The 57,671-nt window shown below is 76.2% G+C and carries 38 protein-coding genes (2 of these 38 running past the window's edge); 21 read left to right on the top strand and 17 right to left on the bottom strand.

Annotated features, from left to right (window positions below; genetic code table 11):
• The 3 genes in view from HH311_RS11715 to HH311_RS11705 are tightly spaced (each overlapping or abutting the next) and all read left to right on the top strand, a layout consistent with a single transcriptional unit that may run on beyond the window.
• A protein-coding gene (locus tag HH311_RS11715) for a non-ribosomal peptide synthetase (protein ID WP_312030085.1) crosses the window boundary here: on the top strand, positions 1–1,094 show its 3' portion. 3,925 nt of this gene lie to the left of the window's left edge; only the last 1,094 of its 5,019 coding nucleotides appear in the window; its start codon lies off the left edge, out of view; the stop codon is at positions 1,092–1,094.
• Entirely contained in the window at positions 1,091–14,161 is a 13,071-nt protein-coding gene (locus HH311_RS11710) for a non-ribosomal peptide synthetase (RefSeq protein ID WP_169183836.1), read from the top strand. The genes HH311_RS11715 and HH311_RS11710 overlap by 4 nt, the downstream gene beginning before the upstream one ends.
• Entirely contained in the window at positions 14,158–15,144 is a 987-nt protein-coding gene (locus HH311_RS11705; protein WP_169183835.1) for an ABC transporter substrate-binding protein, read from the top strand. The genes HH311_RS11710 and HH311_RS11705 overlap by 4 nt, the downstream gene beginning before the upstream one ends.
• Positions 15,145–15,195: 51 nt before the next feature.
• On the opposite strand, the gene HH311_RS11700 is transcribed toward HH311_RS11705, so the two are convergent.
• From HH311_RS11700 to HH311_RS11685, 4 genes are all read right to left on the bottom strand, one after another.
• Entirely contained in the window at positions 15,196–15,819 is a 624-nt protein-coding gene (locus HH311_RS11700; protein WP_169183834.1) for an acetate uptake transporter, read from the bottom strand.
• A gap of 291 nt (positions 15,820–16,110) precedes the next feature.
• Entirely contained in the window at positions 16,111–16,623 is a 513-nt protein-coding gene (locus tag HH311_RS11695; protein ID WP_169183833.1) for a mycothiol transferase, read from the bottom strand.
• A gap of 56 nt (positions 16,624–16,679) precedes the next feature.
• The gene (locus tag HH311_RS11690) at positions 16,680–17,486 is read right to left on the bottom strand and encodes a hypothetical protein (protein ID WP_169183832.1); all 807 of its coding nucleotides are present in this window, start codon (positions 17,484–17,486) and stop codon (positions 16,680–16,682) included.
• Positions 17,487–17,674: 188 nt separating this feature from the next.
• Positions 17,675–18,280 carry a hypothetical protein gene (locus tag HH311_RS11685; protein ID WP_169183831.1) on the bottom strand — a complete coding sequence of 202 codons (606 nt, stop codon included), beginning with the start codon at positions 18,278–18,280 and terminating at the stop codon, positions 17,675–17,677.
• Between the two features lie 318 nt (positions 18,281–18,598).
• On the opposite strand from HH311_RS11685, the gene HH311_RS11680 reads away from it, so the two are divergent.
• From HH311_RS11680 to HH311_RS11670, 3 genes are read left to right on the top strand one after another with little or no spacing between them, the layout of a single operon-like run.
• Positions 18,599–19,546 carry a GDP-L-fucose synthase gene (locus HH311_RS11680; protein WP_169183830.1) on the top strand — a complete coding sequence of 316 codons (948 nt, stop codon included), beginning with the start codon at positions 18,599–18,601 and terminating at the stop codon, positions 19,544–19,546.
• Positions 19,543–20,526 carry a GDP-mannose 4,6-dehydratase gene (gene gmd, locus HH311_RS11675; RefSeq protein WP_169183829.1) on the top strand — a complete coding sequence of 328 codons (984 nt, stop codon included), beginning with the start codon at positions 19,543–19,545 and terminating at the stop codon, positions 20,524–20,526. The genes HH311_RS11680 and gmd overlap by 4 nt, the downstream gene beginning before the upstream one ends.
• Positions 20,523–21,824 carry an oligosaccharide flippase family protein gene (locus HH311_RS11670; RefSeq protein WP_169183828.1) on the top strand — a complete coding sequence of 434 codons (1,302 nt, stop codon included), beginning with the start codon at positions 20,523–20,525 and terminating at the stop codon, positions 21,822–21,824. Before gmd ends, HH311_RS11670 begins: the two co-directional genes overlap by 4 nt.
• Positions 21,825–21,982: 158 nt before the next feature.
• On the opposite strand, the gene HH311_RS11665 is transcribed toward HH311_RS11670, so the two are convergent.
• The 3 genes from HH311_RS11665 to HH311_RS11655 all read right to left on the bottom strand — a co-directional run bounded on the left by HH311_RS11665 (position 21,983) and on the right by HH311_RS11655 (position 26,849).
• Entirely contained in the window at positions 21,983–24,295 is a 2,313-nt protein-coding gene (locus HH311_RS11665; protein ID WP_169183827.1) for a cellulose synthase operon protein YhjQ/BcsQ, read from the bottom strand.
• On the bottom strand, positions 24,292–25,638 hold the full coding sequence (locus HH311_RS11660) for an O-antigen ligase family protein (RefSeq protein WP_169183826.1): 1,347 nt from the start codon (positions 25,636–25,638) through the stop codon (positions 24,292–24,294). The genes HH311_RS11665 and HH311_RS11660 overlap by 4 nt, the downstream gene beginning before the upstream one ends.
• 98 nt (positions 25,639–25,736) lie before the next feature.
• Positions 25,737–26,849, bottom strand: a complete 1,113-nt coding sequence (locus HH311_RS11655) for a glycosyltransferase (protein WP_169183825.1) — start codon at positions 26,847–26,849, stop codon at positions 25,737–25,739.
• Between the two features lie 139 nt (positions 26,850–26,988).
• On the opposite strand from HH311_RS11655, the gene HH311_RS11650 reads away from it, so the two are divergent.
• Positions 26,989–28,098, top strand: a complete 1,110-nt coding sequence (locus HH311_RS11650) for a glycosyltransferase (RefSeq protein ID WP_169183824.1) — start codon at positions 26,989–26,991, stop codon at positions 28,096–28,098.
• Positions 28,099–28,123: 25 nt separating this feature from the next.
• Here HH311_RS11650 and HH311_RS11645 read toward each other — a convergent pair whose 3' ends face one another.
• Positions 28,124–29,425, bottom strand: coding sequence for a right-handed parallel beta-helix repeat-containing protein (locus HH311_RS11645; RefSeq protein ID WP_169183823.1), 1,302 nt, complete (start codon positions 29,423–29,425; stop codon positions 28,124–28,126).
• A 43-nt stretch (positions 29,426–29,468) separates the two neighbouring features.
• Positions 29,469–30,956 (bottom strand): sugar transferase, encoded by a 1,488-nt coding sequence (locus HH311_RS11640; RefSeq protein ID WP_211190127.1) that lies wholly within the window; start codon positions 30,954–30,956, stop codon positions 29,469–29,471.
• Between the two features lie 267 nt (positions 30,957–31,223).
• Between HH311_RS11640 and HH311_RS11635 the strand changes: the two genes are divergently transcribed.
• Positions 31,224–34,172 (top strand): LuxR family transcriptional regulator, encoded by a 2,949-nt coding sequence (locus HH311_RS11635; protein ID WP_169183822.1) that lies wholly within the window; start codon positions 31,224–31,226, stop codon positions 34,170–34,172.
• 38 nt (positions 34,173–34,210) lie between these two features.
• Positions 34,211–35,752 carry a class F sortase gene (locus HH311_RS32605; RefSeq protein ID WP_169183821.1) on the top strand — a complete coding sequence of 514 codons (1,542 nt, stop codon included), beginning with the start codon at positions 34,211–34,213 and terminating at the stop codon, positions 35,750–35,752.
• Positions 35,753–35,805: 53 nt separating this feature from the next.
• Here the strand turns inward: HH311_RS32605 and HH311_RS11625 are convergent, their stop codons facing one another.
• Positions 35,806–36,780 (bottom strand): glycosyltransferase, encoded by a 975-nt coding sequence (locus tag HH311_RS11625; RefSeq protein WP_169183820.1) that lies wholly within the window; start codon positions 36,778–36,780, stop codon positions 35,806–35,808.
• A gap of 241 nt (positions 36,781–37,021) precedes the next feature.
• On the opposite strand from HH311_RS11625, the gene HH311_RS11620 reads away from it, so the two are divergent.
• Complete coding sequence (locus HH311_RS11620) at positions 37,022–38,386, top strand: glycosyltransferase family 4 protein (protein ID WP_169183819.1); 1,365 nt, start codon at positions 37,022–37,024, stop codon at positions 38,384–38,386.
• A 75-nt stretch (positions 38,387–38,461) separates the two neighbouring features.
• On the opposite strand, the gene HH311_RS11615 is transcribed toward HH311_RS11620, so the two are convergent.
• The gene (locus HH311_RS11615; RefSeq protein WP_169183818.1) at positions 38,462–39,331 is read right to left on the bottom strand and encodes a helix-turn-helix transcriptional regulator; all 870 of its coding nucleotides are present in this window, start codon (positions 39,329–39,331) and stop codon (positions 38,462–38,464) included.
• Positions 39,332–39,734: 403 nt separating this feature from the next.
• Here HH311_RS11615 and HH311_RS11610 point away from each other — a divergent pair, with 403 nt between their 5' ends.
• Positions 39,735–40,157: a PPOX class F420-dependent oxidoreductase gene (locus HH311_RS11610; RefSeq protein WP_169183817.1), complete on the top strand. Its 423-nt coding sequence runs from the start codon at positions 39,735–39,737 to the stop codon at positions 40,155–40,157.
• A 22-nt stretch (positions 40,158–40,179) separates the two neighbouring features.
• On the opposite strand, the gene HH311_RS11605 is transcribed toward HH311_RS11610, so the two are convergent.
• Positions 40,180–41,025 carry a hypothetical protein gene (locus tag HH311_RS11605; protein WP_169183816.1) on the bottom strand — a complete coding sequence of 282 codons (846 nt, stop codon included), beginning with the start codon at positions 41,023–41,025 and terminating at the stop codon, positions 40,180–40,182.
• 134 nt (positions 41,026–41,159) lie between these two features.
• On the opposite strand from HH311_RS11605, the gene HH311_RS11600 reads away from it, so the two are divergent.
• From HH311_RS11600 to HH311_RS11585, 4 genes are all read left to right on the top strand, one after another.
• A complete protein-coding gene (locus tag HH311_RS11600; RefSeq protein WP_169183815.1) occupies positions 41,160–44,303 on the top strand; it encodes an AAA family ATPase in 3,144 nt (1,047 codons plus the stop codon).
• 125 nt (positions 44,304–44,428) lie between these two features.
• The gene (locus tag HH311_RS11595; RefSeq protein WP_169183814.1) at positions 44,429–45,379 is read left to right on the top strand and encodes an endonuclease/exonuclease/phosphatase family protein; all 951 of its coding nucleotides are present in this window, start codon (positions 44,429–44,431) and stop codon (positions 45,377–45,379) included.
• Between the two features lie 295 nt (positions 45,380–45,674).
• Positions 45,675–46,160, top strand: coding sequence for a hypothetical protein (locus HH311_RS11590; protein WP_169183813.1), 486 nt, complete (start codon positions 45,675–45,677; stop codon positions 46,158–46,160).
• 260 nt (positions 46,161–46,420) lie between these two features.
• Positions 46,421–47,224: a hypothetical protein gene (locus tag HH311_RS11585; protein ID WP_169183812.1), complete on the top strand. Its 804-nt coding sequence runs from the start codon at positions 46,421–46,423 to the stop codon at positions 47,222–47,224.
• A 194-nt stretch (positions 47,225–47,418) separates the two neighbouring features.
• Here HH311_RS11585 and HH311_RS11580 read toward each other — a convergent pair whose 3' ends face one another.
• From HH311_RS11580 to HH311_RS11570, 3 genes are all read right to left on the bottom strand, one after another.
• Positions 47,419–48,156, bottom strand: a complete 738-nt coding sequence (locus tag HH311_RS11580) for a hypothetical protein (RefSeq protein ID WP_169183811.1) — start codon at positions 48,154–48,156, stop codon at positions 47,419–47,421.
• Positions 48,157–48,208: 52 nt separating this feature from the next.
• A complete protein-coding gene (locus tag HH311_RS11575; protein ID WP_169183810.1) occupies positions 48,209–49,114 on the bottom strand; it encodes an NADP-dependent oxidoreductase in 906 nt (301 codons plus the stop codon).
• A 105-nt stretch (positions 49,115–49,219) separates the two neighbouring features.
• Positions 49,220–50,215 carry a PrsW family glutamic-type intramembrane protease gene (locus HH311_RS11570; RefSeq protein ID WP_169183809.1) on the bottom strand — a complete coding sequence of 332 codons (996 nt, stop codon included), beginning with the start codon at positions 50,213–50,215 and terminating at the stop codon, positions 49,220–49,222.
• 221 nt (positions 50,216–50,436) lie between these two features.
• Between HH311_RS11570 and HH311_RS11565 the strand changes: the two genes are divergently transcribed.
• The 5 genes from HH311_RS11565 (at position 50,437) to HH311_RS11545 (ending at position 56,212) form a co-directional block, all read left to right on the top strand.
• Positions 50,437–51,015: a hypothetical protein gene (locus HH311_RS11565; RefSeq protein ID WP_169183808.1), complete on the top strand. Its 579-nt coding sequence runs from the start codon at positions 50,437–50,439 to the stop codon at positions 51,013–51,015.
• 147 nt (positions 51,016–51,162) lie between these two features.
• On the top strand, positions 51,163–52,767 hold the full coding sequence (locus tag HH311_RS11560; protein WP_169183807.1) for a hypothetical protein: 1,605 nt from the start codon (positions 51,163–51,165) through the stop codon (positions 52,765–52,767).
• A 108-nt stretch (positions 52,768–52,875) separates the two neighbouring features.
• Complete coding sequence (locus HH311_RS11555) at positions 52,876–53,517, top strand: hypothetical protein (RefSeq protein WP_169183806.1); 642 nt, start codon at positions 52,876–52,878, stop codon at positions 53,515–53,517.
• A gap of 21 nt (positions 53,518–53,538) precedes the next feature.
• Positions 53,539–54,303, top strand: a complete 765-nt coding sequence (locus HH311_RS11550) for a DUF4239 domain-containing protein (RefSeq protein ID WP_169183805.1) — start codon at positions 53,539–53,541, stop codon at positions 54,301–54,303.
• Between the two features lie 79 nt (positions 54,304–54,382).
• Entirely contained in the window at positions 54,383–56,212 is a 1,830-nt protein-coding gene (locus HH311_RS11545; protein ID WP_169183804.1) for an ABC transporter ATP-binding protein/permease, read from the top strand.
• Between the two features lie 14 nt (positions 56,213–56,226).
• On the opposite strand, the gene HH311_RS11540 is transcribed toward HH311_RS11545, so the two are convergent.
• Together HH311_RS11540 and HH311_RS11535 are read right to left on the bottom strand one after the other, a co-directional pair.
• Positions 56,227–56,490 carry a hypothetical protein gene (locus tag HH311_RS11540; RefSeq protein ID WP_169183803.1) on the bottom strand — a complete coding sequence of 88 codons (264 nt, stop codon included), beginning with the start codon at positions 56,488–56,490 and terminating at the stop codon, positions 56,227–56,229.
• A 23-nt stretch (positions 56,491–56,513) separates the two neighbouring features.
• Entirely contained in the window at positions 56,514–57,068 is a 555-nt protein-coding gene (locus HH311_RS11535) for a hypothetical protein (RefSeq protein ID WP_169183802.1), read from the bottom strand.
• 148 nt (positions 57,069–57,216) lie between these two features.
• Here HH311_RS11535 and HH311_RS11530 point away from each other — a divergent pair, with 148 nt between their 5' ends.
• On the top strand, positions 57,217–57,671 hold the 5' portion of the coding sequence (locus HH311_RS11530) for a 2-dehydropantoate 2-reductase (RefSeq protein WP_169183801.1). Its footprint extends 427 nt past the window's final position; 455 of the gene's 882 nt are visible here — the first part of the coding sequence; it begins with the start codon at positions 57,217–57,219; its stop codon lies off the right edge, out of view.

The following is a 57,671-nucleotide window of genomic DNA, read 5'->3' as shown; positions in this document are numbered from 1 at the left end:
TCCCGGTCGAGATCGACGCGGCGCTGCACCGCGGCGTCCGGGCGCTCGCGCGGGAGACCGGGACGACGACGTTCATGGTCGTGCACGCGGCGCTCGTCGCGGTGCTGGGCGGGAGCGACGTCGTCGTCGGGACGCCGGTGGCGCGGCGGGACGAGGCGGCCGCCGAGCCGTTGGTGGGGCTCTTCGTCGGGCTGGTCGCGCTGCGGGTGCGTCTCGACGGCGTGGCGACCGTGCGGGAGCTGCTGGGGCGGGTGCGCGACGCCGACCTAAGCGCCGTCGCCGACGCCGGCGTGCCGTTCGACGAGGTGGTGGCCGCGGTGGCGCCGCCGCGCCGGCCGGGACGGCACCCGTTGTTCCAGGTGATGCTCACCCACCGGGAGGTCCGGGCGGACGTCCCGCCGCTCGGTGGCCGGCCGGCGCGCACCGAGCTGCGCGGCACCGGGACGGCGAAGCTCGACCTCACCGTGGAGCTCACCGAGACCCGCGGCGCGGACGGGGTCCGCGGCCGGCTGGAGTACGCGAGCGCGCTGTACGACGAGGCGACGGCGCGCGGGGTGGTCGACGCGCTGGTGGCGGCGCTGCGGGAGATGGCCGCGGACGCGGACGGTCCGGTGCCCACCGTTCCGCGCGAGGGGACCCTTCGGGCGACTAGAGCGACCGAATCCTCCCCTCGCGGCCCGGCCGAGGCGGCGACCCTCTTGCGCGAGGGGACCCTTGGGGCGGATAGAGCGACCGAATCCTCCCCTCGCGCCGCGGAGGAGGCCGCCCGCGCGCTCGCCGCAGTGTTCGCCGACGTCCTCGGCGTGCCCTCCGCCGACCCCGACGCCGACTTCTTCTCCCTCGGCGGCGACAGCATCGCGTCGATCCGGGTCGTGGCGCGGGCGCGCGCGGCGGGCTGGACCGTCGAGGTCGCGGACGTATTGGACCTGCGCACCCCGACCGCGCTGGCCGCCGTCGCCCGGCCCACCGGGACACCCGCCGCCGCTGACGACACGCCCGCCCCGCTCGTGGACCTCGACGACGACGAGCTCGACGACCTCGGCTTCGAGGACCTCGACGACGAGCCCGACGACGCCCTGCCGAGCCCGCGGTGACCGGAGCCTCCCGGCGCGGCGTCTCCGACGTCCTGCCGCTCACCGGGCTGCAGCGCGGCCTGCTCTACCTCGCCCGACGGGACGGCTCGACCGACGAGCGAGCCGTCGACCCGTACACCATCCAGCTCGTCGTCGACGGCGATGGCCCGCGCCCCGAGCGCCTCCACGCCGCGCTCGACGCCGTGCTCGCCCGCCACGACGTGCTCCGCGCCGCGGTGCGGGACCGCACGCGGGGCGAGCCGGTCGCCGTCGTCCCCACCCGCGCGCGGGTGCCGTGGCAGGAGACGTCGGCCGAGACCGACGACGAGGTCGAGGAGCGCTGCCTCGACGAGCGCCGCCGGCCCTTCGACCTCGCCACCCCGCCGCTGGTCCGCGCGCTGCTGATCAGGCGCGGCACCGGTTGGCGGCTCGCGATCACGCTGCACCACCTCGTCGTCGACGGCTGGTCGCTGGGCCCGCTGCTGCGCGAGCTGCTGACGACGGCGGACACCGGCGCCGCGTCGTCGGCGGCACCCGTCCCGTTCCGCCGCCACCTCGAGCACCTCGCGACGCTGGACCGCGACGCCGCCGCCCGCCGCGTCGCCGCCGACCTCGCCGGGCTCGACGAACCGACGCGGCTGGTGCCGGCACTGCCCGACACTCCGCCCGACCTGCCGTCGGCGGTCACCCGCGCGCTCCCCGCGCTCGACACCTCCCGGTGGACGCTGGCGACGCTCCTCCAGGCCGCGTGGGGGCTCACGCTCGCGCGGCTGACCGGGCGCGACGACGTCGTGTTCGGCACGACCGTCTCGGGTCGCCCCGCGGCGCTCGACGGCGTCGAGGAGATGATCGGGCCGTTCGTGGCGACGCTGCCGGTGCGCGTCGACGCGTCGCCGGGTCCCGACGGCGGGCGCACCGTCGCGGACCTGATCGACGCGCTCGGGGCCCGCGGCCGGTCCCGGCTCGCCGACGAGCAGGCCGACCTGGCGACCGTCTCGCGGCTGGCCGGGATCGAGGGGGAGCCGTTCGACACGCTGCTCGTGGTCGAGAACGTCGGGCTCGACCCGTCGGCCCTCGCCGCGCTCGCCCCCGGGCTGGGAGTGCGGGAGGTGGGCATCCGGGACGCGACGCACTACCCAGTCAGCGTCGTCGCGCTCCCCGCGCACGGCGACGCGCCGGCCCGGCTGCGGGTGGTGTACCGGCCCGACGCGCTGTCCACCGCCGACGCCGAGGTGCTGGCCGACCGGGTGCTGCGGGTGCTCACGGCCGTCGGCGCCGACCCGGCGCGGCGGCTCGTCGACATCGAGGTGACGGACGAGGACGAACGGCACCGCCTCGTCGTCGCACCCAACACCCCGGCGCCGGACGAACCCCACCGCAGCGTCCCGACGACGTGGCCCGCGCTCTTCGCCCGCGCCGCGGCGCTCGACCCCGCGAAGCCCGCGGTGCGCGACGGCGAGCGGACGGTGACGTGGGCCGAGCTCGAGGAGGGGTCGGGGCGGCTCGCCCGGGCGCTGGTGGCGCGCGGAGCCGGGCCGGGCGCGGTCGTCGGGGTGGCGCTGCCGCGGACGGTCGACCTCGTCGTCGCGCTCACCGCGGTGCTGCGCTCCGGGTCGGCGTACCTCGCGCTCGACCTCGACTACCCGGCCGACCGGCTGGCGCTCATGGTCCGCGAGGCCGAGCCGGTCGTGGTGATCACGGACGGCTCGGATCCGGGATTCGACGACGTGGCTTTCCTGTCACTGGATGCAAGCAACGACGCTCCGCTTGCACGGGACGGCGACCCCCTCCCCGAGCCCCACCCCGACGACGCCGCCTACCTGATCTTCACCTCGGGCTCCACCGGCCGGCCGAAGGGCGTCGTCGTGCCCCACGCCGGGGTCGCCGACCTCGTCGCCACCGCCACCGACCCGCCCCGCCTCGCGGTCACCCCGGACTCCCGGGTCGCGATGTTCGCGAGCGTCAGCTTCGACCTCGCGTTCTTCGAGATGTCGATGGCGCTCTGCGTCGGTGGGACCTGCGTGCTCGTCCCCACCGCGCTGCGCAGCCCCGACCACGCGCTCGCCGCCTACCTGCGCGACGAGGGCGTCACCCACGCCGCGCTCCCGCCCAGCGTGTCCGGCGCGCTCCCCGCCGACGCCCCGCTGCCCGAGGGCATGACGATCCTCGTCGGGACCGAGGCCGTGCCCCCGGAGCTCGTCGCGCGGTGGGGCCACACCCGGCGGCTCTTCGACGCGTACGGCCCCACCGAGGTCACCGTCAACGCCACGCTCGGGCGCCTGGACCCCGAGTCGGTCCGGAAGACCGGCGCCGCACCGATCGGCCGGGTCGACGTCGGTGGCCGCGCCTACGTGCTGGACCGGCGGCTGCGCCCGGTGCCCGACGGCGTCGTCGGGGAGCTCTACCTCGCCGGCGCCGGCCTGGCACGCGGCTACCTCGACCGGCCCGACCTCACCGCCGAGCGCTTCCTCGCCGACCCCTTCGGCGCTGCGTTCGACGAGCCCGGCGCCCGGATGTACCGCACCGGCGACCTCGTCCGCCGCCGCCCCCGCACGCTGCCCAGCGGCGAGCCCGACCCCTGGCCCGGCGAGCTCGACTACCTCGGCCGCGCCGACGAGCAGGTGTCGCTGCGCGGGTTCCGGATCGAGCCCGGCGAGGTGTCGGCGGTCCTCGCGGAGGACCCGGCGGTGACCCAGGCCCTCGTCGTCGTCCGGCGCGACGGGGGCCGGCCGCAGCTGGTCGGGTACGTCACCGGCCGCGACCCCGACCCCGCCGCGCTCCGCCGCCGCGCCGCCGAGCGGCTCCCCGAGCACATGATCCCGGCGGCCGTCGTCGTGCTCGACGCCTTCCCGGTCACCGCCAACAACAAGATCGACCGCGCGACGCTCCCCGCGCCCGCCTTCAAGGAGATCCAGAGGAGCACGACGACGGCGGGGGCGGGCGGGGAGCCGACGACGCCGGCCGAGCACGACCTCGTCGGGGTGGTCGCCGACGTGCTCGAGCTCGACACCGTGGGGGTCGACGACGACTTCTTCGCCCTCGGCGGCGACTCCATCGTCGCGCTCGCGCTGGTCACCCGCGCACGGCGGGCCGGATGGACCGTGACGCCGCGGCAGGTCGTCGAGCGCCGCACCGCCCGGGAGCTCGCCGCGGTGGCGGTGCGGATCGGCGACGACGCCCCCGCGCCGGTCGACGACGGCACCGGGACCGTCGCGCTGCTGCCGGTCGCCCGGGCCTGGCTCGCGCGGTGCGCCGCGGTGGGTGGGCCGATCGCGCGGTACCACCAGCGGGTGGTGCTGACCGTCCCGGCCGGGGCGCGGGTCGTCGAGGCGCTCGACGCGGTCCTCGCCCGCCACGACCTGCTGCGCGCCCGCCTCGTGCGCGGCGAGGAACCGATGCTCGAGGTCCCGGCCGCCGGCGCCGTCACCGCCGCCGACGTGCTCCGGACGCTCGACCGGGACGCCATCGCCCCGCGCGACGCAGGTCCGCAGCCACCCCATCCCGATGATCATGCGCTCGACGCCGCCGTCGAGGACGCCGTCGCCCGGCTCGACCCCGAGGGCGGGCGCATGCTCGCCGCGACCCTCGTCGGGGACCGGCTCGTCCTCGCCGCACACCACCTCGTCGTCGACGCCGTCTCCTGGCGCGTCCTCACCGACGACCTGCGCGCGGCGCACGCGGCGCTCGCCGCCGGCCACCCACCCGCCCTCGATCCCGTCCCGACCTCCTTCCGCACCTGGACGGCCGACCTCCCCGCCGCGGCCGCCGCCCGGGAACCCGAGCAGGACCACTGGCGCACCACCGCCCCCCGGTCCGGCGACGCCCGCCTCACGACGACGGCGGGTGCCCCCGGCACCGTCGGGACCCAGTCCCACCACCACGTGACCCTGCCGCCGGAGGTCACCGGGCCGCTCCTCGGCGAGCTGCCCGCGAGCGTCCGCGGCGGCGTCGACGACGTGCTCGTCGCCGCCGTCCTCCTCGCGGTGACACGGCACGCCGGCGGGGAGGGCCTCGTCGTCGACCGGGAGCGGTACGGCCGCGAGGTGCCCGCCGACGGTCCGGACCTCTCGCGCACCGTCGGGTGGTTCACCGTCGTGCACCCGGTCCGGCTCGCGCTGCCGGAGGATCCGACGCCGGACCGGCTCCTCAAGGCCGTCAAGGAACAGCTGCGCGCGACACCGGGCGACGGTGCGGGGTACGGGCTCCGGGGCGGGGTCGACGCCGAGACCCCCGAGCTGCTCGTCAACTACCTGGGCCGGACGGGCACGCACGCGGCCGGTCCGTTCGCTCCCGCCCCCGAGGCCCCGGCGATGAGCGGCGGCGCCGACCCGGGGATGCCGCTCGCGCACCCGCTCGAGGTCAACGCCCGCACCGAGGACCGCGACGACGGGCCGCACCTGGTGGCGCGGTGGTCGTTCGACACGACCCGGCTCGACGCGGCCGCCGTCGAGGCCCTCGCCGACGCCTTCACTGCCGCGTGCCGGGAGCTCGTCGCCGCCCGCAGCGGGATCGGGGGAGCGACGCCGTCGGACTTCCCGACGGTGGCGCTCACCCAGGACGACGTCGACGCCCTCACCGCGCAGGGCGCCGAGGACGTCCTCGCCCCGGCGCCGCTGGCCGAGGGGCTGCTGGCGACGGCGGCGCTCACCGGTGACGACGACGTGTACGCCGTCGCCCTCGAGATCGAGCTCTCCGCCCCGCTGACCGACGAGCACCGCGCCGCCCTCGAGCGCGCCGCGACCGCCCTGGTCGCCCGGCACGACGCGCTGCGCGAGACCTTCCCGCAGGTCTCCTCGGGCCGGTGGGTGACCGCGATCGGGGCCGAGCCGCGCAGTGCGCTGTGGAGCTACCGGACGACGCCGCAGGGCCTCGTCCTGAGCGCCCACCACGCGATCCTCGACGGCTGGTCGACGCCGGTCCTCGTCCGCGAGTGGTTCGCGCTCTGGACCGCGGCGCTCGCGCACCCGGACGCGACCGACCTCGTCGCCGCCGCCGGTCTCGGCCCCACCCACCCGCACCGCGCCCACCTCGCCCGCCTCGCCGCCCGCGCGGCCGGCCCCGAGGGTGCGGCCGCCCGGGCGGCCTGGGCCGAGGCGCTGGCCGGGCTGGACGGCCCGACGCTGCTCGCCCCGGCCGGGTCGGAGGGTCCGGCCGAGGCGCAGGGTCCGGTCGAGGCGCTCGAGCGGGACGTCGACCCGGAGCTCGCGTCCGACCTCCAGGCGCTCGCCCGGTCCCGCGGGGTCACGCTCGCGACGCTGCTGCAGGTCGCCTGGGCGCTGGTGCTCGCGCGCAGCACGGGGCGCGACGACGTCGTGCTCGGCCAGACCGTGTCCGGGCGGCCACCGGAGGTCGACGGGGTCGACACCGCGGTCGGGCTCTACATCACCACGGTGCCGGTGCGGGTCCGGCTCGACGACGACGAGGCCGTGGCGGACCTGGCCGGGCGCGTGCAGGGGGAGCAGGCGGCGCTGGCCGAGCACGCCGAGATCGGGCTGCCGGCGATCCAGCGGGCGGCGCCGGCCGGGTCGGGCGAGCTGTTCGACACCCTGCTCGTCGTCGAGAACTACCCCCTCGACCCGTCCGCCGTCGACGACGCCGCCCCGCCCGGGCTGCACGTGACCGCGGTCCGCCACCACGACGCGCCGCACTATCCGGCGAGCCTCGTCGCGACCCCGGGCGACGGCCGGCTGCACCTCGCGCTGACGCACCGGCCCGACGTCGCCGACGGCCCCGGCCTGCTCGACCGGCTGCTGGTCGCGCTCACCGCGCTGGCCCGCACCCCGGACGAGACGGTCGGGGCGCTCGACCTCCTCGACGACGCCGCCCGCGCCGCCGCGCTCGCGCCCGGCCCGGTGCGGTCGATCGCGCCGACGACGCTCACCGCGATGCTCGAGGCGGGGCTCGCGGCGGCACCGGACGCGGTCGCGGTGGTGACGCCGACGGGGGAGACGCTGACCCGCGGCGAGCTCGACGGCCGGTCGGCGGCGCTCGCGGCGGGGCTGGCGGCCCGGGGGATCGGGCGCGGGGACGTCGTCGGGGTGGCGCTGCCGCGGTCGGCCGAGCTGATCGTGGCCCTCGTCGGAGTGCTCCGCGCCGGCGCCGCCTACCTGCCGCTCGACCCCGACTACCCGGCCGACCGGGTCGCGTTCATGCTCGCCGACTCGGGCGCGAAGCTCGTGCTCGATGGCAGCGGTGTCGCATCGCAGACACTCAACGTCTGCGATGCGACACCGCTGCCATCACCACCCGACCCCGCCGACGCCGCCTACGTCCTCTACACCTCGGGCTCCACCGGCCGGCCGAAGGGCGTCGTCGTCACCCACGAGGCGATCGTCAACCGCCTCGTCTGGATGCAGGACCGGTTCGGGCTCGGCCCCGCCGACGCCGTGCTCCAGAAGACGCCGTCCAGCTTCGACGTCTCGGTGTGGGAGTTCTTCTGGCCGCTGGTCGACGGCGCGCGCCTCGTCCTCGCCGAGCCCGGCCGCCACGGCGACCCCGAGCACCTCGCCGCGGTGATCACCGCCCACGGCGTCACGACGATGCACTTCGTCCCGTCGATGCTGCGGCCGTTCCTCGACCACGTCGAGCGCACCGACGCCGCCGTCGGGACCCTGCGCCGCATCGTCTGCTCCGGCGAGGGCCTCCCGCCCGCGCTCGCCACCCGTGCGCGCACCGTGGTGCCCCACGCCGCGCTCCACAACCTCTACGGCCCGACCGAGGCCGCCGTCGATGTCACCGCCACCGAGATTCCCGGCGGCGAACCGACCGTCCCGATCGGCGCGCCGGTCGCCAACACCGGCGTCCGCGTCCTCGACCACCGCCTGCGCCCCGTCGCGCCCGGCGTCACCGGCGAGCTCTACCTGACCGGCGTCCAGCTCGCCCGCGGCTACCTCGGCCGGCCCGCCCTGACCGCCGCCCGCTTCGTCGCCGACCCCGACGGCCCGCCCGGCACCCGCATGTACCGCACCGGCGACCGCGCCCGCCGCCGCCCGCCCGGTGACCCCCGCGCCGGCGAGCTCGACCACCTCGGCCGCGTCGACGACCAGGTCAAGATCCGGGGCTTCCGCGTCGAGCTCGGCGAGGTCGAGGCGGCGCTGGCCGCGCAGCCCGGCGTCGGGCAGGCCGTCGCCTCGGTGCGCACGACCCCCGCCGGCGCCGTCCGCCTCGTCGCCCACGTCGTCCCCGCGCCCGGCGCGGACATCGACCGCGACGCCCTCCTCGCCGGCGTCGCCGACCGCCTCCCCGAGCACATGGTCCCCCGCGCCCTCGCCGTCGTGGACGCGGTGCCGCTCTCGCCGAGCGGCAAGGTCGACCGCGGCGCGCTGCCGGATCCGACCACGGGTCCCGACGACGCCGGCCGGGGTCCAGCGGGCGCGGTGGAGGCGTCGCTGGCCGGCGCCGTCGGCGAGGTGCTCGGCGTCGACGCCGTGCCCGTCGACGCCGACTTCCTCGCCCTCGGCGGCGACAGCATCCTCGCGATCGCGGTGGTCGCCCGGGCACGGGCGGCCGGCGTCGTCGTCACCCCGCGGCAGGTGCTCCAGCAGCGCACGGTCGCCGCGCTGGCCGCCGTCGCCGGGACGCCGACGGAGCAGCCGGCCACCGCGACCGACCCCGACGACGCCCCGCTGCTCCCCGTCGCGCAGGCCCTCGTCGCGGCCGGTCCGTGGCGGCGGTTCCACCAGTGGCGGGCGTTCGTGGTCGAGGGCGACACCGAGCAGCTGCGCCGCACCCTCACGGGCCTCCTCGCCCGGCACCCCGCGCTGTCGGTGCGCGTCGACCTCACAGCGCACAGGATGGTGCGGACCGAACCCGGCGAGGTCGCGCTGCGCCGGGTCGACGCCGGAGACCGCGACCTCGCCGCGGTGCTGGACGACGAGGCCGCCCGGGCCGCGGACCGGCTCGACCCGGAGCGCGGGCACGTGCTCGAGGCGGTCCACGTCGTCGGGGACGGCGGTGGCGACGGCGGGGCGGGGCGGCTCGTGCTCGTCGCGCACCACGTCGCCGTCGACGCCGTGTCCTGGCAGCGCCTCGCCCGGGACCTGACCGACCCCGACCCGGCACCCGCCCCCGGCTACCTCGCGCACGCCCGCCGGCTCGCCGAGGGGGCCGCCGCACTCCGCGACCAGCTCCCCGGCTGGGCCGCCGTCCTGCGCCGCGACGCGCCCGCCCTGCCGCTGCGCGGCCCGCTCGACCCCACCCGCGACGTCGCCGCCGCCCTGCACCGCCGCGAACGCCGGATCGCCGGCGCGGCCGGGCTCACCGCGGCGGGCGCGCTCGTCGGCGGGACCGGCGAGGACGTCGTGCTCGCCGCGCTGGCCCTCGCGGCCGGCCGGGTCGGGCGGGGTGGGCCGCTGGTCGTCGAGGTCGAGGGGCACGGGCGCGGGGACGGCGGGGCCGGGTCCGACGCGGTCGGCTGGTTCACCACGGTCGTCCCGGTCCGGGTGGACCTGCGCGGGCTCGAGCTGCCGGACCCGCCATACCCGCCCGACCTGCCGGGACGAACGGCCGGTTCGGCACCCTCGATGGTCACGAACCGGCCGTTCGTGCTCCTGGCCCGCGTGCTGCGCCGCGTCGTCACGGCCCGCCACGGGCTGCCCGGTCCGGACTCGGCGTTCGGGGTGCTGCGCCACCTCGACGACGAGGGCGCGCGCGTGCTGGGCGCGCTGCCGCCGCCCGAGGTGGTCCTCAACCACCTGGGGCGCGCGCCCGCCGTCGTCCCCGGTGCGACGCGCCCCGGCGACCCCGCCCCCGAGGCCCCGGGCCTGCACGGCGGCGGCGACCCCGACCGCCCGACCCCGGCCCACCTCACCCTCGACACGGTCCTCGAGGGCGACGACCTCGTCGTGCGCGCCGCGTGGCCGGGGCCGACCCTGCACGACGACGACGTCGACGCGCTCCTCGACGCCCTTGCCGACGCCCTCCCAGCGCTCGCCGCACTCCCCGGCCACGACCTGGGCGTGCTCGCCAACCCGACCCCGGCCGCCGTCACCGCCCCCCTCGACGAGCAGGACCTGGAGCGGGTGCTCGGCGTCGTCGCCCCGGCCCGGGTCGTCGACGTCCTCCCGCCCGCCCCGCTCGCCGAGGGGCTGATGCTCCGCGGCGGCGAGGGCTCGGACCCCTACACGATCCAGCTCACGCTGCCGCTGTCCGGCGACCTCGACGACGAATCCGTCGGCGCGCTGGGCGAGGCGGTGACCGCGACCGTCGCCCGGCACGACGCCCTGCGCACGGTCCTGCCCGCCGGCGCCGACGGCCGCCCCCTCGCCGTCGTGCTCGCCGACCCGCCCCACGGGGCGTTCCGCGTCGTCGAGCTCGACCACCCGACCGACGCGAGGGGAACATCCGGTCGCTCTACGGACACGAGGGTTCCCCTCGCGCAGGTGCGGGCCGACGACCGGCGCACCTTCGACCTCGCCCGCGGCCCCCTGCTGCGCGCCACCCTCGTCCGCGGTGCCGACCGCCACCACCTCGTGCTCACTGTCCACCACGTCGCCGTGGACGGCTGGTCGATGCCGATCCTCGTGCGCGACCTGCTCGACACCTGGGCCCGCCGCGCCCCCGCCCGCCCCGCCCCGGCGCACCGCGACCACCTCGCCCGGCTGGCCGCCCGCGACCCCGCCGAGGATCTCGACGCCTGGCGGGAGCACCTCGCCGGACTGGCCGGGCCCACGCTGGTGGCGCCGCAGGACGTCGTCGACGACCCCGTACCGGCCCGCACCCCCGTCACCCTCGACGACCGGACCCGGCACGGTCTGCGCGCCCTCGCCCGCCGTCGTCGGGTCACGCCCGCGACGCTGCTCCAGGTCGCGTGGGGGATCGTCCTCGGCTGGGCGACCGGGACTGGCGACGTCGTCCTGCTCCAGACGGTGTCCGGGCGCGGCGGCGAGGACACCGGCACCGTGGGGCTGTTCATCGACACCGTCCCGGTGCGGGTGCGGCCGGCCCCGTCGACCCGCGTCGGGACCCTCCTCGAGCAGGTCCGCGACGAGCAGGCGGCGCTGGCCGACCGCACGCACGTCGGCCTCGCCCGCATCACCCGCGCCGCCGGGCACACCCAGCTCGCCGACACCCTCCTGGTCGTCGAGAACTATCCCGTCGACGGGGCGGCGCTCGCCGGGCCGGCCGGGATCGGGGTCGGCCGCGTCGCCGCCGAGGACGGCACCCACTACCCGCTCTGCGTGGTGGCGGCCGGGACCGACGGGCTCGACGTGCACGTCGCCCACCACCTCGACGACGCCGAGGGCGCCGCGTGGGCCGCCCGGCTCGCGCGGGTGCTCACGACGATGGCCGACGGCGAGTCCCTGCCGGTCGGCCGGATCGACCCGCTGGGGGAGGCCGAGCGGCGGCTGGTGGTGCACGACTGGAACGACACCGCCGTGGACGCGGGCACCGACCCGTGGCCCACGTGGTTCGCCGCGCAGGTCGCGACGCGGCCGGACGCGCCCGCCGTCGTCGGGGAGACCCCGGACGGCACCGTGAGGTGGACCTACCGCGAGCTCGACGCCCGGACCGCGGCGATCGCGGCGGCGCTGGCGGCGCGGGGGAGCGGGCCGGAGGACGTCGTCGGGGTCGCGCTGCCGCGCACGCCCGACCTCGTCGCCGGCCTCGCCGGGGTGCTGCGCGCCGGGACGGCCTACCTGCCCCTGGACCCCGACTACCCGGCCGACCGGCTCCGGTTCACCGCCGCCGACGCGGGGGTGCGGCTCGTCGTCACCACCCGCGCCGTCGCCGCGGACCTGCCGCTCGAGGACGTCGAACTGCTCTGCGTCGAGGACCTGCCCGATGCGGTGGCCCCGACCGTCGAGCTCTCCCCGGACCACGCCGCCTACGTCATCCACACCTCGGGCTCGACGGGGCGGCCCAAGGGCGTCGTCGTGCCCCACCGCGTCGTGCCCTCGCTGATCGCGACGGCGACCGGGCGGCTCGGCCTGCGGCCCGGGGCGCGGGTGCTGCAGTTCGCCTCACCCGGGTTCGACGTGGCGTTCTGGGAGCTGACGATGGCGCTCGGGGTCGGCGCCACCCTCGTCGTCGCGCCCTCGCGGGTACGGCTGCCCGACCACGCGCTCACCGACTTCCTCGCCGAGCACGACGTGGGCCGCGGCGACGTCATGATCCTCCCGCCCGCGCTGGTCGCGGCCCTGCCGGCCGACGCGGCGCTGCCCGAGGGCGCGGTGCTGCTGGTCGGGACGGAGGCCGTGCCGCCGGCGGTGACCGAGCGGTGGGCGGGCCGGCTGCGGGTGTTCAACGCCTACGGGCCCACCGAGGTGGCCGTGAACTCGACGCTGGGCGAGACCGACCCGACGTCGGGGGCGAGCGGCCGGGTGCCGATCGGGGTGCCGGACCCGAACACCCGCGCGCTGGTCCTCGACCCCGCGCTGCGGCCGGTCCCGCCCGGCGGGGTGGGCGAGCTCTACCTCGGCGGGGCGGGGCTCGCCCGCGGTTACCTGGGACGTCCGGACCTGACCGCCGAACGCTTCGTCGCCGACCCCTTCGCCGACGAGCCCGGCGCCCGCCTGTACCGCACCGGCGACGTGGTGCGCCGCCTGCCCGACGGGCGGCTGGACCACCTCGGCCGCGCCGACGACCAGGTCAAGATCCGGGGACACCGGATCGAGCTCGGCGAGGTGGCCGCCGCCGTGGCCGGCGCGCCCGGCGTCGCGCGGGCGGTCGCGGACACCCGCCCCGCACCCGGCGGGACCCGGCGGCTGGTGGCGTGGCTGGTGCTCGCCGGGGCGCGCCGCGGGACGAGCCTCGACGTCGTGCGCCGGCACCTCACGTCGGTGCTGCCGGCCCCGATGGTGCCCGCGGACCTCGTCGTCGTCGACGGGATCCCGACGCTGCCCTCCGGCAAGACCGACCGCGCTGCCCTGCCGGAGCCCCCGTCGTCGAGCCCGGCCGGGACCCCGCCCCGCGACGACGCGGAGCGCGCGGTCGCGCAGGTCTACGCCGACGTCCTGGACCTCGACGCGCCCCCCGACGTCCACGCCGGGTTCGCCGATCTCGGCGGGCACTCGCTGCTGCTCGCCGCGCTGCGGACGCGGCTGCGCGAACGGCTCGGCGTCACCGTGTCGGTGGGGGAGCTGCTGCGGCGGCCGTCGGCCGCGGAGGTGGCCGAGCTGGTGCGGGGGCGCCCGGGTCCCGACGACGGCGAGGGCGGCGCGGCGCCGCGCCTGGTCCCGCTGCGGCGGGCCGGCGGCCGCCCGGTGCTGCTGCTGCCCGGCGCGGGTGGGGTCGCGCTGCCGTTCGGCCCGCTGGCGGGGGCGCTGCCGGCCGACCGCGCGGTGTGGGCGCTGCAGGCCCCCGAGCTGGCGGACGCGTCGGTGGCCGCGCCGGACCTGGGCGCGGCGGTGGCCGACGTGCTCGCGCGGATCGACGAGCTGGGCGGGGTGGTGGACCTCGTCGGGTGGTCCTACGGCGGGGTGCTCGCGCAGGCGGTCGCGGCGTCGTCGCGGGGGCGGGTCGCGTCGCTGGTGCTGCTCGACGCGTGGCCCGGGGCAGGTCCGTCCGGGGCCGGCGAGGCGACCGGCGACGAGAACCGCCGTGGGGCGACCGAGTCGCCACGACCCGGTCGTTCCGGCACGGATCGCGCCGGCCTCGGTCCGGCGACCGGACCCGGGCCCGCGCAGACCGTGTCCGACGGACAGGGGCCGGCGGCGGCCTTCCTCGGCGGCGTGCTCGGGGTCGGGCCGGTCGAGGACCCAGACGGGCTCGCCGCGGCGGTCGCCGCCCGTCCCGACCTCGCCGCGCTCTACCCGCCGCCGGTCCTCGCGGGCGCCGTCCGCCACGTCGAGCACGCGCGCGCGCACCTGGCCGCGCACACCCCGCGGCCGCTCCCGACCGACGCCCGCCTGGCGGTCACCGTCGTCGTCGCCGCGGGGGAGCCCGGCCGGCGTCAGGAACGCGTCGTTCCTGACGGTGCCCCGGAGCGCGCGCGTGAGCTCTGGGCGCCCGTCCTGCCGGCCGACGCCCGGTTCGTCACGGTCGACGCGACGCACCTCGGTCTGCTGCGGCCCGGTGCGGTGGAGCGCGTCGCCGAGCACGTCCATCAGACGCTGACCCGAGCACTTGATCCCGAGGAGATTCCGTGACGTCCCCCCGCTCCCTGCCCGTGCCGCCCGGCGTCTCGCGCCGCGGGTTCCTCGCCGGACTCGGGGGGATCGCCGCCGTCGGCGCGCTGGCCGCGTGCGGCGGGGGCGACACGGGCGGCGGCAGCGGGATCCAGGGCCCCACGCGGCAGATCCAGGCCGCGAACGGGCCCGTGACGATCCCGGCGAACCCGCAGCGGGTGGCGTGCATCGACTTCTACACGACCTACGCGCTGCTCGACGTCGGCGTCACGCCGGTCGCGACCGCGCAGGCGACCGTCGGCGGGGTGTACGCGCCCTACCAGCAGGCCTACGACGCGATCCCCAAGCTCGGCCAGCCGACCTCGATCAACGTCGAGGCTCTCGCCGCGGCGAACCCGGACCTCGTCCTCGGCACCAAGGTCCCGACGATGCAGCCGGGGCTCGAGGCGGACCTGGGGCAGATCGCGCCGTACGCGCTCTTCGACGCCGGCAGCGAGCCGGGGACGTGGAAGCAGCGGGCCCTCGCGACGGCCGACGCCGTCGACCGGCTCCCGCAGGGCCGGCAGGTGGCGGCGCAGTACGCCCAGCACGCGGCGGCGATCAGGGAACGGTTCGCGGCGACACTCGGGCGCACGACCTGGGGCCTGGTCCGCGGCAGCTCCGGCGGGGCGTTCTTCGCGGACTACCCGACCTCGTGGAGCGGGGTCGTCCTCGCCGACGCCGGGGCCCGCTTCGGCCAGGCGACGGCCGGGAAGCGGGGTGCAGGAGCGCGGCTGTCCTACGAGCAGGCCTCGCAGCTCGCCGACTGCGACGTCCTGCTCTACCTCGCCGACGCGCAGGGTCAGGTCGAGGCGAGCACGAGGACGCTGCTCGCCCAGCCGGCCTTCGCCGCGCTACCGGCGGTCCGCGCCGGCCGGGCGTTCCCGCTGCCGAACTACTACACGACGCACTACCGCCAGGGCGACGCCGTGCTCACGACGCTCGAGCAGGTGCTCCGCTCGTGAGCACTAACTGTCGCTATACCGACAGTTAGTGCTCACGAGCGCGAAGCGCACCTACCGGGGGCCGACCGGCAGCACGGTGCGACCGTAGGTCGAGTTCGTCACCACCGCGAACGACGCGTACCAGGCGGCGATCGCCGTGACGATGCCGAGGATCCCGCCGATCGTCGCGAGCGACGAGACGCCGGCCAGCGTCCCGAGCACCAGGAACAGGAACGTCAGGAACAGGAACGCGAACACCGCGATGAGGGCACCGTTGGTGCGCAGCGACGCGACGAACATGTAGAGCGTGAAGATCGCCCAGCCGAGCAGGAAGAGCCCGGTCGCGGTCTTGGCGCTCGACTCGGGGATCGCCGGCTCGACGAACTGCACGAACGCCGCGAACGACAGCCAGAACGCCCCGTAGGAGACGAACGCCGTCGCGCCGAAGGTGTTGGCCTTGCGGAACTCGAACAGGCCGGCGATGAGCTGGGCGAGCCCGCCGTAGAACAACGCGAGCGGGAGGACCGTCTTCTCCAGGTTCTCCGGGGCGATGCCCGCGTTGAACAGGCTCAGCAGGAAGGTGGTCAGCGCGAAGGCCGCGAGGCCCAGCGGACCGGGGTCGGCGAACCCCCTCGTGGGATCGGCGGCGACGTCACCGGTGGTGACGGCTCCGGGCTCGTTGACGGTCGTGGACATCGACGTCCTTCCCTCGGGTGTGGGTGTGGCCCGTCACATGCCCGGTCGGGCGACGGGTTACGCGCACCTCATATCCGGAGATCATCAGCAAGTGCAAGATTCGTGCCGCGGACGGAGCGCCAGGAACCGGAGGAACCGGGCAACGTGGTTCGGGCACCGTTGTCCGACCTGCACCTCTCCGGTCGGACGGATTGCCTGCTCATCGGGACGGGGATCCGCTGGGCCGTTCGGCCCTGGCCAGTAGATGTGTCGCAGGTCACATTCGCCGGGCGGGGCGGTCCCGGGACCCGATCACGACCCGCGTCGGGCGATCCCCGCGACGTAGGCCGCCTGACCGGCGTGCTGGATGTCGTCGTCGGCGACGCTGACGAGCCGCACACCGCGGGTCACCGGCGGATCCCAGCGGTCGTCGATCACCTCGTCGAGGTCGGCGTCGGCGAGGGTGCGCAGGTAGGCGAGCGTGCGGTCGTGCACCGCGTCGTAGTACCCGGTGAGCAACGCCGGGTCGGTGACGTGGACGGCGGCGACCTGGGCGGGGGTGTGCCCGTAGCCGATGGAGGACGGGGGCAGGTCGAAGCCGAAGCGGTCGGCCCAGCCGTCGGCCGTGTACGCCTGCTCGGTCCCGGCGAGCTCCGCGACGTGGTCGTCCTGCACCCGCGTCAGATGCCACACGAGCCAGCCGATGGGGTTGGCCTCGGCGTCGACCTGCAGGTTCAGCGCCTTCTCGTCGAGCCCCTCGACGGTGCCGTGGACGTGCTCGCGGACCCGGCCGAAGGTCTCGACCAGGACGTCGATGCTGTTCACGCGTCAGCTCCTCCTCGCGGGTGGATGTCCCGTCCGGAGTACCCCACGCGACGCGTTCAGGCCACCCGCACCTCGAGCTCCGCCTGTCCGAAGCCCAGCAGGTGCTGGAAGTGGCGCAGCCCGGGGGAGAGCAGCAGCGCACCCTCGACGGCGAGCAGGCGCGCGTCCGTCGCGGCGAGCTCGGTGACGACGTGGGCGGAGAGCAGGTAGCGCGCGTCGCCCTCCCGGCCCGGGGCGGAGAGCATGAGGTCGAGGCGCGCGAGCGGTCCGGCCGCGCTGGTGAGGGCCAGGACCTCGGTGGTGCCCTCGGCGTCCTCGGCCACCCACCCGGTGCACAGCCCGGCGGTCAGGTCGGCCACCGCGCCGGGCACGACCGCCTGGTACCAGGGACCGGGGACGACCTGCTCGAGACGGCGGGCGGTCTCGACGGGGTCGATGGTGCGGCACGTGACGCCCTGCTCGCGGGCACGGCGGCTGTTGGTGCGCAGCGCCTGCTTGGACTTCCCGCGGAGGTAGGCCTCGGGCTCCTCGGGGAGCGGGAGGACGGAGACGGCGAGGTCGCGGGGCACGCCGCGGTCGCGGCCCGAGTACTTGGCCGCGAGCCGGCGTCCGCTGCGGGTGTCCGGGACCGTCACCGCGACGTGCGGCAGGTCGGCGAGCGGAGCCGCGACGCGCGGGGCGAGGGCGGTCCGCGCCGCGGCCACCCGGGCGCGCGCCGTGAATCGTCCGGCGCGGCCGCGCAGCCCACCGCGCCGCTGCAGGCCGTCGGCGAGGGCGACGAACCGGTCGTCGCGCAGCCGGGACGCGACCGGCTCGATCGGCGGCAGGGGGTCGACCGGGGTGTAGGGCTGCAGTGCCGTCATCAACGACCTTTCCTCGGGGAGCGAGGGTCGGGGTCCTCGGGGACCCCGGCCGACGATGCCATCACAGATCGGTAACGGCACGCCCGCACCCCTTGACGAGGATCACCACCGTCGTGGGTGAACAGTTTTCCCCGGGTAGGTGGCTTCGCTGCGTGAGCAAAAGGTGTCGTCACGGTGACGCTCGGTGCTCACCAGCCGGCGACTCCCGACCGACGACGCCCCGCCTGCCGCGCGAACCCGACCCCGCCGACGACCGCCAGCCCCAGCTCCGCGACGACCAGCAGCACGAGCCCGGCGCCGACGCCCGTCACACCCGACGACAGGACCGGGTGCAGCCCTCCCGCCCCGCGGGCCGAGGCGACGACCGCGAGCGCCGTCGAGACCTGCACGCCCAGCGCGGCGGGGAACGCCAGCCACGGGGTCAGGCGCTCGCGTCCGAGGACCAGGTCGACCACCGGGACGAGCGTCAGCAGCACGAAGACGCCGAGCGCGACCAGGCTCGGGCCCTTGGCCAGCTCGATCGCCGTCCAGCCGTGCCCCGTCACCCCGCGCAGCAGGGGGAGGAAGAGGCCCACCAGGCCCGCTAGGCAGAGGCCGACCGCGGCCCAGGGCCGCGTCGTCGGGCTGCACGTCGCGATGAGCACCCGGGAGCGCAGCCGCAGCCCCCGCGTCCCGGGGAGCGTGAACCGCTCGCGCGGCACGCGCTCGAGGGGCACCTGCGGTCGGAGGGCGTCGAACCGGTCGTGCTGACCGTCGGGGGCGGACTCGTCCCGGGCGAACTCTCCGGCCGACATGGGCCATCCCTCCTGCCACGGGTCCACGCGTCACGGACCCGCACCCCTCGCTGCTCCTGGCGCAGCGGCTACCCCGGCCTCGCGGAGATCACGCAGATCACACGGGACGTCACAGAACGCGTCGGCGAGCGGGACGGCGAGCGGTCGGACCGCGGTCTGCTCCGTCCGGGCACGGCTCCGAACGGGCCTCGGGCCGGGCCGCCACCCGCCGCGGCGCTCCTGCTCCGAACGGGGCTCCCCGTGACTCCGGGACGCTGTGACCATCACCGGACGGCGCAACCATCGGAGATCCGGCCACGCTCCGCTACCGTCTCCACCATGGTCGAGCTGGATCGGTCCGCGCGCGTCCTGGTGGCGGGCTCGGGGGGGCTGGTGGGGTCCGCGGTGGTGCGGGCGCTGGGGGCGGCGGGGTTCTCGGATGTGGTGGGGGCCCGGTCGGCGCAGGTGGATCTGCGGGACGCGTCGGCGGCGCGGGAGTTCGTCGCCCGGGTGGCTCCGACCGCGGTGGTGGACGCGGCGGCGCGGGTCGGGGGGATCGCGGCGAACGCGGCGCGGCCGGTGGAGTTCCTGCACGACAACCTGCGGATCCAGGCGAACCTGCTGGACGCGGCCGCGGCGGCGGGGACCGAGCGGTTCCTGTTCCTGGGGTCGTCGTGCATCTACCCGAAGTTCGCCGAGCAGCCGATCCGGGAGGACTCGTTGTTGACGGGGCCGCTGGAGGCCACCAACGACGCCTACGCGATCGCGAAGATCGCCGGGATCATGGGGGTGCAGTCCTACCGCCGGGAGTACGGGCTGGCGTGGGTCTCGGCGATGCCGACGAACCTGTACGGGCCGGGGGACAACTTCGACCTGGAGTCCTCGCACGTGCTGCCGGCGTTGATCCGGAAGTTCCACGAGGCGAAATCGACGTCGGCGGCCACCGTCACCGTGTGGGGCACTGGGACGCCGCGGCGGGAGTTCCTGCACGTGGACGACCTCGCGGCGGCGTGTGTGCACCTGCTGGACGTCTACGACGACCCGTCGCCGATCAACGTGGGCACCGGTGAGGACGTGACGATCGCGGAGCTGGCCTCGCTGGTCGCCGAGACCGTCGGGTTCTCCGGGGAGATCGTCTACGACACGTCGCGGCCGGACGGAACCCCGCGCAAGGTCCTCGACGTCTCGCGGATCGCCGCCACGGGCTGGAAGCCGCGGATCGGGCTGGCCGAGGGGCTGGCCGCCACCTACCGCTGGTACCTGGACAACATCGCGGAGGAGAAGTGAAGCGCGCGCTCATCACCGGGATCACCGGGCAGGACGGGTCGTACCTGACGGAGTTGTTGCTGGGGAAGGGCTACGAGGTGCACGGGATCATCCGGCGTGCCTCGACGTTCAACACCGGGCGGATCGAGCATCTCTACCAGGATCCGCACGATCCGGAGCAGCGTCTGGTGCTGCACTACGGGGACCTGACCGACTCGAGCCGTCTGGTGACGTTGATCGAGAAGGTGCGCCCGGACGAGGTGTACCACCTGGCGGCGCAGTCGCACGTGCGCGTGAGTTTCGACGAGCCGGAGTACACCGGGAACACCACCGGGGTCGGGACGGCGCGGCTGCTCGAGGCGATCCGGATGGTGGGGATCTCGACGCGGTACTACCAGGCGAGCTCGTCGGAGATGTTCGGGGCGACGCCGCCGCCGCAGAGCGAGGTGACGCCGTTCTATCCGCGCAGTCCGTACGGGGCGGCGAAGGTGTACGGGTACTGGATGGCGCGGAACTACCGTGAGGCGCACGGGATGTTCGCGGTGAACGGGATCCTGTTCAACCACGAGTCGCCGCGGCGTGGGGAGACGTTCGTGACCCGCAAGATCGCGCGGGCGGCGGCGCGGATCGCGCAGGGCAAGGAGGAGTTCGTCTACCTCGGCAATCTCGACGCGGTCCGGGACTGGGGGTATGCCCCGGAGTACGTGGAGGGCATGTGGCGGATGCTGCAGGCCGAGCACGCCGATGACTACGTGCTCGCCACCGGGACGGCGACCACGGTGCGGGAGTTCGTCGAGTACTGCTTCTCCCACGTGGGCCTGGAGTGGGAGGACCACGTGCGGTTCGACGAGACCTACCTGCGCCCGACCGAGGTCGACGCGCTGATCGGGGACGCTTCCAAGGCCCAGCGCGAGCTGGGCTGGAAGGCCACGACGATGCCCGAGCACCTCGCCCACGTCATGGTCGACGCCGAGCTCCAGGACGCCGGCTCCGCGCGGTGACCGAGGCCGAGCCGGACTCGCCGCCGACGTCCGGCCGGCGGCCCGGCGGCACCCTGTCGCTCTTCCTCGGCCGGATCGGTGGGGTGGCCGGGGCGCTCGTCGTCGGGCAGGTCGTCCTCGGCGTCACCTACGTCGTGGGCGCCCGCGCGATCTCGCCGGCCACGCTCGGCCTGGTCGCGACCTGCGCGGCGATCGGGCAGGTCGCGGCCACCGTCGTCGACCTCGGGCTCGTCAACTACCTGGTCCGCGAGACGGCGGCCGGACGGCTCGACGACGCCCGGGCCCGGGCCGTCGTCGCCGCCAAGCGGCCGTGGGCGCTCGCGCTGCTGCTCGTCGTCGGCCTGGCGACGAGCCTGGTCCTCGCGCCCGACGTCGTGAGCGCGATCCTGCTCGCGGTCGTCGGGATCGGCGTCTGGGAGGCGCAGAACGCCAACGGGCTGCTCCGGGCCCGGGAGCGCTTCGCCCGCGCGTCGACCGGCCAGCTCGTCGGCCGGGTGGGCGGCCTCGTCGTCGCCGTCGTCCTCGCGCTCCTCGGGGTGGGGACGCTCGCGCTCGCGGCCGCCCTGCCCGCGTCCTTCCTGCTCGAGGCCCTGCTCGACCGCGTCTTCCTCGGCCCGGCCGGGGAGCGCCGACGGCCGGGACGAGAGCTGATCGGCCACCACCGCGAGTCGCTCGGCTTCGGGCTGGCGAACCTCGCGGCGTCGGCCCAGCAGCTGGACACCCCCCTGGTGACCGCGGGCGCCGGCGCCTACCAGGCCGGTCTCTACGCCGCGGGCGGCCGGCTGCTGGGGCCGCTGACCTTCCTCGCCAACTCTCTCGGCATGGTCGCTGCCCCCTGGCTCGCCCGGGCCGGCGCCGACGACGCTGCCCTGCGCGGCGAGGAGCGCCGGGTCCTGCGGGTCGGCGCCGGGCTCTGCCTCGCGCCCCTGGTGGCGGCGGTGGCCGGACCGCCGCTCATCCCGTTGCTGCTCGGTCCCGAGTACGCGAGCTCGGGCACGGTGTTCGCGGTCCTCGCCCTCGGCGCGGCGGTGGTCACCCTCAACCAGCCGTTCGCGGTGATCGCCCAGAACCGGGGCCACCAGCGGGCCGTGGCGGCCGGGATCGCGATCGGCCTGACGATCGGCCTGCTGGCGACCCTGGTGCTCTCCTGGTGGGGCGGCGCGGTGTGGGCGGCCGTCGGCTACGTGGTCAGCCAGGTGGTCATCTTCGTGCTGCTGGGGCTCGCGGCGCGTCGCGCGCGGCGGAACGGGGTGGCCGGCGTCGCGCCCGTCGTACCGGAGGGGCCGGAGATCAGCTGACCCGTGGGCTCACCGAGCGGGTCGGGCCGCGGGTGCTCCCTCGGTGGTGGAGGGCTGGCCGGCGGGACCTCGTCTGCCCTCCCTAGGCAGATGATCATGAATCGCGGCACGGGGAGGTCGTGCCGGGATCCATGATCGACTGCCTGGGCACTCGCCGGTCAGGAGCCCGAGGCGGGGCTGTTGGTGCTCGGCCGGGGCGAGCGGATGCGCGTCGGCCGGGTGGCGGCGTCGTCGGTCGACTCGGGGCCGCGCCCGGTGGTGGCGGTGCGGGTGGTCCGGGTGCGGGTGGTCCGTGCTCGGGCGGGCTTCTCCGTCGGCTCGCCCTCGACCGTGGTGGTCGCGTCGTCGGGCGCGGAGGCGCGGGTCGTCGCGCGGGTCGCCCGCCGCGGGCGGGTCCCGGTGCTGCCCGTCGTTCCCGACGACGAGGCTGCGTCCGGCGCCGCCGACGCTGCGGTGCCGTTGGTGGGCGCGGAGCCGTTCGTGGGCGTGGGCGCAGTGCCGTTGGTGGGGGCGCTGCCGTTGGTGGGCGCGGTGCCGTTGGTGGGGGCGGTGCCGTTCGTGGGCGTGGGCGCAGTGCCGTTGGTGGGCAGCGCCGTCCCGTTGCTCGCGGACGCCTCCGCGGGCGCCGGCGTCGGCGGGACCTCGGCCGGCTCGGTGGCAGGCGTCGTGGTGGCCGGCGTCGTGGTGGCCGGCGTCGCGCTCGTGGCGGTGGTCTTGCGGGGCGCGCGCGGCTTCCGGGTCGGCTTCGGCGGGGTGACCGGCTCGGCGACGGCGGGCGAGTCGGCGGCGGGTTCGACGGCGGCCGGGACGGCCGAGGCCGCCGTGGTGCGTGGCTTGCGGGTGCGCGTGGGCGGCGTCGCCGGGGGCGGCGTCGGGTCCGCCGCGACCGACGTGGCCGGCTCGGGGGTGGCCGGCTCGGGGGTGGCCGGCTCGGAGGCCACGACCTTCTCCGCGGTCTTCCGCGTGCCGGCGCGGCGCTTCCGCGGCTCGACGACGGGCGCCGGGACCGGCTCGGTGACGGCGGGCTCCTCCGACACGGGCTCCGACACGGGCTCCGACACGGGCTCCGACACGGGCTCCGACACGGACCCCCGCCCGGGCGGCAGCGCCCGCGGGGCCTCGACGGGGGCCGGCGGGACGTCGACCGCGAACGTGAACACCGAGCCCAGCAGCGGGGCGCCGACGGTGCGCAGCCCGGCGGCCGCGGCGTCGAGGTCCTCGGGACGGGCCGACCCGCGGCGGGCGACGAGCACGACCGCGTCGGCGAGCCGCGCCAGGTCGACCGACTCGGGGCTGCTCGCGACCGGGGCCGCGTCAAGCAGCACCCACGAGTACGCGTCCCGCAGCTCCCGCAGCGCGGTGGTGGCCCGGGTCGTCCCCCACGCCTCGCCGGGCCGCTCCACTCCGGGGCCGGCGGGGAGCACGTCGAGTGCGCCCGGCGTCCAGCGCTGCACCGCGCCCCGCAGCGCCCCGCCGTCGAGCACCGTCGCGAGCCCGCGGTCGGCGTCGAGCTCCAGGCGGCGGGCGAGCGCGGGACGGCGCAGGTCGGCGTCGACGAGCAGCACCGACTCGCCGGCCAGGGCGAGGGCGACGGCGAGGTCGACGGCCGCCGTCGTCGTGCCCTGCCCGGCGCGCACGCCGGCGACGACGAGGCAGCGCCGGTCCCCGGCGGCGGCCACCACCGCGGTGCGCAGCCGGCGCACGGCGGCGGCACGGGTCCGGGCGCGGGTGGCGCGGCGGCCGCGTCGTCCGGGAGCGGGCTCGAGGAGCAGGGCGGGGCGGTCCGGGCGCCGGGGCAGGCCGGGGACGGCGGCGAGCACGGGGGCGTCGAGGGCGGCCTCGAGGGCCTCGGAGCCGTCGACGGCCCGCCGCAGCGCCCGGCGCCCCAGCGCGGCGCCGACGCCGAGGACCACACCGGCGAGCAGGCCCGCGGCCAGCAGCATCGTCGTGCCCGGGCCGGCGGGGAAGGTCGGGAGCGTCGGCGGGTAGATGAGCTCGGTCGAGACGATCGGCCGGTTCACCGGCTGGCCGGTGGACTCGATGCTGTTGACCAGCCGGGTGAACGAGGTCGCGACGGCGGTGCCGACGAGCTGGGCGTCCTGCGGGGTCGACTCGGTGACGCCGAGGTTGAGCACGACGGTCTCGTCGACGGCGTCCGCGCTCACCGCCTTCTGGATGTCCTGCGCCGAGGGGACGCCGCCCAGCAGCGCCGAGGCGTCCGCCGCGACCCGGGGGCCGGTGATCAGCTCGGTGTAGGACTTGACCCGCTCCGTGGACAGCTGCGCGCCCTGGTAGGAGTCCTGCGAGCTCGACGCGGTCTGGGGCGAGGCCACGTAGAAGATCGCGGTCGAGGTGTACGTGCGGGGGAGCAGGAAGGCGACCGCGGCGGCGATCACCACGCAGACGACCAGGACGCTGCCGATGAGCCACTTGTCCTCGCGCAGCACGGTCATGTACTCGCGCACGTTCACGACGGTTCTCCCGGGTTGCTGGGGATCGCGGGCTCCCGCACGCCCAGGACACCCTGGAGCCGGCGGGGGAGGAGGCTGCCGGGCGCGGTGCGCTCGGCCTCGGTCAGTTCGTCGCACGCCAGGGCGAGCGCGACGAGGATGAAGACCCAGGTCGACGCGGCGGCCGGCTGGGAGGTCAGGAGCGTCGCGAACACGACGAGGGCCACGGGGGCGGCCCGGCCGCGGGTCCCGGCGGGACGCCGCAGCAGGAGCAGCGGCACGAGCAGCGCCGCGCTGACGAGCAGCACGAACGGCAGCCCGTTCACCGCGATGTCGGAGACGAGGTTGATCCCCGCCTGCTTCTCGGTGCCGTGACCGCCCCACGGCGACTGGGTCAGCGCCCGCACCCCCGCGGCGGTGGCGTCCGAGCGCTCGTCGAGCGAGGTCTCGTTGCTGGTCTGCTTCGCCGCCACCCCGAGCACCGGCGCGTAGAAGGCCACCCAGCCCGCGACGCCGATCGCGATGAGCCCGCCGAGCTGGCGGACCATCCCCGACAGTCGGATGCCGCCGCGCGGGCGCAGGAACACGTCGAGGGCGAGGACGACGACGAAGACGCCGAAGCCCGCCGTCGAGAGGGTCCCGACGAGGCCCGCGAGCAGCAGCGCCTTCACGACCCAGGAGCGGTAGCCGACCGCGTCGGCGACGAACCAGCCCGCCGCGCAGTACATCGCCATCCACCCGGACTCCCGCCCGATCCCGGTCAGCCGCGGGACGCCGGTGCCGAACACCTCGGACGTCGAGTAGCTGACGGTGAACGGGAAGTAGACCGGCTGCGGGCCGACGGTGCCGACGGGGATCGTCATGACCTGCCCGGCGCCGGCGTAGGTCACCGACCAGTACAGCGCCGTGACGACCCACATCGCGCCGATGACGCACAGCAGCACGACGAAGCCCCGGCCGAGCGCGAGGCGGGCGCGGGGGTCGGCGAGCACCAGCACGGCGGCCGTGAGCGAGCCGATCGTCAGCACGAAGTCCTGGAACAGGCTGCGGATGCGGTCCAGGTCGTCGACCCAGACCCCGTGCAGCACCATCCACAGGTAGGCCAGGGCCATCAGCGCGAGCAGGGCCGAGATCGCCCGCACCGGCCGCGGCGGCGCGAGCTCGCGGCGCAGCATCGCGGCCACGCCCGCCGCCAGGGCGAGACCGCAGCCGACGAGCGCGGTGTACTCGCCCAGCGTGCCGGGGCGCAGCAGGACGACCGAGACGAGCAGCAGACCGGCGGGCACGGCCGCGGGCACCCGGGGCGTGGTGGCGGTGCCACGGGCACGGCGGGCCGTGGCGCGGCCGGGGGTGAACGTCGTCAAACCCGTCGCCACCTCCCCCGGGGCGATCACCGTCTGCAGTCCGAGCGCGGCGAGACTATCGGATGGGTGAAGATCCGTGAACCGCTCGGGGGAGGCGACTACGTCACGTTGCCGAGCAGTCCCCGAACGAAGTGGTTCGTGCCGAGACGCGTGCGGGCCCGGCGGGCGGCGGCCGCGCGACGCGGGTGCGCGTCCACGAGCCGGCCGAGGGCGGCGCGCACGTCGTCCGGGTCGTCCACCTCGGCGACCTCCCCGATCCCGGTCCCGGTCACCATGCTCGACGCCCAGCCCCGGGCCGGGCCCAGCACCGGGACGCCGCGGGCGGCCGCCTCGGCGACGACCCCGCTCGGGGCGTCGTTGTCGTGCAGCACCGCGACGGCGTCGACGCCGGCGACCGCGGTGTCGAACTCGTCCTCGGTGAGCAGGCGGTCGTCGACGTGCAGCCGCCCGGCGGCGGTGAGGACGGCCGCGTCGGGGGAGGAGCCGAGGAACTCGCGAACGTCGGGCTCGCACCGACCGCCGACGACGAGGTGCGCCCCCGCCGCCGCGTCGTCGTCACGGGCGCCGGCCAGGGCGGCGAGGAGCACGGGCACGTTCTTGCGGGCGCTGACCACGCCGAACACCCCGACACGGAACGGCTCACCCGACTCGCGAGGGGAGGATCCGGTCGCTCTACCGGCCCGAGGGTTCCCCTCGCGCTCGAGGGCTGCGGCGGGGGGCTCGACCGGGTCGCGCACCGGCTCGATCCCGGGGAAGCCGCGGCGGCGCACGACCACCCCGAAGGCGTCGGTGAGGAACCGGACCCGCGCGCCGGGGACCCGGGCGAGGACCCCCGCGAGCGCGGGCTTCAGCGCCATGCCCGCCGTCGCCGGCTCCGGGCCGCCGGGTAGGGCGGTCCGCATGAGCAGCAGCGACACCGGTGCGCGGCGGAACCCCGACCGGGCCAGCGCGAGCAGGAGCGGCGCGACGTTCTTGTCGCCGTCGGGGACCACCAGCCGGGCGCCGCGGGCCGCCGCCGTCGCCAGCGCGAGCGCCATCGCGGGTCGGCGCGACTCCGGGAGCTCGACGACGTCGGCCTCCACGTCCGCCAGGTGCTCGGCGAACTCCGCGGAGCCGCGGACCGACCGCGGGACGAGCAGCACGCGGCGCGCGGGCGGCACGGCCGCGAGCAGGAGACGCACGTAGCGCAACCGGTGGCCGGCGGCCTCCATCTCGGCGACGGCTACCGCACACGGGTGTGACACGTGACCCACATCCAGGTGTTCGGGATCGCCCGGACGGGCGATACTTTCCTCGTGACGACGACCGTAGGTCACGGCGCGGAAGGTTCGGCATGCTGAGTGGTCTGACATGAGGGTCGCGTGGCTCACCGACGCCCAGGCGCCCTACCGGGAACCGCTGTTCTGCGAGCTCGCCTCCCGGTGCGACTTCCACGTCCACTTCCTGTTCGCCGAGGAGCCCGAGCGCCACTTCGTCTACCGGGCCCACTCCGGCTACTCGTCGGCGGTCCTGCCCTCCGTGCGCATCCCGCTGCCGCGCCGGATCGCGAGCCGGCTGGATTCCTACCAGGCCGCGCTGCGCCCGGGGTGGACCCGACGGGTGCTCGACGCCGCCGACGTCGTCGTGATCCCCACCTGGGCCCAGGTCGCGAGCGCCTGGACCATGCTGCGGGCCCGGCGTCGGGGGGTGCCCTACGTGATCTTCTCCGAGTCGACGCTGGACTCCCGCCAGTTCGACCGCGGCCCCATCGCCTGGCTGCGGACCCGCCTGTTCACCCGCGCCGGGGCCGTCGTCGTCCCGGGACCGTCGGCGCGCGAGGCCGCGCTGCACACCGGGGTGGCGCCCGACCGGATCGTCGAGTCGGTCAACTCGGTCGACCTCGAGGCGTTCGGGACGCGGCCGCGGGAGCTGCGCGCGGGTCGCGGCGCCGGTCCCGGCGCGGCCCACCACCGCTTCGTCGTCGTCGGGCAGCTGATCGCGCGCAAGAACGTCGGGACGCTGCTCGAGGCGTTCGCCGCCCTCGACGGCGCGCCCACCCTCGACGTCGCCGGCGACGGGGTGCTGCGCGACGAGCTCGAGGCGGCCGCCCGGGCGCTCGGCGTCGCCGACCGCGTCACCTTCCACGGGTTCCTCGACGAGGCCGGGGTCGTGGAGGTGCTCGCGCGCACCCAGACGCTCGTGCTGCCCTCCACCGAGGAGGTCTACGGCTTCACCGCGCTCGAGGCGCAGGTGGCCGGGCTGCAGGTCGTGGTCTCGGCGCGGGCCGGGATCGCGGAGAACCTCGCGGACACCGCCGGCGCGTGGGTCGTGGAGCCGGACGTCGAGGGTGTGCGCCAGGGCCTGGAGGCCGCCCGCACGGCGTGGACCGGCTGGACCGAGGAGATCCCCGCCGAGGCGGCATCACCGAAGCGGGCCGCCGACGACGTGCTGGCAGGTGCGCTCCGCGCTCGTGAGCACTAACTGTCGGTATACCGACACTTTCTGCTCACGAGCCGAAGGGACCTACCTGGATTCCCGTCGCCCCGTCCAGGTCCAGCGCGTCCTCGGGCGCGATCCCGGTGACGAGGTTGCCGGTGATCGACCCGCCCGCGACGCCGTGGAAGGACACCGCGACGACGGTGTCGGAGCAGCGGAAGGTGTTCCCGGTGACGGTCACCGCGCTCGGCGGCACCACGTCCCGCCCGCCCGCGGTCTGCCCGTCCCCACCGGCGAGCGCGTTGACGAGGGCGATCCGGCGGGTGTTCATCGTCGCGTCGTGGGTGTTGGCGCGTGCCGTCACGCGGGCCGACCCGGAGATGATCTGGACGTGCGCGAACTCGCGCAGCCCGCACGCCGAGAACGTGCAGCCCGAGACGGTGACATCGCTGGACCAGTCCTCGATATGGACCGCCTCCATCCGGTAGTTCGTCACCGTGCAGCCGGAGACGACGACGTCCGCGCAGTAGGCGATCCCGACGGCGAAACCGGGGGAGTCGTTGTCCCGGAACGTGCACCCCTGCACGCGGACGTGCCGGAACGAGCCCGAGGGGCTGTTGAACTCCAGGTCGGTGTTGGTGTTGCGCGCGAAAGTGCAGCCGGTCACCGACACCCCGACGGTCACCGCGGACGACTCGTTGGCCTGGTAGAGCCCGTAGGTCAGCCGGTGCAGCAGGCAGCCGGACATGGTGACACCGTTCGAGACGCCGTTGTCGACCCCCAGCTGGATGCCGTGGCAGAAGGCGTCGACGACGTCGGTGGCCCCGGCCAGCACCAGCCGCGACAGCGTCAGCCGCGCGACCTGCCCGACGCGCACCAGCACCGTCTCGGCGTCGTCGGCGCGCACGATCTCCAGGCCGTCGAGGGTGACGTCGTCCCCGCCGACCAGCAGCGCGGCGGTCGCCCCGGCGGCCACCCGCAGCGTCGTCCGACCCGGGTCGCCGGCCAGCAGCACGCCGGCCGGCACGCGCAGCGGCCGGGGCAGCACGAGCCGGTAGGTACCCGCGGGCACCCGGACGGTGTCGCCCGGCGTCGCGAGCCCGAGCGCCCGGGTGAAGGCGGCCGCGTCGTCGGCGCGCCCGTCGCCGACGGCGCCCGAGGCGCGCACGTCGTGCACCGTCCCGCGCGACAACGGCGGGCCCGACGGCCGCGGCAGGTCGGGGTCGGTCGCGGGAGGTCCCGACGGCGAGGCCCCGCAGGACAGTGCCCCGCCCACGACGGCGGCCAGGCCCGCCCCGAGCGCGAGGGCACGACGGCGGGTCAGGGCGAGCGCCCGGGACGCGAGGGGAGGATCCGGTCGCTCTAGCGGCACGGGGGTTCCCCTCGCGCCGGGAGCGGGCTCGCCAGGACGGGGCTCACCGGCCGCGGGCGAGCACCACCTCGGCGACCGTGCGGAGCAGGACCTTCGCGTCGAGCCACAGCGACCAGTTCTCGATGTAGTAGTTGTCGAAGCGCGCGCGGTCGGAGATGGGGGTGTCGCCGCGCAGGCCCGAGACCTGCGCGAGCCCGGTGAGCCCGGCCGGGACGCGGTGGCGATGACCGTAGCGCGGGTGCTCAGCGGAGAACCGTTCCACGAAGTGGGGACGTTCCGGGCGGGGCCCGACGATCGTCATCTCGCCGCGCAGGATGTTCCACAGCTGCGGCAGCTCGTCGAGCGAGGTCGCCCGCAGCACGCGGCCCACCGGACCGATGCGGGGGTCCCGCGCGACGGTCCACTGCGTCGCCGACTCGCTCTCCGAGGCCGGGCGCATCGAGCGGAACTTGAGGCACTCGAACCGGCGGCCGTCGCGTCCGACGCGCACCTGGCGGAAGAGCACCCCGGGCCCGCCCTCCCGGCGCACGGCGACCGCGCAGGCCAGCAGCACGGGCGAGAGGAGCACGAGCAGCAGGCCGCTGACCACGACGTCGAACGCCCGCTTGAGCGCCCACGCCGGCCCGTCCAGCGCGGGGGTGCGGATGCGCATGACCGGCAGCGAGCCGATGTGGTCGGAGTGCCCGGTGGCCGTCGCGAAGGCGTGCAGGCGGGGGACGACGAGCAGGTCGCAGTGCTCGGTGGCGGGGGTGCGGACCCGGTCGAGCAGGTCCTCCTCGCGGAAGGTGCCGTCGCCGACGAGCAGGACGTCGACGCCGTGGGCGCGCACCAGGTCGTCGAGGTCGTCGAGGCTGCCGAGGTGGGGGAGGCCCGGCCCCCGGGGCAGGTCCCCGGCCCGCGTCGGACGGTCCGGGCCGTCGACGTGCCCGACGACGGCGAGGCCGTAGCGCGGGTAGCGGGCGAGCAGCGTCGCCACCTCCCGCGACACCGCGCCGCCCCCGATGACGACGGTGCGGTGCGCGACGATGCGCCGCCGGCGCGCGGTGAGCACCACCGCCGTCGTCAGGAACCGGCCGAGCACCGCGAGCGCGACCGAGGCGAGCGACGCCCCGACGAACTCCATGACGCCCAGGTCGTCGTGGCGCAGCGCGAACACCGCGGCCACCAGCGCGATCGCCACCAGCAGCCGACCGAGCAGGGCGGGCAGTTCGTCGAGCACCGAGAGGTGCAGCCGGGCCCGGTAGCGCCCGCCGCCGCAGACCAGCGCGACGATGAGCAGACCGAGTGCGCCGAAGGCCTTGAAGTAGTGGGGCGCCCAGATCATCGGCGCCGCGGTCATCACCGCGTCCACGGGGAGCACCAGCATCCACGCCTGCATCGATCCGGCCCGCCGGACGCCGAGCAGGGCACGGGCCGGCGGGGGTTCCAGCGGCTGCTCCCGCCGGGCGCGCGTCGCGGGGAGGCCGGAAGCACGCGCGGGCACGACCCGTCTCGGGGGTGGTGCGCCCGCGGGGGTCCGGGCAGCGGTCATGCGCGGTCAGCCTCCGGGACCCGTGAGCGGTGGGGAACGTCGTCCGGGATCGTCGGGGACCGGACGGGCGGATGGCCCTGGAAGGTGTTCCCAGGTCTCTCCCAGCTGGGTCACTCCTCCGTGGACACAGGAGACCTTGATTACTCCGAACGTGTAGTAGACAACCACATGGAGGTAATGCTGGATCTCCGCTCCGTCGTCTGGTGGAATCGATGAGCCCACCAGGCGGCTGACGTTGAGTACACAGCGTGCGCAGGGAGGTACCGAGTGTCGGCGACGGCGTCGCGCGGGACGGGAATCGTTCCCGGGACGCCCGCGTCCCTGCCGCCCGTCGGCCGCGGCGCCGAGATCGCCGGCCTGCACGAGACCTTCGACCGGGTGCGCCGCGGGGGCTCCGCCCGCGTCCTGCTCACCGGGGAGCCCGGCGTCGGGACCTCGTCCCTCGCCGACACGTTCTGCGCGCAGCTCGCCGCCGAGGGGCCCGGCGGGCCGGTGGTCGTCCGGGTGGCCGCGCCCGCGCCGGTGGCGGGTCCGGACGACGTGCCCGTCGCCTACGCCACGGCCGACCGCCTGGCCCGCGCCCTCGACGCGGTCGCGGCCCCCGGCCGGCCCACGTCGGCCCGCTCCGCGCCGGGCCTGGACGAGGCCCTCGAGCGCGTGCGTCGCGGTCCGCGCGGACCGCGACGCGTCGTCCTCGTGCTCCACGACCTGCAGCACGCGGACCCGGCGTCGGCGGCCGTCCTGACCGATCTGCTGAGCCGGCTGTGCGGCGACGGCCTGCTCGTCGTCGCCACCGCCACCGAGCCCGATCTCCTGCCCCCGGGCACGCGGGCGTGGTGGCCGTGGCTCTTCACCGAGGACACCGCCGGCGCCGACCGGACCCCGGCCGAGACGCGGACGGTCCCCGTCGCGGGCCTCGACGCGCCCGCCGTGGCGGCGTTCGTGGCGTCCCGGCGCCCGGCCGCACCGGCCCTCGGGCCCGGCGTCGCCGGCCGGCTCGCCGCCGCCACCCGGGGACACCCGGTCCACCTCGCGCTGCTGGTGCGGGGCCTGCCCGACGACGTGCTCGCCGGCACCGCGGCGGCCCCGCCCTGGCGCGACCTCCCCGCCGACGTGGCGCTCGCCGTCGGTGCGCTCCGCCCGGTCGCGCGGCGCCTGCTCGGCGCGCTGGCCGTGCTGGGCGAGCCGACGCCGCTCGCCCTCGTCGAGCGGGTGGCCGACCTGGAGGCCGGCGACGTGGGCGACGCCGACGTCGACGACCTCGCCGCGTCCGGCCTCGTCGGCGTCGCGCGCGACGGTGCCCGGGTGGTGCTGCACGTCGTGCACGCCCTGGTGCGCGCCGCGGTGCTGGCCGGCCTGCCCTCCGAGCAGGTCGGGACGCTGCACTGCGCCGCGTCCGTCGCGGTGGGTGGCCGGTCCGGGTTCGCGCACGCCGTCGCCGGGTCCGCCGGGCGCCCCTACCCCGCGCTCGCCGACGCGCTCGAGGAGTCCGCCACCGCGGAGACCATCGACCACGACGAGGCCGCGACCCGCCTGCTGTGGGCGGCCGAGCTCAGCCCCACCGGCGCCGAGCGGGAGGCGCGCGTGCTGGCCGCGGCGGTGCGCCTCGTCCGGGCCGGCGCCCCCGCGCGGCTGCGCGCCCTGGAACCGGCGCTGCGCGAGGCCCGCCCCTGCGCCGAGCGCGACCTCGCGCTGGGCCTGCTGCTCTCCGAGGCCTCCGACCCGCAGGCCCACACCTGGCTGGAGGCCGCGGTCGCGGACCCCGACGCCCCGGCCCGCGTGACCGCCCTCGCCGCGGTGCTGCTCGGCACCGACCACGCGCTGCACGGCCGCGGGGCCCGGGCGGTCGAGGCGGTGGCCCGGGTCCCCGAGCTCACCGAGGAACCGCGGCGCCGCGAGCAGGCGCTGGTGGTGACGGCGGTCGGGCGCGCCCAGCAGTGGGGGCCGGAAGCCGGGCTGGAGGTCCTCGAGCCGGTGCTGCCGAGCGCCTACGGCGCGGACGCCGCGGTGATCGCCGGGCGGCTGCACCTCGCGGCCGGCCGCACCGCGGAGGGCTACACCCGGCTGCGCGAGGGTCTCGACCGGGTCCGCTCCGGGGCCATGACGACGACGGGGCGCCTCGTGCACCTCTACCTCGCCGAGGCCGCGTTCCGCACCGGCCGGCTCGACGAGGCCGAGGCCGAGGCGCGGGTGGGCGCGACGACCTCGCAGCAGGTCGGCAGCGCCTGGATCGGCCCGGCGTCGCGGGCGCTCCGGGCGGGCGTGCTCGCGGTGCGCGGCGAGGCCGCCGAGGCCGCGGAGCAGCTGCGGAGGGCCCGGGAGGACCTGCGGGGCTCGCCGCACGCGCTCGGGCTGGCGATGGTCCGGATCAGCGAGGCGCTCGTGGCCCACGTGCTCGGCGACCACGAGCGCGCCCACCGCGTGCTCGGGGCGCTGGCCGACGAGCCCGTCCCACCGCTGCTCGGCTCGCCGACCGCACCGTGGCGCGTGCTGCGCGCGGAGGTCGCGCTCGACGCCGGGCACCCCGCGATCGCGGCGCAGGAGGTGGACGGCTGGCCGGGGTTCGGCACGCCGCTGTGGTTCGCGCTCGCGCGCCAGCGGCTGCTCGGGCGGCTGGCGGAGCACGCCGGCGACGACGGGACGGCGACGTCCTACTACCGGGCCGGGCTGCGCCTGGTCGAGGCCGATCCGGAGGGCGCGGCGTGGTGCCCGGCCGAGGTCGCGGCGGTGCGCGCCGCGGCGGGCGCCCTGGGCCACATCCGCGGGCGGCGCGACGCGGCCGCCGACCTCGCGGTGGCCCGGCAGACCTACGTCGCGCTCGGGGCCCGGCCGTTCGCGGAGCGGATCGGCGCCGGGTCCGCCGCGGCGCCCGACGTGCCGGCCGCCCGCACGCCGACGGAGCACCCCGCTCTGGCGGCCGCGGCGGCCGCACCGACCGACCCGTCCGGACCCGGGACCTCGTCGGGACCCGGCCCGGACGGGGCGCGCGCGCTCGGTGAGCTCCCGCCGGTCGACGAGGCGGAGTCGCCTGGCGAGCACGCGTCGCTGACGCCGCGGGAGCGGGAGGTCGTCCGGCTCGTCGCCCAGGGCATGACGAGCCGCGAGGTGGCGGCAGCGCTCTACGTGACGCCGAAGGCCATCAGCTACCACCTGGGGAACGTCTTCGCGAAGCTCGGCGTCACGTCGCGTCGTCAACTGTGGGGACGACGGTTCTAGGACGCATAGTCCGCCCCCGAATGGGGGACAAGTTCCACATGGGGCGACAGCGCGCAGGACACCGGCGGTGGCTCTGGATCGGTGGGTCGGCGGTCGCCGTGCTCGCCGTCGCGGTCGGGACCGTGGGCGTCGTCGGCGTCCGTGAGGCGACCGCCGACCCGGGTACCGGGATGCTGCGCCTGGCGCACCTCTCGCCGAACACCCCGGCCGTCGACATGTACGCGACGGGCTCGACGCTGCCGCTCACCAAGGTCGCGAGCGACGTCTCCTACCGGGCGGTGAGCCCGTACCTCACCGAGCCGGCCGGCACCTACCGCATCCAGGGCCGGACGGCCGGCGCGCCCGCGTCGAGCCCGCCCCTGTTCGACGTGGCCGTCGACCTGCCCGCCGGCTCCGCACAGACGGCGACCTTCGTCGACATCGGCCCGAACGGCGCCACCCAGGCGCAGGTGCTCGACGACGAGACCGCGCCCGCCGCGGCCGGGTCGGGGGCGCTGCGCATCGTGCAGGCCGCCGCCGAGGTCGGCCCGCTCGACGTCGAGGCCAGCGACCCGTCCGGGCACGACGCGGACATCCCGCTCGCCCGCACCCTCTTCTACGGCTCGGCGACGCCCTACGCGACGGTCGCGGCCCACCCGTGGTCGCTGCGCCTGACCACCCGGAGCGGGAAGGAGTCGACGCTGCAGGTGCCGGTCACCAGCACCTCGGTCGCGTCCCTCGTCGTCACCCGCGGCGCCGACGGTGACCTCGCCGCGCAGGTCGTCCCCGACGCGGCCTCCGCGGCCGGCGTCCCCTCACCCGCCCCGGGGGCGCCCCCGGTGGCCGCGCCGCCCGCGCCGCGCACCGCCGAGTCGTCGGCCGCGCCGGTCGCCCCCGGCTCGCAGGCCCCGCAGCCCCCGAGCGCGCAGGCCGCTCCCGAGACCTCCACCCCGCCCGCTCCCAAGGCGCCCTCGCCGCCCGACGGCGGGATCGGCGCGGGCCTGGGCGGCACGTCGCGCGAGGACCTCGGGGTGTTCGCCGCCGGCGGCATCTGGGACACGATCGAGAGCTGGTTCGGCGCCGGCAGCGAGGCCGACCCCGGAGCGCCGTTCGCGGTGCGCATGCCGCTGGCCATCGCGACCGCCCCGCCGGCCGGCGGCCCGCACCCGACGAGTCTCGACATCCCCGCGATCGGCCTCGACGTCGGGAACCCGATCGACCTGCGCATCGACTACCGCGGCGCGTTGCAGGTCCCGACCGACTACACGCAGGTCGGCTGGTTCACCTCGTCGGCGGTGCCCGGCGACCCGGGCTCGTCGGTGATGGTCGGCCACGTCGACGACCGCAACGGCCCGGCGGTGTTCGGCCGGCTCGACGACCTCAAGCCCGGCGACACCATCGAGGTCGGGCGCTCCGACGGCGGGACGGCCCGCTTCGGCGTCGACTCGGTCGAGACGTTCGGGAAGGACAACCTGCCGACCGAGCGGGTCTACGGCCCGACGACGACGCCGAGCCTGCGGCTCATGACCTGCGGCGGGCCGTTCGACCAGGCGACCCTGAACTACCGCGACAACATCGTGGTGTTCGCGACGCCGCGCTGACCGCCCGGACCCTGACGGCCCAGCCCCGGGTGATCACGGGCACGGGGGGCAGGTCAGGGGGCCTCGACGGGTGCCTGGTGTGCCCGTCGCGGCGCCGCCCCCGACCCGTCCGCCGACCCGGCCGCCGACCCGGCCGCCGACCCGTCCGTCGCCGGACGCCGCGGTGCCAGCAGCGCCGCGGCGAGCCGGTGCCGCCACGACGACGGGTCGGTCGACGCGACCACCATGATCCGCTGGCGCAGCCAGGTGACCGGCTCGCGGGCGAGCCCGACGGCGACGTCGCGACGGCGCACCACGTCGGCGTGCTCCCGGCGCAGCTCGCGCAGGAAGCGGTGCTGCAGCGCCATGTTGCGGCGGCGGGCGGTGGAGGTGATCGAGCCGCTGGCCAGGCGGAACCGGGACAGCGACTCCGGCATCCCGTAGAACCCGCCCTGGGTCACCAGCCGCGCCGCGAGCCCGACGTCGAGGGCGTAGCCGTTGTCGGGGAACCCGCCGACGGCGTCGAACGCGTCACGGCGGAACAGCATGTTGCCGGGCACCCCGATCGGGCTGCCGCGGTGGCGCACGATGCGCCGCAGCACCGTCGTCGCGTCCCGGCGCCCGAGCAGGTCGGTGGTCCGCAGCGCGCGGCCGCGGGCGATCACGCGGTCGTCGTCGTCGACCAGGTCGTGCCGGCAGGACACCAGCGCGAGCGTCGGGTCCGCGTCCATCACCGCGATCTGCTCGGCGAGGACCGTCGGGGCCAGCAGGTCGTCGGCGTTGAGGACCTTGACCAGGGGCGCGCGAGCGTGGCGCACGGCGCGCTGGAAGTTCTCGGTGACGGGGACGGTCTCGTCGTTGCGCTCGACGCGGACCCGGGGGTCGTCGAAGCCGCGGACGACCTCGGCGGAGCCGTCGGTGCACGCGTTGTCGAGCACGACGAGCTCGAAGTCGGTGAACGTCTGGGCCAGCACGCTCGCGACGGTGCGGCCGACGTAGCGCTCCTTCTGGTACAGCGGCACCACCACCGAGACCCGGGGAACGGGCACGGCACCCGGGGTGTGACGCATCGTCATCTCCGGGGCGTCAGTGGCTCGTTCGGGCGACACCGTGCCATCGTCCGCGCGGCGCTACGTCTCCGTCAACCGGATGAACAGGACATCGGCTCCGTCGATCGCACCAGTCCTGTGACCCACCTCGGCCAGTCCTGGGAAGAGATCCCAGGGCGTCCGGGTGTCCCGCCCCCGACGATCGTCCGTCGGTGGACGGCTGCCCGGACGGAGGACCTCGATGACGCTGGCCCCTGCACGGACCGGTGTCGCGCGCCCGGCCGCGCGCCCGTCCTCCCGCCCGTCCTCCGGCTCGGCCTCCCGCCCGGTCTCCCGCCCGGCCGACGGGCCGCTGGACGTCTGCGTCGTCGGGATGCACTACGCGCCCGAGCACACCGGCAACGCGCCCTACACCACCGGCATGGTGGCCGCGCTGCACGCCGCCGGGCACCGGGTGCGGGTGGTCACCGGCTACCCGCACTACCCGGCGTGGGAGGTCACGGCGGGCTACACCGGGATGCGGCGCCACGAGGTCCTCGACGGCGTGCCGGTCACCCGCGTCCGGCACCCCGTGCCCGCCGTCCCCGACGCGCGCCGCCGCATCGTCATGGACGCCGCGTTCACCGCGCACGCCGCGCTGGTCGGCGGGCCGCGCCCCGACGTCGTCGTCGCGGTGAGCCCCGTGCTCCTCACCGTCCTCGCCGGACTGCGGTGGCGGTCCCGATGGCCCGGCTCCGCTGTGCTGCGCGGGCGGCGAGACCGGCGGACGGCCCTCGGCGTCGTCACCCAGGACCTCTACAGCCGCGCGCTGACCGAGACCGGCATGACGTCCTCGCGGCTGGCCCACTGGGGCGCCCGCCTCGAGGGGGCGCTGCTGTCGCGGGCCGACGGGGTCGCCGTCGTGCACCGCCAGTTCTCCGGGCCGCTCGCCGACCTCGGCGTCGACCCGGCGCGCATCACGACCATCCCGAACTGGTCGCACATCGCCCCGCCCACCGGCGACCGGGCGGCCGTGCGCCGCGGGCTCGGCTGGCGTGACGACGAGGTGATCGTCCTGCACGCCGGCAACATGGGCGTCAAGCAGGGGCTGGAGAACGTCGTCGAGGCCGCCCGGGAGGCCGACGCGCGCGGCGCCCGGGTCCGCTTCGTGCTCCTCGGGACCGGCAACCAGCGCGCCCGCCTCGAGGAGCTCGGCGCCGGGATCGAGCGGCTGGAGTTCGTCGACCCGCTGCCCGGCGACCGCTTCCCCGACGCCCTGGCCGCCGCCGACGTGCTGCTGGTCAACGAGGCGGCGACCGTCGCCGAGATGTCGGCGCCCTCGAAGCTGACCTCCTACTTCGCGGCGGGCCGGCCGGTGGTGGCGGCGTCGTGGCCGCGGTCGGCGGCGTCGGCCGAGCTGGCGCGGGCGGACGCGGGGGTGCGGGTCGACCCGGGTGAGCCGGTGGCGCTGCTGGAGGCGGTGACGACGACGGCGGCCGATCCCGCGGCGGCGTCGGCGGCGGGACTGCGGGGGCGGGCGTACGCCGAGGACACGCTGGGGGCGGCGGCCGCGCACCGGGCCTACTGCACGTGGGTGGAGGGGCTCGGCGCGCTCGTCCGGGCCTGACGTCCGGAACGCCACGTTCCGGACGTCCAGTGTCCGGAACTCGGCGTTGATCACCGACGGGGCGGAGTTCCCGACTCAGGGGTTGCAGCGGGGCAGCCCGCGCCCGCCCCGGTCACCCCGCTCGACGTAGACCTCGGAGAGGTAGCCGGTGCGCCCGTCGGGGAACGAGGCGCGGTACCAGAGGTCGGAGCGCACGTCGTCGGGGTTCGACTGCGCGGTGGGGTCGGAGAGGTCCCAGTTCCACATCATCTGCCCCTGCGTCCAGCAGTTGGCGACGACGGCGGCCCCGGACCCCATCTCGGTGCCCGGCACCTTGCAGTTGCGGCTGGGCTGGGCGCAGTAGGCGAGCGCCTCGGTCGAGAGGTAGGCGGGGGTGCGGTCCTCGACCAGCCGGTCCGGGCCGAGCGCCACCTTGTTCTGCACGACGATGGCCTCCACCGTCTGCGGGACGATCGGCGGCCCGGGCTCGGTCACGCGCCCGAGGACGAAGCCCAGCACGCCGACGACGAGGACCCCCACGACGGCGGCCGCCACGAGCAGGGCCCGACGCCGCCGCGGGGTCGGGGCGGCCGCAGGTCCGGGCACGTTGACCGGAGCGGGGGGCACGGGAGCCGGGACCGGCGGGTCCGGGGTCGCGACGACGGGCTCCTCCGGCGGCACCGGAGCCGGCGCGGCCGCGTCGTCGCCGGCGCGGAGCGCGAGCCAGCGCCGGTGCCAGGGCGCGGGGTCGGCGTCGCAGGCACGGACGAAGTCCTCGACGGTCTCCCAGCGGGGCAGGTGCTGGCCGCCGGCGGCGTCCGCGAGGGCGGTCTTGGACCGCCCGGTGCGCCGGGCCATCGTCGCGAACTTCGGGGTGCCGGCGGCCTCCCGCAGCGCGCGCAGGTCACGCGCGAACTCGACCAGCGGCCCGCCCCTGGGGTCGAGGTCGCGCTGCGGTCTGGGCATCGGCGGTCCCCCCGGAGTCGGCCGTCGACCGAGTGTCGACCCGCGGGTCCGCCGGCGGGTCGGCGGGGTCGTCACCGCCGGGTCGTCACCGCCGGGGTCGTACCACCGGGGTCGTACCGCCGGGGTCGTCACCACCGGGCCGGGGTGCCACTCCCGCGCTCCGCCGCACGGCCCGTTGCTCCCCCCGAGCACCGGGCCGTGCGTCCCCCCGTCGGCACCGGCGCGCGGTGGGAGCGCGGAAGTGGCACCCGGAGTGGATACGTGGTCCGGGATCCGTGGCGGTAGTCATCCGGACAACAGCCGCCGCCGGTCTATTCCAGGTCTCCGGCGGCCTATCCGGTATTGACGTGATCTCCCCGGGCACCCTCCGGGCGACCGCACGATCCCTGGAGGAAGGCCCCGGATGCCGAAGCCGCCCCTGCCCGACGAGGTCCAGCAGCTCCTCGCCCGCCCCAACCCGAGCGTGATCACCTCGCTGCGCCCCGACGGCTCGCCCGTGTCGGTGGCCACCTGGTACCTGTGGGAGGACGGCCGCGTCCTGGTGAACATGGACGAGGCCCGCACGCGGGTGCGCTACCTGCGCGAGGACCCCCGCACGACGATCACCGTGCTCGCCGAGGACGACTGGTACACCCACGTCTCGATGCAGGGTCGGGTCGTGAAGTGGGCCGACGACACCGACCTCGCCGACATCGACCGGATCTCGCAGCACTACCGCGGCAGCGCGTACCCGGTGCGCGACCGCCGCCGGGTCAGCGCCTGGATCGAGGTCGACCGCTGGCACGGCTGGGGCGGGCTGAAGGCCAGCGACAACCCCGAGAACTGACGAGCCCGGGGACCGGGCTCCGTCAGGCCGCGAGCGGCGCCGGCGGCGCGCCGGGGCCGTCGACCCGCGCCACGGTGTCGGCGGTCCACGGCGCGTCGAGCAGCATCCGCGGGGTGACCAGCGCCGAGGGCAGGAGCAGCCCCGTCGTCTCCCAGCCCTTGTACGGGACGCGGCGGCCCGTGTAGCGGCCGGCGAGCGGGCGCCCGGTGCCGATCCGGCGGGCGCTCGCGAGGATGTCCCGGGCGACGGTGTCGAGGAACGCGGGCGCCTCGACGTCGAGCCCGTCGACCAGGCGGTCCAGCGCCTCCTGGCACGCGTCGCCCGTCGCGACGTCGAGGTAGAGCTTCATCATCGTGCCGAGGACGCCGTCCTGCGCCGGCGGCCGCGTCGCGGGCGTGACGCCGCCGGGTGGCTCCAGCGCGGAGAGCGGGAAGCGCTCGCCGAACGCGCGGGCGACGGCCTCGGCGCAGTAGAACGTCCGCTCGCCGGGCTCGCCCTCCCAGGCCCGGGCCGCCTCGATGGCGAGCGCCCGGATCGTCGCGCCGGCCTCCTCGTCGAAGAGGGTGCGGTCGAAGGAGGCCAGCGCGATCGCGACGATGAGGACCTTCGGGACCGAGAAGGACCCGTCGTCGGGAACCCGGAGCTCACGGACCGCCGCGACCGCGCGGGCCCGCGCCTCCGGCGAGGGCACGGCGAGCCGGTAGACCGACTGCCCCTTGCCCCAGAACTTCTCGAACTTCTCGATGCGCAGCCCGGAGAGGTCGAACGGCTGGGCGGCGATGAAGGACTTGCGGGCCGAGGCGATCGCGCCGTTCCCGAGCGCGATGCCGCTGTGCGAGAAGCCCGACCCGTCGAGCCGTGTGATCATCTCTCCGAGCGGCTCGCCGGCCACGGGGGTCACCAGCAGTACGTCGCCCGGCTTGACCTGGTCTGGTCGAATGGCGAGATCGGTCGTACGGTGGTCGATACAGGTCACTGTGAGTAACACGTCCTGGGGGGCCGGTGACGGAGATCCGTCTGCTCGGCACGGTGGAGGTCGTCGGAGCCGACCCCGTGCGCAGCGAGCTGCTGCGCACCCTCCTGGCGCTGCTCGCCCTCGACCCCGGTCGCCCGGTCCCGACGCCCACGCTGATCGACGAGATCTACGGCGAGGCACTGCCCCAGGATCCGCGCGCGGCGCTGCAGATCCAGATCACCCGCCTGCGCAAGGTGGTGGCGCCCGCGCGCGTCGAGAGCATCGGCGGCGGCTACGCGCTCGGGGTGCCCCGCGCGGCGGTCGACCTCTGCCGCTTCCACGACGCCGAGCCGCTCGTCGCCCTCGCCAACATCGACGGCGAGCCGTTCCCCGGCTGCCGGTCCACGCCGCGGCTGGAGACCGAGCGCCGCCGGGTCGAGGTGCGCTGGCTGGAGCTCGTCGAGGCCCGGGCCCGCGCCCTGCTCGACGACGACCAGCCCGGCGCGGCGCTGTCGGTCGCGGCGCCCGCCCTGGCCGGTCACCTCGACCGCGAGCACCTCGCCGCGCTCGTCGCGACCGCCCTGCACCGGGTCGGGCGCTCCGGCGAGGCGCTGCGCACGATCGCGGCCACCCGCCGCGAGCTGAAGGTCGAGCACGGGCTCGACCCCGGCCCCGAGCTGCGCGGCGTCGAGCTGTCCGTCCTCGAGGCCCGCGAACGGACCCTCGGGCCCGTGGTCGTCGGGCGCGAGGGCCCGCTGGCCACGATCCGGGAGGGCCTCGACGACCCGGAGGCCGGGCGCCTCGTGCTCGTCGCCGGGGAGGCCGGGATCGGGAAGTCGACGCTGCTCGGGGCGGCGGCCGAGGAGGCGTCGCGGCGGGGCGCCCGGGTCGGGCGGGGACTGTGGGAGCACGACCAGGCGCCGTTCGCGGCCTGGGTGGAGGCGCTGCACCGGGTCGGGGTGGAGCCGCCGTCGCTGCGCGACCCCGCCCCGGGCCGCACGCTGCGCCGCCGGCTCGCCGTGGCGGCCGACGAGGGCCACGTCCTGGTGACCCTCGACGACGCCCATCGCGCCGACCGGGCCTCGCTCGACGTGCTGCGCGCACTCGGGCGTGCGGGCCTGCCGCCCGGCGTCGTCGTGCTCGTCGCCGCCCGGGAGCCCGACGCCGTCGCCCACCCCGCCTGGGGCGAGGCCGCCGCCGACCTGGCGCCGCTCGAGGGCGTGGAGCGCACCGTGCTGCGCGAGCTCGACGAGGCGGGCACCCGCGCGCTGGTCGGGGCCGAGCTGGGGGAGACGCTCGCCGACGCCCTGTGGGCGCGCACCGGCGGACACCCGCTGCACCTGTCCGCGCTGCTCGCCGAGGTCCGGGGCCTTCCCGACGACGAGGCCCGGGTCGCCGCCACCGCCCGGGTCCCCGAGCGGCTCCGGCCGCTGCTCGCCCACCAGCTCGAGCAGCTGCCCGAGGCCTGCCGCGCCGGGCTCGAGGCCCTCGCGGTCCTCGGCCCGCTGCCCCTGGCCGAGCTCGCGGACGCCGTCGGGGAGCCGGCGCGGCGCCTCGCGGGCGACCTGCGTCCCGCGGTCAGCCACACGCTCGTCGAACCGACGGCCGACGGCTTCGCCTTCCGTCACGAGCTCACCGCGGCCGCGGTGCTCGACACCGTGCCGGCGGTCGTCGCCGCCCAGCTGCACCTGGCCCGCCACGAGGCGCTGCCCGCGGACGCGGCGCCGTTCACGGTCCTGCGCCACGCGGTGGGCGCGGCCGCGCTGCTCCCGCCCGCCACCGTCGCCGACGCGCACCTGCCCGCCGTCCTCGCGGCCTACCGCGACGGGGCCCTCGCCGACGCGGAGCGGCTCCTCGACACCGGGCTCGAGCACGCGACCCGGCCCTGGCGGGTGCGGCTGCTGCGGGGGCTGGTGCTCGAGGCCCGGGGCCGGGTCGACGAGGCCGCGGAGGAGTTCGACGCGGTGGTCGCCGACCCGACCGCGGACGTCGCGGACGCCGTCGCCGCCGCCATGGGCGACGACGCCCAGGGGCCCTCGGTCGCCGGCCGGCCGCGGCGCCTGGAGCGGCTGCGCCGGGTGCGCGACCTCGACCTCGACGACCGGCAGCGCGCCCGCGTGCTGCGCGGGATGATCACCGAGGAGCAGCAGCTGGTGGGCGTCACCGAGACGCCCTCGCTGGTGGCCGAGCTCATGGCGCTGGGCGACTCCCGCGCCGAGGCCGACCCCCACCTCGCCGCCGAGGTCGCCGTGGCCACGGCGTTCCTGCAGCTCGACGCGGCCGTCCCGGCCGCCGAGCGCGTCGGGACCTGCCTGCGGGCGCGGGAGCTCGCCGAGGCCGCCGGCGAGCTCACCCTGCGCTTCGAGGCCGACGAGCTGCTGGTCGCGGCGCTGGTGACCGCGGGGCGGCTCGACGACGCCCTCGCCCGGCACGCCGATCTCGCCCCCGAGGCCGAGCGCCGCCACCGGCCGCGCACGATGTGGGCGACCCGGCTCGTCGACGCCGCGCTGCTGCTCGGGATGGGCAAGGTCTCCGACTCCGACGAGGCCGCCCAGGACGCGCTCGCCCGCGGTCAGGAGCTCGGCATCCCCGACGCCCTCGGCGCCTTCTTCTGCCACCTCGTGGCGCGGCACCTGCTCACCGGCGACATGACCGTCCTCGGCGGCCTGCCCGCCACCGCGGCCGGGATGTACCCGCGCGTCTCGGCCTGGCGTGCCTGCGCGGCCGTCGACGCGGTGCACGGCGGCGACGCGGCGACCGCCCGCACCCGCTTGACCGAGTTCCACGAGCAGCGCGCCGGACGCGAGGGTGGGCTCTTCGACCGCACCGGCCTGTGCCTCGCGGCGTGCGCGGCCTACGCCGTCGGCGACGCGGTCACCGCGCGACTCGTGCTCGACGCGCTGCCGGAGGACCCGGAGTCCACCGTCGTCGTCGGGATCGGTGCCGCCTTCTTCGGACCCCTCGACCTCTACCGGGGCCTCGCGACGGCGGCTCTCGGCGACGGGGCCGCCCGGGACGCGGTCACGCTGTTCCGTGCCGCGGGGTCGACCGCCGCCCGCCTGGGCTGGACGCCGTGGGCGGACGCGGCCGAGAGCCTCGCCCACCGGCACGACGGCGTGGGCACGGTGCCGGCGTCGCCCCCCGCCACGCCGGCACCGAACCCGCCGCTGGGACTCCGGCCGGTGCGCTGACCGCGCCTCCGCCCCACCGTCGTCCACGTCCTGATCGAAGCCGACCGGCCTTTCCCCATCCTTTCGCGTGCACGTGACACGCGGGCCACGACGCGAGGCGCATGATCGTCGGGAGGAGGTGCGGCATGCGGGCGACGACGGGTGCCCTGGTCGGAGCAGGTGCGGGGGCGCTCGTGCTGCTCCCGGAGGTCCTGGGGCTCGACCGCACGCCGCCCTGGCCGCTCGTGGTCGCCTTCCGGCGCCGCCTCGCCGTCGGGACCGGGCTCGCGGGGCTGGCCGTCGCGGCGCGGCGGGGGCGCGGGCGGGCGCCGGCGCTCGGGGCCGCGTCGGTGGCCGGGGGAGCCCTGGGCCTCTCGCTCTTTCGTCACCGGCGGCGGCGGGAGCCGGTCGGGGTCGGGACGCGGGAGCTCACGGTGCTGGGCGCGAACGTGTGGCTGGGGCGGGCGGACCCGGCCGCGCTGGCGGCGACGATCGCGGACCGGCGGCCCGACGTGGTCGTCCTGCCCGAGGCCGGCGACCGGTTCCGCAAGCGGCTGCTCGACGGCCTCGAGGGCTACCGGGCCTGGTCGTGCGCCCCGCAGCGTCCGGCGGTCGAGGCGTCGGGGGCACCGGACGGGCCGTGCCTGACGGTGCTCACGGCGGCCGCCCTGGGGGAGGTCGAGGTGGCCGTGGCGTCGACGGACACCCGCTCGGGGTGGGTGGTGGTGAGCGGCGGCGGCCTCGGGCCGGTCCGGGTGGTGGGGGTGCACCCCGCCGTGCTGCTCCCGGCCTCCACCCCGGACTGGGTGCGTGAGCTGGCCCTGCTGCGGCCCTGGCTCTCCGACCCCGCCCGGCCCACCGTCGTCCTCGGCGACCTCAACGCCACCCTCGAGCACGCGCCCCTGCAGCGCGCCCTGGGCGGGGCGCGGCCCGTGACGCGGAGGGCGGCCGCGACCTGGCCGGCGTGGTGGCGGCGAGCCTGCGGGGTGACCATCGACCACGTGCTGGTGGCGGGGCCGATCGGGGTGCGCGGCGTCGAGGTCCTGGACGTGCCCGGCAGCGATCACCGCGGCGTGCTGGCCCGGCTGCTGGTCTGAGAGCGCCGGGCGTTACCCCTCGCCGGGAGATGTCAAACGCCATTAGCTCGTCGGGGTCGTTATCGAGTCGTGATCTGCTCGGATATCGCTATAGATTCGCTGCTCAGCGCTTCGGTTGCGTGTGGCGGAACGCTTCGGCCGAATTTGCCGTTATCTACCCGTGACCTCGTAGACGATCACCTCGTTACGGGATTCAGGCAACGGTCCGCGACCGAGGCCATGCCGGTTCGGGGGAACCACCACGGACTCCTCCCTGCCGAGCGATGACGTTCCGACAGTCGAGGAGACGCTCCCCATGGGTCACCACAGCACGCACCAGGACAACGACCGGCTCGGCGGCCTCGTCGGCCGCGGCGCGATGACCGGCCTCGCCGCGCTCGCGCTGCTCGGCGGCGGCGCCGGCGTCGCGCTCGCCGACGAGGCCCCGGCCGACGTCGGCCACGACGCGACCCAGTCGCAGTCGCAGCACCAGGACAGCTCGAAGGACTCGGGCGACCAGAGTTCGAAGGGCGACTCGTCGCAGGGCGACTCCAGCTCGAAGAGCTCGGACGACTCCTCCTCGAAGGGCTCCTCGCAGGGCGACTCGAGCTCGAGCGGCTCGGACCAGTCGGGGTCCGACCAGTCGGGTTCGGACGAGGGCAACCCGCTGGCGGGCACCCCGCTGTCGGCGCTGCCGATCTCGGGCCTGCCGATCTCCTCGGGTGCGGCTGCGCTGCAGCAGGCGCCGGCCGCCCTGCAGGGCGCCGCCTCGAGCGCGCCGATCGTCTCGAGCCTGCTCTGAGCTGACGCAGCGCTGCGTCGTCGGCGGGCGGGGCCGGGTCGGCTCCGCCCGCCGACGCATGTCCGGACCCGGGTGCTACCCGCCGGTCCCACGCGCAAACGCGATGGCGCTTCGCTATTCGCAATACTCGTGCGGGTCATGTATCGGACATTCGACGTGATGGTCCCGTGACCTGTGCTGACATGTCCTCGTTGGCGCCGGGTCGGGGAGAACACCTGGTTCCCCGCCGCCGAAGACGCCCGGAACAGAGGGGAAGTCCGATGGGTGCTCACCATGCGCCGCACCAGCACGACCGCATCACCGGCCTCGTCGGCCGCGGGGCCCTGACCGCCGCGGCCGCGCTCGCGCTCGCCGGCGGGGGTGCCGGTGTCGCGTTCGCGGGAGATGCCCCGACCGACTCCGGCCAGGACTCGTCCGCGAGCTCGTCGCAGGATCAGGGTCAGGACCACGACTGCTCCTGCGGCGCCCACCACGAGCACGGCGAGCACGCGCACGGCAAGCACAGCCGAGGCGAGCACGGGTACGGCGGGTGGGACGGCCACGACGGCTCCCGGGACGAGCACCACGGCGGTCAGGACGGGGACGGCGGCGACTCGGACGACCCGCTCTCGTCCGTTCCGGGCCTCGGTGAGTCGGACGAGGGGCAGGTCACGGGCGACGACGGCGGGGAGTCGACGAACCCGGCCGCCGGCACGGAGGAGGGCGCCGGGTCGTCCGAGAACGCCGGCTCGACCGACGACACGGGCTCGAGCGAGAACTCTGACCCGGCGGACGGGACGGCGTCGGAGGAAGACGGCGGTGCGGGCGACGCGACCGATGGCCCCACCAGCGGTGACGAGGACGGGCTGCCCTCGCTCGACGGCGATCAGACCGCAACCCGGGACGGCGGCATGACCGACGCCGGCGACCAGACCGACGGCAGCGAGCGGACCACCCCCGCCGCCGAGCAGTCCGAGGGCGGCGAGCAGGCGAACACCGCTGCCACGAACCCGCCCGCCCAGGACGCTCCGAGCCAGAGCTCGGCTCCCGCCACGCCCGTGAAGGAACCGATCATGGCCGTCTAGGGCATGCGCCCGCGCCGAGTGGGCCCTCATGGCTGCCGCTGCAGCCCTCGAGGTCCACTCGGTGAGGGCGGCGCCCGGCCTCGGGCCTCGAGTGGGCTCCCACGGTCGCCACCGCAGCCCTTAGGGCCCACTCGGTGGGGGCGGCGCCCCGCCACGGTCGCCGCCGCAGCCCTCGGGGCCCACTCGGTGCGGGATCAGCCCCCGGGACCCACGCGCGCGTACTGCGCCGGTGGGCCCGGCGCCGTCTGCACCCACACCGACGGCGCCGGGTCGGTGACGACGTCCGGTACCGGCGACGAGAGCAGCAGCCCCCGCGCCTCCTCGCCCGGCCCGAGCGTCGGGGCGGCCGCACCGGACGCCGCGGTCCGGCCGTCGAGCACGCACGCGCCGGGGTCGAGGCCGGGGAACGCGGGGGGAGGGGTCGCGAGCGGCGAGGTCGCCGGGGTGTTGCGGCACAACAGCGCCGAGGGACCGCGCAGCACCGAGTCCGGCACCGCGTGCAGGCCGACCGCGACGAGCAGCCCGGCCGCACCGGAGAGCGGGTCGGCGACCGGCGCCGTCCCGCCGTTGCGCACCACCAGTGACGCGAGCAGCAGGTGCGACCCGCTCGGGGCCGCCCGCGCGCTCGGGGTGAACGGGCCGACCCCGACGTCGTAGGGCACGCCGTCGACGACCACGCGCGTGGTCGGCGCCAGGCCGTCGTCGGCCGGCACCGCCGCGGGCGGACCGCCGACGGCCGCCGAGCCCGCGCCGGAGTCGTCGCCGGACAGCCCGCCCCACAGCGTCACCGCGAGCACGACGACGACCACCACAACGAGCCCGCCCACCACGAGCAGCACCGACGAGCGCCCCCGGCCGCCCCACGGGCCGTCCGCGGGCCACCACGGCGCCTCGTCCGGATCCCCCTCCGGCAGCTGTCCGCGCGCGCTCATGCACCCAGCCGACCACGCCCGGCGTCGTGCGACCAGCCCGGCACGCCCGGCCTCACCCGACGTCGAGGACGACCTTCCCCGTCGCGTGGCCCTGCTCGACGAGCGCGAGCGCGGCCGCGGCGTCGGCGAAGGGCCGGACGTCGGTGACGTGGGGGTCGAGGGCGCCCTTCGCGACGAGGCCGGCGAGCTCGTCGAGCACGGCGGTGCTGCGGTCGCGCTGGAGCTGCTGCCCGCCGAGCTCGACGGACAACCCGTAGTCGGCGACGGAGATCAGACGGTGCGGGTCGCGCAGCAGCCCGGCGACGGTGCGCAGCGGGTCGCCGCCGACGAGGTCGAACACGGCGTCGACGCCGTCGGGAGCGGCCTCGGAGATGCGGTCGGCCACGCCGTCGCCGTAGGCCACCGGCGTCGCGCCGAGCCGGGCGATCAGGTCGTGCTTGCCGGGGCTCGCCGTCGCCACGACGTGCAGCCCGCGCGCCGCGGCCAGCTGGACGAGGACGACGCCGACCCCGCCGCCGGCCCCGTTGACCAGGAGCGTCCGACCGGGGGAGAGGTCGAGCTGGCGCAGCGCGTCGTGGGCCGTCCCGGCGGCGACGGGGAGCACGCACGCCTGCTCCGGCGTCACGCCCGCGGGCCGGTGCGCGGCGAAGCTCGCCGTGACGATCGCCTGCTCGGCCCAGCCGCCGACCATGCCCGGGCACCCGCCGAAGACCTCGTCGCCGACCGCGAACCCCTCGACGTCGGGACCCGTCGCCACCACGCGGCCGGCGACCTCCCGGCCCAGCACCGCGGGCCCCTCGGTGCCGTAGGACCCGTTGCGGAGCTTCCAGTCGCCCGGGTTCACGCCGGACGCGTGAACGGCGACGAGCAGCTGGTCGGGTCCCGGTTCCGGCACGGGGACGTCGAGGAACGCCTCGTGCTCCGGCCCGCCGACCGTGGTGAACCCGTACGCCCGCATGACCCACTCCCTCGTCGTCGTCGCCCTGTTCCTCGATCGTCGCAGGCGCGGTCGGGGTCCGGCGGCTTCGGGACCGTCAGCAGCCGCAGGTGGTCGGCGAGCGCCTCACCGGGCGAGCGCGCCGAGCGCGATCGGCGCCGTGACCGGGTCGTCGGACGCCGCGTGACGCCCGGCGGTGGGGGCGGCGGTCGGCCGGGCCACGGGCTCCGGGGTCACCGACGCCGGCGGCCCCCAGGACCGCGGCGGCACGACGGCGGGCGGAGTCGGCCGGGGCGTCGCGACGAGGCCGATGCGGGCGTAGGCCAGGAACAGCAGCGCGCTCACGACCTGGAGGACGACCCAGAGCACGTTGCCCGTGATCACGTCCCAGTCGTTCAGCCCGTGGAGCAGTGCGGGCACGCCGAGCCCCAGGCCGGCCAACGCGAGCCACGGCCCCGGGCGCCGGTACTGGGCCGCCAGCCCGAGGAAGTACCCGGCCACACCGGCCCAGAGTGCGTGACCGACCGGGTCCGAGACGAACCGCCACACGGCCTCGACGGACCCGGTCACGCCGGTCTGGCCCAAGGCGGGCATGTAGACCGTCACGTACGTGACGGCTTCGGCGGCGCCGAACACGAGACCGCTGACGGCGCCGAGGAAGAGCGTGTCCCGCGGGGCGAACCCGCGCCGGCGGTGGGCCAGCACGATGATCGCCACCGGCAGCATCTTCGCGAGCTCCTCCGGGATGCCGGCTCCGACCACGCTCGTGAGCAGGTTGTCGAAATCGCCGCCGAGCACGGTCTCCATCCCCGAGGCGATCGGGCCCTCGAGCAGCAGTGCGAGGAGCACGACCTGGGCCAGGAGCGCCCCACCGACGTTCTGGGGACGCACGAGGACCCAGAGGACGAGGAACCACGCGGCGGCGAAGTATGCCGCGAACATGATCGCCGGAGCCTCGTAGCTCGCGGACCCCGCGAAGAGGGCGAGGGCGGCCGGCGGGACGGCGACGAGCGCGACGAACAGCCACGTCGTCCACGCCCGCAGCGCCGGGTGGCGCAGCCAGGCGCGGAAGGGGAAGAGGACCGCGAGATCGGGCAGGCGCTCGGCCGGGGGAGTGGTCATCGTCGGATGCTCCGGGATGTGGTGGGCCGGTCGCGGAGGAGCGGCCCCCGCGAGCTCGCCGGTGTCATCGCGTCTCGCGGCCGGGTGTTATCGCTGGCGAAGGCGCTTCGGTTGTGAGCACTCGAACGTGTCGATCGTCGTAACGCTCTGCGCCGAAGCGGCGAGATGACGGCCGACGGACCGCGTGGACGCGGACCGACCACGTCCTCGGGGGAGCCGACATGACCCAGACCCAGCCGGAGCGCCACCTCGCCGCCGGAGCCCCGTGGGCGCCCCCGCAGCCCGAGGTCCACTGGGTCGCGACGCAGCCACCCGCGGGCTGGCCGGGCTACGGCGCGCCGGCCCCGCAGCGGCACTCCGGGATGCGGTGGGGCTGGATCGTCCTCGGCGTGGTCGCGGCGATCGTCGCGGTGGCGATCATCGGCACCGTCGCGCAGAAGACGGCGAAGATGACGATCAACGGGTCGGTCGTGGCCTCCGGGTACGGCACCCTGACCCCGGGGACCGGCTGCTCGATGACCTCCATGGAGGGCAAGTCGATCTCCGTCTTCGGGTCCCGGGGCGACCTGGTCGGCACGACGATGCTGAACGGGACCGACGGGGTCGCCGTCAACCAGTGGAACACCTACGGCTACGGGAACTACGCCGACGGCTGCCGGTTCACCTTCACGCTGGCCGACGTGAGCGCCGCGGACGACTACTACACGGTCGCCGTCGGGAACGACGCGAGCAAGGGTGTCGGGTTCAGCAAGGAGCAGCTGCAGACCTCCGGCGCCCAGATCACCTACGGGCACTCGTGACGACCGGGACGCCATGGCTGCCGGGTCGCGGCGCGCGGAACCACGACGTCCCGGTGATCATGGTCGGGTCGAGCCCCTGACGCCGGGCCGGATCACCAGGCATGCTGCGGGCAGCGTCGGGACACTCGCTGAGGAGGTGACGCGGCGTTGGCGACGCTCTACCGCAGCATCTGGGCCTCGGACGACCCGGACGCCGTCGACGTGGTCGACCGCGCCGTCGTCGCCTGGGGCGAGGGCGTCGCCGCACGCCACCACCGCCCGCTCCCGTCCGGCGACGCCCGCACCCGAGCGAGCGAGCAGTACCGCTACGTGCTGCGCCGCGACGCCCACCACGACCCCGACGACACGAAGATCGGCAAGGCGGTCCGGGTCGTGTTCGTCGAGTCGAACCGCGACGGGAGCCGGTGGACGACCACCGTGCGCGCCTGGTCGGGCGGCAGCTGCACCGGCGAGGGCGCCAAGGCGTGGGTGTGGATCGACGTCGAGGCCGACGCCCGCGACGTCACCGAGCCCCTGTTCGCGAAGCCCCCGGCGTTCGTCGCAGACCTGCTCACGACGACGGCGGCCGCGCACGGCGGCGTCTCGCTGCACCCCCGGGCGGTGCACTTCCAGGGCGACGACGGGGCCGAGGACCTCGCCGGCCTGCTGACCCTCCCGGAGCGGGACGTGCCCGTCGTCGTCTTCGGCGGGCTGGGGCCGGGGGCCGACGAGGACGCGCTGCGGGTGTTCGACGCGGCGGTGCAGCGCACGACGCGCGACGTGGCGGGCCTGGCGATGGTGGCCGTGGTCGACGCGGCCGACCTCGACGCGCTCGGGGCGGCCCTCGGCGCGGGGTTCGAGGTGCACCCCGGCGCGATGCGGCTCTACCTCCCCGCGCTCGACCCCGCCGGCGACGCGACCACCCGCCACCTCGAGTTCCGCGCCGAGCGCTTCCGCGACCGCCCGGCGCTCGCGGGCCGGATCGCGGTCAACCAGCTCGCGCCGCCGTCGAGCGTGCGCCGTGCCCCCGACAGCTGGGACCGCGCCGCGCAGCGTCTCGACGAGGCCACGCCGGGCGGGATGGTCGAGAAGGTCGCGCGGGAGGCGGCGCGGGTCACCGACCTGGAGTCCGAGCTCGTGGCGGAGCGGCGCATCGCCGAGGAGGTGCTGGAGGAGTTCGGCGACCTGCAGCACGAGGTCACCGACCTGCGCGACCGGCTCGCCGCCGCCTCCGCCGAGCTCGCCCGGCTCCGCGGGGAGCGCACCGGGGAGGGCCTCGAGGCGATCGACCTCGCGCCGCCGCACGCCCGCGACTGCAGCGACGCGGCGGCCCTCGCGCGCAAGCACCTCGCGACCTACCTGGAGTTCCCGACGGAGGCCGGGGTCGACCTGGAGCTGCTGGACCGGCAGGCGGCGGGGCCGGCCTGGGGCGAGCAGGCGTGGCGGGCGCTGCGGGCGCTGGCGTTCTACTCCCGGGCGCGGACCCGCGACGGGTACGACGGCGACTTCTTCCAGTGGTGCTGGAACTCCCGGCACCCGATGGCGTGGCCGGCCAACCCCCGCAAGCTCGCGATGCGGGAGTCGAAGACGGTGATGGACCGCTGGCCGGAGTCGCGGACGTTCACCGTCGACGGCGAGGAGCAGGCGGTCCAGTCGCACGTGAAGATCTCGTCGGCGGGGATGGCGCCGCGGATCTACTTCACGTGGGTGGAGCGGACCGGGAAGGTGCACGTGGCCTACTTCGGCCGGCACCTGCGCAACACCCGTTCCTAGGTGGCCTCCGGCCTCGTGAGCACAAAAGGTCGGTATAGCGGCACTTTCTGCGCACGAGGCCGAAGGCCACCTACTATCGCAGCGGTCGGTCGTCGGGGGAGGACCAGGATGAGCAGCACGGAGACCGACGCGGGCTCGCCCCTCGTCCCCGGGCCACGGTCCCCGGAGCGCGACGCCCTCGCCCCGTGGTCGCCCGACATCCCCGCCCAGCGGAGCGCGCCGCGCGGTATCCGCTGGCTCGACGCCCCCGAGGACCCGCGCCCGGCCGCCGGCGTCCCACCGGCCGGGCTCGACGGCGACGTCCCCCCGGGCCGTCCCCGCCGGGCGCGGATCGCACTCCTCGTGGCCGTCGTGCTCGTCGTCGTCGGCGTCGTGGCCGTCGGCGGGGTCGTCGCGCTCACGCCGCGGACCATGACGGTGCAGGGGTCCCTCGTCGTCGCCGGGCGGGGCGCGCTGTCGACCGGGGCGAGCTGTTCGATCTCGACGATGCCCGGCCACTCGGTGACGGTGTTCGGCGCGGACGGCCGCGTCGTCGGGACCGCCGCGCTGCCGGGCGAGGGCACCGCGGTCGACCAGTGGCACACCGTCTCGCCGTTCGCGGACGCGTGCCGGTTCGCGTTCACCGTCCCCGACGTGGCGTCCGGGGACGCCTCCTACCGCGTCGGTCTCGACGGCGACCGGTCGGACACGGTCTCCTTCAGCCACGACGAGCTGACGACGACGGGGGCCCAGCTCACCTACGGTCACTGAACGACCCGGAGGGAGCCGGCGATGAGCGCGTGGCCGTTGTGGAGCAGCGGCCTGCTGCTCGTCCTCGGGGTGCCGCTCCTGGCGATCGTGACCCAGCGGTTCCTGCGGCGCCGGTGGTCGGTGCTGAGCGAGGGCGACCACAACGAGGTCGCGGGCTTCCTCATCGCGGTCGTCGGGGTGATCTACGCGGTGCTGCTCGCGTTCGTCGTCATCGTGAGCTGGGAGCAGTTCAGCGCCGCCGGCGACACCGTCGGGCAGGAGGCCAGCGCGCTGCGGACCATCGAGCGCACCGCCGCCGCGTTCCCGGCCGACGCCCGGGCCCGGATCCACGCCGACGTCGTCGCCTACGCCCACGCCGTGATCGACGACGAGTGGCCCGCGATGTCGCGCGGCGAGCCCGGCTCACCCACGGTCGGCCCGACGCTCGACCGGCTCTCGGTCGACCTCGAGGCCCTGCCCGCCGACAGCCCGGCCCGCACGGAGATCGTCGGCGCCGAGGTGGAGCGGTTCCACGACCTCGTGACCGCCCGGTCCGCCCGGCTCGACTACGTGCCGCAGGGGGCGCCCGCGGTGCTCTGGGCCGCGCTGGTGGTGGGCGCGGTGGTGACGATCGGGTTCTCGATGGTCTTCGCGCTGCGCGACCGGTTCCTGCAGACGCTCATGACGGGCAGCATCGCGCTGCTCATCGGCATCCTGCTGTTCGTCGCGGTCGCGATCGACCACCCGTTCGTCGGCGACGTGGCCGTCACGCCCGACCCGCTCCAGCGGGTCCTCGCCGACTTCTGAACGGCCCGCCCGGCCGCCGTGATCGACCTCCCGCTACCTTCCGGACCCGATCACACGACTGGTGCCCGAGGAGGCGGCGGTGGAATCGGTCGACTGGAGCACGGAGTGGCTCACCAGCCTGCTGTGGATCCTCGGGGTGTGGGTCGCGACGGTGATCGTGCTCGGCATCGTCGCCGTGCTCATCGTCCGGTACACGACGTGGGGCCGGCAGTTCTGGCGCCTGGCCGGGCCGTTCGTGCGCCCGACCCGCGGGGACCGGGCGTCCTGGCGGCCGACGCTGTTCATCCTGGTCCTGCTGCTGCTCGTCGTGCTGTCGGTGCGCATCAACCTGCTGCTCTCCTACAACACCAACGAGCTCTACACCGCGCTGCAGAACCTCGACGCGGCCGCGTTCTGGCGGGCCATCGGGATCTTCGCGGTGATCGCGGCGGTGTACGTCGCGTCGTCGCTCGTGACGTACTACGTCGGGCAGTCCTTCGTGATCCGGCTGTGGGAGGACCTCAACGGCCGGTTGCTGGGCGACTGGCTCGGCGACCGCGTCTACCACCGCCAACGGTTCTCGCGGACCCAGGTCGACAACCCCGACCAGCGCATCCAGGAGGACATCGCGTCCTTCGCCCAGACCTCGTACACGCTCTCGATCGGTCCGAGCGGTGCGGTGAGCGCCCTGGTGACGATCCCGTCCTTCACCATCGTGCTCTGGCAGCTCTCCGGCCCGCTGTCGGTGTTCGGGCTCCAGATCCCCCGCGCGATGACGTTCATCGCGTTCCTCTACGTGATCGTCGCGTCGGTGTTCGCGTTCCGGATCGGCAAGCCGCTGATCCGCCTGAACTTCCTCAACGAGGGCCTCGGCGCGTTCTACCGCTACGGGCTGGTCCGCGTGCGGGACAACGCCGAGAACATCGCGTTCGCCCGCGGCGAGCCCGTGGAGCGCCTCACCCTCGAGCGCCGGTTCTCCGACGTCATCGCCAACTACTGGCGCATCGTGATCCGGACGCTGAAGTTCCAGGGCTTCAACCTGGGCGTCACCCAGATCTCCGTGGTGTTCCCGATCATCATCCAGGCGCCGCGGTTCTTCGCCCGGGCGATCAGCCTCGGCGACATCCAGCAGACCGCGCAGGCGTTCGGCCAGGTCCACGACGCGCTCTCGTTCTTCCGCAACGCCTACGACCAGTTCGCCGCCTACCGCGCCGTCCTCGACCGCCTCACCGGGCTGCTCGACTCCGACGAGGAGGCCCGCGAGCTGCCGCTGCTGGACGTCACCGACCGCACCGGCGGCGTCGTCGTCCGGGACCTCACCGTGAACAAGCCCGACGGCGAGACCCTCGTCAGCGACCTGTCGCTCGAGCTCGACCGCGCCGAGTCGCTGCTGGTCACCGGTCGCTCGGGCACCGGCAAGACCACCCTGCTGCGCAGCCTCGCCGACCTCTGGCCCTACGCCGAGGGCCACGTCGAGCGCCCCGTCGGCTCCGGCGCGGTGTTCCTCGCCCAGCAGCCCTACCTGCCCCTCGGGACGCTGCGCACGGCGCTGGCCTACCCCGAACCCCCGGAGGCGGTCGCCGTCGACGACGCGGCCCGGGTCCTGCGGGCGGTCGCGCTCGCCCACCTCGTCGACCGGGTCGACGACGACGAGGTCTGGTGGCGGGTGCTCTCGCCCGGCGAGCAGCAGCGCGTCGGGTTCGCGCGGCTGCTCCTGGCCCGGCCCGACGTCGTGTTCCTCGACGAGGCCACCGCGGCCCTGGACGAGGGCCTCGAGTACGAGCTCTACACCCTGCTGCGGCGCGAGCTGCCCGACCTGGTGCTGGTGAGCGTCGGGCACCGCAGCAGCCTGGAGGCGTTCCACTCCCGGCGGCTCGACCTCGAGGGCGACGGCCGGTGGCGGGCGGAGGCCCTCCAGGGACAGGCCTAGAGGTACTGCCGGATCTAGAGGTACTGGCCGGTCGAGGTGTCCGCCGGCTCGGGGGCCCGGACCCGGATGGCGACGACGTTGGCCGGGTTCACCGTGAGCGTCGTGGCCGGGACGTCGCCCGCGCGCTCGTGCTCGCGGACCCGGAACGGGGTGCCGCCGGCGAAGCTCGCCTCGACCGCGGCGAGCACGGCGTCCTCGGAGTCGAAGTCCAGCGTCGTGACCGTGATCGGCTCGCCGACGGTCGGGTAGATCCAGACGGTGAAGAGGTTGTCGGGCACGGGGGCCTCCCTGCCGCGCGGTGTCAGCGCGTCCTGCTGCTGGGGTTCGGGGTGGGGCCGGCCAGCGCGTCGTCGAGCCAGGTGAGGAAGTCGGCGGTGGACCCGGCGAAGTGCCGGCGGACGCGGTCCCGGACGGCGCGGACGTCGTGCCCGGCGACGAACTCCGCCGTGGTGGGTGTCCCGCAGCCGCAGGCGCAGGTGAGGTCGCGCAGGGCGGCCTCCTCGGGCAGCGCCCCGTAGGTGATGCGGTTCTGCGAGTTGTTGGCGAGGGGGTCGGGCCGGCCGACGTACGCGTCGCGCAGCGGGTGCCCGGGGCCCAGCACCGCGCCGTCGAGGGCCTTGCGGTCGCCGTAGGGGGTCACCGAGCGGATCTCCGCCGCGGCGCCGACCAGCCCCTCCGGCGTGACGACCAGCGCGAAGCGCTCCCGTCCGGCGACGTTCTGGTTCAGGCGCCACAGACCGCGGCCGGCGTCCCAGATCTCCTGCTCGGTCATGCGCGGGAACCACCCGAGGCGGGCGCGACCCAACGGATCGTCGTCGGCGCGCTCGTAGCGCCCGAGCTTGACGCGGATGGCCACGGCCCACCTCCTCCCGCCGCCGAGGAGACTATGCACGACGGTCCACCAGAGTCAAAGGCCGACTCTGCTGCCCGGCGGTGCGACGACGGCCGGACCTGAGACGGGGCCCACGCCGCTGACCGCCCGGCGTGGGGTGAGGATCGGAGTCATGGCGCGCCTCGTGGTCATCGGTCCCGGAGCGATCGGCGGCGTGCTCGCCGCCCTGGCGCACGAGCGGGGGCACGACGTGGCCCTCGCCGTCCGGACCCCGTTCGACGTGCTGCGGGTGCGGACCGGGGCGGACGGCGAGGAGCGCGAGGTGCCGGCGGCGGTGCACACCGACCCGGCGGACCTCGGCCCCGCGGACTGGGTGGTCCTCACGACGAAGGCCCACCACACCGCGTCCGCGGCGGACTGGCTCAAGGCCACGACCGGCCCCGGCAGCGTCGTCGTCGTCGCCCAGAACGGCGTGGACCAGGAGCGCCGCGTCGAGGGCCTCGTGCACCCCGACGCGACGGCGGTCCCGGCCGTCGTCGTGCTCGGCGCCGAGGCGGTGGAGCCCGGGCGGATCGTCCACCACGGCTACGGGCGGCTCACCGTGCCCGACGGTCCCTGGGTCGACGG

The sequence above is a fragment of the Actinomycetospora sp. TBRC 11914 genome (genome assembly GCF_012933465.1).
In the GTDB taxonomy this organism is placed as follows: domain Bacteria; phylum Actinomycetota; class Actinomycetes; order Mycobacteriales; family Pseudonocardiaceae; genus Actinomycetospora.
The sequence above is the reverse complement of the archived record's forward strand: the minus strand, read 5'-3'. Positions and strand labels throughout refer to the sequence as shown.

Excerpts from the sequence above, each read along its gene's own strand:
- HH311_RS11555 (WP_169183806.1), top strand. The coding sequence starts at position 52,876 with ATGAGCAGCACGGAGACCGACGCGGGCTCGCCCCTCGTCCCCGGGCCA.
- HH311_RS11700 (WP_169183834.1), bottom strand. The coding sequence starts at position 15,819 with ATGTCCACGACCGTCAACGAGCCCGGAGCCGTCACCACCGGTGACGTC.
- HH311_RS11680 (WP_169183830.1), top strand. The coding sequence starts at position 18,599 with ATGGTCGAGCTGGATCGGTCCGCGCGCGTCCTGGTGGCGGGCTCGGGG.
- HH311_RS11585 (WP_169183812.1), top strand. The coding sequence starts at position 46,421 with ATGGGTGCTCACCATGCGCCGCACCAGCACGACCGCATCACCGGCCTC.
- HH311_RS11690 (WP_169183832.1), bottom strand. The coding sequence starts at position 17,486 with ATGACGGCACTGCAGCCCTACACCCCGGTCGACCCCCTGCCGCCGATC.
- HH311_RS11580 (WP_169183811.1), bottom strand. The coding sequence starts at position 48,156 with ATGAGCGCGCGCGGACAGCTGCCGGAGGGGGATCCGGACGAGGCGCCG.
- HH311_RS11640 (WP_211190127.1), bottom strand. The coding sequence starts at position 30,956 with ATGACCGCTGCCCGGACCCCCGCGGGCGCACCACCCCCGAGACGGGTC.
- HH311_RS11565 (WP_169183808.1), top strand. The coding sequence starts at position 50,437 with ATGACCCAGACCCAGCCGGAGCGCCACCTCGCCGCCGGAGCCCCGTGG.
- HH311_RS11575 (WP_169183810.1), bottom strand. The coding sequence starts at position 49,114 with ATGCGGGCGTACGGGTTCACCACGGTCGGCGGGCCGGAGCACGAGGCG.
- HH311_RS11605 (WP_169183816.1), bottom strand. The coding sequence starts at position 41,025 with ATGATCACACGGCTCGACGGGTCGGGCTTCTCGCACAGCGGCATCGCG.
- HH311_RS32605 (WP_169183821.1), top strand. The coding sequence starts at position 34,211 with ATGGGGCGACAGCGCGCAGGACACCGGCGGTGGCTCTGGATCGGTGGG.
- HH311_RS11650 (WP_169183824.1), top strand. The coding sequence starts at position 26,989 with ATGAGGGTCGCGTGGCTCACCGACGCCCAGGCGCCCTACCGGGAACCG.
- HH311_RS11620 (WP_169183819.1), top strand. The coding sequence starts at position 37,022 with ATGACGCTGGCCCCTGCACGGACCGGTGTCGCGCGCCCGGCCGCGCGC.
- HH311_RS11550 (WP_169183805.1), top strand. The coding sequence starts at position 53,539 with ATGAGCGCGTGGCCGTTGTGGAGCAGCGGCCTGCTGCTCGTCCTCGGG.
- HH311_RS11655 (WP_169183825.1), bottom strand. The coding sequence starts at position 26,849 with ATGGAGGCCGCCGGCCACCGGTTGCGCTACGTGCGTCTCCTGCTCGCG.
- HH311_RS11595 (WP_169183814.1), top strand. The coding sequence starts at position 44,429 with ATGCGGGCGACGACGGGTGCCCTGGTCGGAGCAGGTGCGGGGGCGCTC.
- HH311_RS11615 (WP_169183818.1), bottom strand. The coding sequence starts at position 39,331 with ATGCCCAGACCGCAGCGCGACCTCGACCCCAGGGGCGGGCCGCTGGTC.
- HH311_RS11610 (WP_169183817.1), top strand. The coding sequence starts at position 39,735 with ATGCCGAAGCCGCCCCTGCCCGACGAGGTCCAGCAGCTCCTCGCCCGC.
- HH311_RS11570 (WP_169183809.1), bottom strand. The coding sequence starts at position 50,215 with ATGACCACTCCCCCGGCCGAGCGCCTGCCCGATCTCGCGGTCCTCTTC.
- HH311_RS11590 (WP_169183813.1), top strand. The coding sequence starts at position 45,675 with ATGGGTCACCACAGCACGCACCAGGACAACGACCGGCTCGGCGGCCTC.
- HH311_RS11685 (WP_169183831.1), bottom strand. The coding sequence starts at position 18,280 with ATGTCGGCCGGAGAGTTCGCCCGGGACGAGTCCGCCCCCGACGGTCAG.